Origin of the sequence: Prosthecobacter gellanilyticus, assembly GCF_007992435.1 — a bacterium.
Taxonomy (GTDB): domain Bacteria; phylum Verrucomicrobiota; class Verrucomicrobiia; order Verrucomicrobiales; family Verrucomicrobiaceae; genus Prosthecobacter; species Prosthecobacter gellanilyticus.
This window is the reverse complement of sequence record NZ_BKAG01000028.1, coordinates 1-57,671: the sequence shown is the minus strand read 5'-3', so window position 1 is coordinate 57,671 and position 57,671 is coordinate 1. Positions and strand designations below refer to the sequence as shown.

Genomic DNA, 57,671 nt, shown 5'->3' with positions numbered 1-57,671 from the left:
CACTCACCAGATCCCAGATACCTGCATCGACATGCACGATGCCATTCGGAGCGAGCAGAGTGGAGTCCTGGCCGAAGTGGATGGCCTTGCCCTGGATGTTCACCTGTGAGCGAAGGGCCAGCTCGGTGCCGATGGTGGTTTCTGTGCTCGTCAGCTCGGGCAGGATTTGCGTCACGCTGCCCGTGCCCAGTTTGACCGTGCCGGTCTTGGTGAAGAGAAAGGGCGGAATGTTGGGCAGCAGCACAGGGTCATAGCCGGTGTTGGTCACGGCGCCGTAGTTCGCTTGCAGATCGATGCGGCCGTTCAATACCACGGAGGTGGTGCTGTTGATGACACCGTTCTGCTCGACGTTCCTGCCTGCGAGGGTCACGCTGGCGCGCTGGGCTTCGATGATGCCTTCATTCTTCGCGGTGCCGGCATACTCAGGAACGGCTGAGAGCGGATCAACGACCGCGCCGACAAAGGTGTCGAGGCCACGCAGGCTGGGATCACTGCTGCTATGGGCCACAAAGCCGACCTGCAAGCCCGCGGCGAGAATGGTCTGGCCGTCCGGTGTGGAGATGGTGCCGCGATTGATGACATTCGCGCCGACCAGAGCCACACGCCCGCCGACATTTGAGGCCGTGGTCGGTGACTCGATCCTGGCTCCCGCCTCCACAATCACATCGCCACTTCTGCCGTTCACCGAGGCGGGCGGTGTGAAGCCCGGAGTCGGCCCCTTGGTGCCTGCATTCAAGGCCAGGGCAGAGAAGAGGAACTGCGCATCAGGGTTGTTCAACAAGCCGCGGTTGATGAGGTTTTCATTGATGGGCAGCGCCGAGGCCACGAAGGTGTGCGTGTTCACCTGGCTGCTGCCGCCGAAGATGATGCCGTTTTGATTGATGACATAGACCTGGCCTGGCGCGCGGATGCTGCCAAGGATCTGCGAGGGGCGGCCGCTGGGATCGTTCACCTTGTTGAACGCGATCCACTGAGACTGGTTCGCGCCGCCCGCGCTCTGGTCGAAGGTCAGCACGGTCTCCCGGCCGATGTTGAAGGTGCGCCAGTTGAGCAAAGCTTGTTGGGCCGTCTGGACGATGGTGACGTTCGTCTGGCCGCCGCCGGTGCTTTGCGTGGGCAGTTGGGCACCCGTCCAGAGATCCGGATTCGTGCCGACTCCGGGAGCCACCTCAAGGCCACCTTCGCCGAGGCCGTTTGGCACGGTGCTGGTGCCTGCCAGAGCCGCTGCTCGTGCCTGCGCCTGCAGGGTGCGTCCGGCACTGAGGGCCGCCTGCGCGCGCACCAGGATGTCACGGGCATTGTTGCGGTTGGAGATGACATTCGCGGGTGCATTGCCCAAGCCAGTGGGATTCGGCTGGCCAGCACTGGTGGATGCGGGGCCGCCGGCGCGCAGAATGTCACCCGCGAGAGCAGGTGGCAATGTGCTGAAGGTGATGAGCAGCAGCGTCAGGCCGGTGTGAAGTCCACGATGACGGCGGATGAGCAGGCGAAGCGATGAAAGCGGATTCATGGGCGCGAGTCGGGGGCGGGTTCGCGGGGCAGCGCCTGGGTGAGCGCGCTGGTGTTGAGCTCCAGAGCATGCTGGCGCAGCAGGCTGGCGAGATAAGCTTGGGAGTTGGTACGCAGCTTCTCCTGGCGGAGCTGCTTCACGATCTGGGGGCGCGCCTGCTCCAGCGTGGGCGTGTGCGGCGCGCGTGCATCGAGCAGCTTCAGGATATGCCAGCCATCCTTGAGCTTCACCGGACCGGAGACGGCGAAGAGTTTCAAATCACTGACTTGAGGCAAAAGAGCTGCCTCGATCTGCGTTTCCGTCAGCCAGCCGATCTCACCGCCGCGGGAGGCACTGGTGGGCTCTTGTGAATGATCGGCAGCAATCTTGGCAAAGTCAGCATCCTTGCCCGCAAGCAGCTCCTGAGCCTTGGCAAGCTTCTGGCTAGCTCCAGGCGCTTCAGCGATGAAGATCTGGGCGAGCCGGAATGACTGCGGAACTCGCAGTGATTCCCGGGACGCTTCGTAAGCACTCTTCACCTCCGACTCGGACGGGTAGTCCTTTGGCGGCTCGGCGATGGATTCGAGGTAGCTCTCGGTGATGACGCTTTGTCTGGCGCGTTCCACGCGCGCGGCGATGTGCGGTTGCTCCGGCCACTTCTTCTCCGTGGCCTCCTGCAGAATGAGCTTCTGCACCAGTGAGGTCCGTGCGATCTGCTCCAGCAGCGCCGGATCGGCGCGCAGCGAGGCGATCTGGCCTTCACTAAGACTCTGGATGGAGGCGCGAAGATCATCCGCCGTAAGCTCGATGGAGCCCAGCCTGCCAAGAGGCTCATCCGCCAGGCTCAGTCCCGCGAAGACCAGCATGAGCAGAGGATGGAGGTGCTTCATCATGGTTGCTTCGGCTTCTGAACTTCACCGCTCTCCTTGGCGGTGGCGTCGGTCACTTGCGGTCCTTTTTGTTTGGCGGCCTCAGCCTCTGCGAAAGGGTTGTACTTGCTGTCCTGCAGCTTGTCAGCGTAGTCCTGAACGAGGTTTTGCAGCTTCACTCGTGTGGTGCCGACGAAAGGCTCGCGAGCCGTGAGCGCCGTGCCGAGGCTGAAGCCAGCGAGCCGGTCAAGGATCTCGCGACCCGTCACATAGAGCTCGAGATTCTGGCGCTCGCGCTCGGCCAGTTTGCGCTCGGCCAGGACAGCTTTGTTGCTGGCTTTCGCACGCAGGGCCTCGCGGTCTTTGGCGATCTTCACGACATCATTGTAACCCGTCTTCCATTTCTCCAGGGCTTCCTGAAGCTGGGCGATCTGCTTGGCCTGAGCTTCTTGCTTGGCCTTGAGATCATCGATCTGCTTCTTCGCGGCTTCTTCTTCAGCAGCCGCGTCCTTGGTGATCTTGGCGATCTGTTTGTTCAAGGTCTCGACCTGGGTCGTGAGCTCCTTGATCTTGGCCTCGTTGACGAGCTGGTTGGCTTGCAAGGTCGCACGTTCAGTCTCGGCGGCACGAAGCTGGAGCATGGTGTTCTTCAGCGTGTCGCGCAGACGCTGGTTCGGATCTGCCGCAGGTTGAGCGACAAGCGCGGGGGCCAGCAGGAGGGTGAAAAGCAGGGGAGTGAGAGCTTTCATGTTCATGATCAGAACTTGGCGCTGAGGTCGAGCTGGAAGATGTTTGAGCGATACTGCGGTCCCGCGATCTGGTCGGCATTCATGTAGCGGAAGGCCAGGGACACCTTGGGTGAGAGCGCAATGGCCGCCCCGAGGGTGTATCCCTTCACGTTCGTGCCGCCGCCGCCGAAGTCCTGATCGTTGAAGCCATCCACCACGGCATCAGACTCGACGTGCCGATATCCCAGGTAGGCATACCAGTCGCCCTTCTTCACCATGGTTGGCTTGCCGACGCGCAGATTGGCGTAGTAGGCCGTGTCGCCCCCTTCGAAGTCGCCGTTGCTGCCACGGTTGTTCACCGCGATCTTGTTGATCTTCTCCGCGTCAAAGGCGTGGTTTTTCAGATACTCGGCGACCAGGGAGACCTGCAGCGGCTCATAGCCATTGTAGTCCAGACGTCCGGTGATGGACTGAACACGGAAGGGGGTGGCCAGGCCGTAGTATTGAAATTGGTTCGTCGCCCCAAAGCCGTTGGAGACATCGTCCAGGATGCGGCGGATGGGGAAGTAGGTATTGCCTTTCTGGGCAAAGCTGGGGCGCGTGTGGTCCGTGTCGCCGGGATCTTCCGCATTGCGCGGCACGAAGGGCGTGGAGAACTCGCCCTCGACGTTACGGAAGTCATACCAGGCGGTGGCGATCTTGAGGTTCCAGTCCTTGTTGATCTTCCAGTTCACGCCGACCTGCCCTGCGTTCAGCCACTTGTCACGGCTTTCGAACTTCGCCGGCTGGTTCGAGGCAAATTGCAGGTCCGTATTGAAGACCGGGAAGGAGCCGATGGTGAGGAAGGGCTCGACGCCATCCGAGACTTCGTGCTTCACCTGCAGCACCAAGCCATCGAAGCCGAGGTCGTCGGAGTAGATGGCGGTGGTGGAGAAGAAGGGATTGTCAAAGCGGCCGATCGTCAGGGCGATGCTGTCCACCGGTTCCCATTTCAGGAAGGCGCGATCCAGCCAGATGGCATACTTGGAGAAGTTGCCACCTTGCTGAGAGAAGTTGCCGCCCTGGCCAAGGTTGGTGCCCCCAAAGCTCTGGTTGCCGGAGACGGGCGAGTTGGAGTCACCTGTGCCGAGACGGATGCCCATGGTGAACTTGTCCGCGAGATCGAGCTCGGCACCGAAGCGAAGGCGGAAGCGCGCGCGCTGGCGGTCTTCGTTCGTGTTGTATTGCGGGGAGAACAACACGCCCGACGCATCAAAGGCAGGCCCGGTATTGATGACGTTGAAGTTCGGGAAGGCGCCCGTGGTGTCATTGCCTTCAGGGAAGCCAATGTATTCGTAGCGAATGCGCAGATCCGCATGCGGATGGAAGTTCGCGACCCATTCCGGGAGCTGGTACTGGGGTGCGAGCAGCTTGTTCTCCTTCGCTTCTTTCAAAAGCTCATCTTTGATCTGACTGCGCATCTCATCCTTCACCGTTTCAGGGATGTAAGTCACACGCACCTCGTCATCGGAGGCAGGTGGTGCCTCAGCAGAGACTTGAGCGGCGGTGAAGAGCTGCTCGCGTTCCTGCTGGGCGATCTCGGCATCCTGCTTGGCCATGGCGATCATCTCCGCGGCATCTGCCTGGGTCAGCACACCGCGTTCGACCAGTCGGTTCACCAGATTGATGGCGAAGGTTTCAGACAGCTGCACACGTGGCTGGGCCGTGGGAGTCAGCGTGGTTGCGGCCTGCTTGGCAGCCTCCGCAGGGGCGGGATCTTCCACGGGCAGCGGCAGCAGTTCCTCGATCGAAGGCGGCGTATCCGTGGCCTGGCCCGGCACAGGTGCGGGAGCCTTCGGCGCAAATGGGGCCGGAGGAGCTGGTGCGGGTGCATTTTCAGCGCCTCGGGCGGAGGTAGCTGCCATGGCGAGCACAAAGGCCGTGGTCAGAAAGCGGGGGGAGTTTCGCATGACGGAAAAGTAAAATCAGTTAGGCCGGCGCGCGGTGATGCGCAGGGTGATGGGGCTGGGCATGTCGGCCGGTGGCGCCTCATCCAGGCGGAGGCCGGTGAGCACGTCGGCCTCGATGGCGCGGTCCAGCGCGGCATCTCCGGTGCTGCGCATGAGACGCGCACGAGTGATGCGGCCAGTGTCGTCCGGCCAGATGCGCACTTCCAGGCGCGTGGCCGCGTGACTGGTCGCGCGGTTGTTGCGCAGAGCAGACTCGATGCGGTTTTTCACCTGCGCGGCATACCAGCCGAACTTGCTGCCACCAGTCCCACGACCGCTGCCGCCGAGGCCATTGCCACCACGGCCGCCACCGCCCGGGCCGCCGAGGCCGAAGCCGTCAGGCGGTCCATTGCCAGTGATGCCAGTGGAGAGGTCCGGCGCGGCTGGAGGCTCATCCGGCGGTGCTTCCTCGGGCTTGGGTTCATTCTCCTGGATGGGTTCCTGCTCGATCATTTTTTCCTCCACCTTTTCCTCAGGCGGCGGCTCCTGCTTGGGCGGAGGTGGTGGTGGCGGCGGCGGGGGAGGAGGTGGTGGCAGAGAAATGCGCACGATGTCCATGTTCTGCCGCTTGGGAGCCGATGAACTCTTGGAGAAGAGGCTGGGCACAAAGAAGCCCGTGCCACCGAGCACAACGGTGCCCACCAGGATGATCCAGCGGTAGCGCTGGAAGAACGTGCGCTCATCCTCATCTTCGTCATTGAAATCGAAGTCACTCATGTTCGTGTTTATTTCGCGGGTTGCGTGGCCAGGCCGACCTGCGTGATGCCGAGGCGGCCGACGAGGTTCAGGACCTCCATGATGCTCTGGTATTGCGTGGTGCTGTCACCACGGACGACGACGGGCAGTTCCGGATTGGCGGCTTTCAGAGCTTCGAGTTTCTGCTCGAGTTCCTGAAGCGTGACCGGGATGGTGTTGAGGAAGGCTTTGCCCTCATTGTTGACCGTGATGGCCTGTGTTTTCGGGGCGTTCAGCGGAGGCGTGGAGGCACTGCCCTTGGGCAGGTTCACCTTGATGCCCTGCACACCTGCGGTGGTCATGATGATGAAAATCAGCAGCAGCACCAGGTAGAGGTCCACCATGGGCGTGACGTTGATGTCATCGTAGCTTTTCTCGTCGGCATTCATGACAGATTATTCGTTAGCGGTGGGATAGGCCTCGGCGATGCGCGTGATGAACTCGTCGATGAAGATGTGCATGGAGCTCACGGCCTCCTTGATGCGGCTGCTGAGGTAGCTGTAGGCAAACAGCGCCGGGATGGCGACTGCGAGGCCGGCCACGGTGGCAAGCAGCGCGCCAGCGATACCTGGAGCGATGGAGTTGATGTCCACCTCGCCGCTCTGCGCGATCACAGCGAAGGTGATCATCACCCCGATGACAGTGCCGAGCAGGCCGAGGTAAGGACCGCCGGCAATGCCGATGGTGAGGAAGACGAGCTTGCCGTTCAGCTTCTGCACCTCACGCACCTGGCCGCCGTCCAGCGTGGCACGGATGGCCTGGATGGATCGACCGGAGAGTCCGCCAAATTGGTTAGGCGCGGCGGCATCAATGCGCTTCTGGATCTCCTGGGAGCCGATGTGGTAGAGATGAAACAGCGGCGAATGGCGCATGACCTTCACCTTCGCGCCGGTGGCCACACCGCCCAGGGTCTTGATGCTCTTCTCATCCGCATGATCGAGCGCGGTGATCTCTGTGGAAAGCTTGGCCCAGAGCTCGAGGAAGACTTTGGAAGCCTTGCTGATCTTGTTCAGATACAGCAGCTTTCCGATGGCGATGAACCAGCCGATAACGGCCAGGATGGTGCAAAGCGCGATGACGATCCAGCCGTCAAAGGTGAGCGATTTCGAAATGTTTGCGAAGAGAGACAAGTGCTCGGCGAGCTCGCTGTGCTCCGCATCACTGGACTCGTCGTTGCCTGCGACGAGCAGCTTCTGCGCTTCATTGGAGGTGCCTTGATTGACGGCATTCAGGCTGATCCAGGCAGCAGAGCGCGCGGACCTGGCGATCTGCAGCTCATCCAGCTCACCCGAGAAGCCTGCGTTGTTTCCTGCGTCCTTGCCCAGCAAGGTGGCGCCTTTCACCGCAGGCAACGCGGCGCTGAGCGTGCCGTAGGACTTGCCATCGAGATATAGAGTGATCGTGCCTGCATTGGCGACGACAGCGAGATGGCGCCAGACATTGACGGTGATCGGGGCGCCTGCTGTGCTGCGCTGAGCGCTGCCGCCATTGACGACTTCGACATAGGGCACGCCGTTGTTGTCACCGATCACGAGTGCGTTGTTTCCCTCGCGCTTGGCAAAGATCGCCGCGTCGGGTTGCAGAGCGAGAGGCTTGAACCAGGTGGAGAAGGTGAAAGAAGAACCCGCTGCCAGATCCAGCTCAGGCGAAGCTGGAATGGTCACGGGGGACTGGCCGGTGAGGCGCACGGCGCTGCCGATGAGCGCACCACCCACGGTCACACCAGCGGTTTCCGCCTTCAGACCATGTCCTGTGCTGTCGAGCGGCGGGCCGGAGCTTTCAGCGAAGTGATAGACGAGCGTGGTGTCAGCATCATAGGTGCCTTTGGCATCTTCCTTCTTCACTGCTTCCTCGACATTGCCGTAGTAGAGCCAGAAGGTCGTTTGTGCAGAGGCCTTTACCTCAGGCAGCTTCACCCACACGTAAGCCTCATTGAGCAGGCCGTCGAATTTCTCGATGTGATAGCTGAGCTCGGTTTTGTCATCAGCGGCGATGAAGCGGATATCGCTGCCATCCTCGCGTGCGGACAGGAACTGGAAATTACCATCATGCAGACGTACCAGCACGGCCGCGTTGCTGATGCTGTCCGTGATCTTTGATCCTGCATCCGTGGTGTCCACGGTGAGCTGCTTGCGGATGGGCCACTTCGGATTCCACCAGGTGGCGGCATGAGCACCTGTGGTGAGCAGAAGCAGGAAGGCGATGAAGAGACGAGTCATGGGAGAGGGAGGGAAGGGGAATCAAAAATCAGCCATGAAGCGCACGCTGATGAGCAGCTCGCCGACGTCCGTGACGCCTTGCTGAATAAGAGGCAGACCGGCATCCAGGGAGCCGCTGAGGTGATTCAAAATGCGGAAGCGCGTGCCCGCGCCCACACTGGCCAGGGTGAAGTTTGCGTCCTGCTCAGGCAGTGGTGAGTCGATATTCAGATAGCCAGCATCCGCGAAGATGTGGAAGCGCCATTCGCTCTTGCCCTCATCACCCGACTTCAGCAGCGAGGGACTGCGCAGCTCCAGCGTGGCAAAGGCGCCGTTGTCACCTAACGAAGTAGATTCCAAATAGCCGCGAACGGTGGTCAGGCCGCCGCCCGCGAGCTGTTCGTTGTTGATGAGCGGGCCGGAGCTGAGCTGGCCCTGGATCTTGGCGAAGGCTTCGAGGCCGCCGGGAAGATCGTGTGTGTGGGAGAGATCACCACGGAAGTAGCTGAAGCCGTCGTTCGCATTGAAGCGGCTGGTGTTGAACTGCTCGCTCTCAGTGCCAAAGCGCGGGATCTGCAGCACCACGCTCGCGCTCAGATCTGTGCTGTGAGTCTTCTCCAGCCAGGTGGCGCTGTAGTCGAGGCTGAGCGGATAATAGGTGACCGGGCTGGAGATGGCCTGGCCTGCGACGATGAGATCCTGCTCGAAGCTTTTGCGATCCAGGCCGAAGCTGATGCTGTGATACAGGCCGTCCTTCTCCGGCAGTGTGGCGCGCAGACGCAGGCCGATGATCTCACCACGCCCCACGACGGCGGCTCCGCCAAGTGTGGAGACGTCACTGTCCTGCTTCGTGCCTTGCAGCAGAAGGCTCCAAGGACCAGTGAGCGGTGCCAGGTAGTAGGCTGAATAGACACGCGCGTCTTCCAGACGCTCCGGCGCGATCTGAAAGCTGCCGCCGATGGTGTGACCGAGCTGCCAGAGATTGCTGTAGCTGAGGCTGCCGCTGACACGCCAGGGCGTGGTGTTGGCGTTGTAGCGGTTGTTCACCTCAAGACTGCCTTTCAGCGGCAGTTCATCCTCGACACTCAGATCGATGTCCACCGTGCCAGGGATGACTCCGGCGCGCAGTGATGGGGTGACACGCAGTCCTGCGTGCTTGTTCAGGGCGATGATGTCACGATTGACATCATTAAAGTTAGGCACAACGCCCTCCGCCATGGAAGGGGCTTTCTGTTTGAGGCGCTCGATGTCATGGTAGCGCGAGCCATGCACGCGCAGACGGCCGACGGTGATCTCTGAGACCTGCAGTAACACGACGCCCTTTTTGACCTTCTGCTGCGGAATCAGCACGCTGACGGTGGAGTAGCCTGCATCCTTGTAAGCCTTCTCCAAAGCGGCGCGGGCAGCGTCCACATCTTCCGGAGTGCGCTCTGGACCGAGGAATGGATAGACCGCTTTCTCCACGCTGCGACGGTCGAGCTTTTTGGCGCCGAGCACGCGATATTCGGTGATGTACATGCCGGGCGCATGCTCACTTGCAGCAGCCTCCTGAGATTGCGCAAAACCCGCGCTGGTCATCCAGAGTCCTGCGGCGAGAGCCGGGAGTTGCTGGAGCAGGCGCGGGAAGCGATTCGGAGATGGAAGAGGAAGTTTCACGGCAAACATCACTCCGCACGTGCGGTCATGATCTGGAGCTGATGTGACGGGAGCAGGAGGGAGGGGGGATCCCGCATGAGCGCAGTCACGGCACTCACGCGGGATGGTTGTTGGTCGCTGACGGAAAAGGATCAGGGAGCCGGAACCAAGGATGCGGGTTTCGGTGTCACGATGCCGCCATCGGTGAAGCGGCGGACGAGGAAGCTGGCATCATTGAAGAGGCCGCCGCCGGAGGGGGCGTCAAAGTCGCGGATGCGGTCACGCAGCGCGTTGGCAAAGGTGAGCTTCGTGCCGGTGAGGCCGGTCTGTGGCTTGAGGATGCGGTTGTAAAGCCAGGCGGTGTAGGTGCCGTTGCGCACGTTCGCGTCAGTCAGTTCCACGCCATTGTAGCGCAGTGACACGCCGCGGCTGGCAGCAGGAACCACGTTGCTCTGACCGAGCACGCGGTTGTTGGCATCACCGGGGGTCAGATAACCGATGTAGTAGCCGCCTTGCGCGGTCGGAAACAGCTGCTGGGGCTGGTTGTTTTCGTCGAGGTAGTTGCCCTTGTAGGCAGGCTCCGTGAGAGCGACTGTCAAAGCTGCGGCGAGGTTTGCACCTGAGTTATAACCACCACCACCGAGAGGCACGGCGAAGGTGCCCGGCTGCTGGTTCACCGGCCAGAGCTGATGCGAGGTGACGGTGCCGCCATAAGTGATGCCGCTGGCCGTGGTGGCGCCGGAAACGGTGGGGAACCAAACGGTCACGTTCGTTGTCGTGCCCAGGCCGACCTCCGTGTAGGCACCAAAGCGCTGGCCGGCATCCGTGTTACGGCCGATGGCGTAAACGCGATGCAGACGATGGTCCGTGGGATCACCAACCCCGACGGTGTAGTCTCCCGTCAGCTGAGCCAGCGAGACGGAGCCGGTGTTGTAAAGCAGGTAAGCGAGCTGTGTGGTGATGTTCGGCTTGTAGGTGCCGGATTCATAACCTGCGCCGTGCGGATTCACCGGCGAACCGGGGTATCCAGGGCTGGCATAGAAACCGAGAGGCGAGACACCGACGATCTCCTCAGTGACCGTGCTGTAAGTCACGCCCTGGAAGGTGCCGCTGAACGGCGAGGTGGACTGGAAGTTCGTGGAGAAACCGAAGTCTGCCTTGGCCACTTCATAATCCGACTGGTTTGTGCTGGTGAGCGGATTTGGAACGGTGCCGGTGCCGGTGCCGTCCGTGGAAACGAAGCGCTGATCCAGGTTTCCCGCGACAGCGGCGATGCCGGCCAGTGCGCCGGAAAAGCTCACTTTGATGATGATCTGGCCGCCTGCATAGGTGCCATTCCATGCGCCGAAGTTTGCACCCGTGGCCACGGAGAGGTTCGCGGAGGTGGCGTTGCCACTGATGCCCTGGAATTTCCAGCCTGCATCCAGGAGGTTGGAGATGGCCGTCTGAGTGGCGGTGCGGTCACCGTTTGAGGCGACGATGCGGACGACGGTCTGGGCGGAGGCCAGCGAGGCTCCGGAGAGCACCAGGGCGCTGAGCGCGAGTGTTTTGAGCGATTTCATGATCGTTGGTTAGCTTGAAGAGTGTCGGGTTTGAGAGTGCGGGGTGTGGCTTACTGGCGCGGGCTGAGGGTGACGGCGCCTGCCTCGCCGGTGCCATCGCGGACTTTCGGCGTGCTGCTCAGGAAGTGGCCGTAGCCGCCGCGTTGCGATCCTTTTTGGTAGACCACGCCGGAGAAGGCGGGCTGGGTGCCGTCGGTGTGGGTGAACTTGCCGCTGAAGAGACCGCTGGCCTGTGTGATGCTGAGGGAGAAGCTCTTGTCAGCGACGGGTGCGTTTGTGGCCTTGTCCTTCACATCCACGTTCACGGCCTTTGTCACGTCTTCAGAAAGCAGGCCGTCGGTGAACTCGAGCGCTGCATTGCCCAGATCCGCATTGGCCGGAGGCAGAGTGCCGAGGGAGCTGGTGGCGCCGACGACATACTTCGCGCCATTCAGCACGGTGGCGAGACCTTCAGGCCAGCCATACGGGTAGTGCTGCAAGTTCTGGTAGGGGCGGAACCAGAAGAGGTTGGTGCCGCTGAAGTCAGAGGCTGGCAGCAGGTCATTGAAGGTGATGGTGCCGCCGAAGGAGCCTGCCTTTGCATAGAGCTCGACGTAGAGAGGCAGACTGAGGTTTGCCCAGAGGACGCTGGAAGCAGTGAACTTCGTGCCATCTGCCAGGGTGCCTGCCAAGGTCACGCTGCCATCAGCCTTCACCGTGGCGGTGCCCACGCCATCGCCCTGCGGATAATCCTGGGCGTTGAAGGCGGAGGACTGGGGCTGCACAGGCACCACGAAGGTGTAGGCACCTTTGTTGCCCGTGTAGTTCGCCGGGACGGAGGCGGTCTTGCCAAAGCCTGCGCGCTCGGCGGTCAGGCTGGAAGTGCCGACCAGCGTGGCGCGGCGGTATTCAGTGACCGTGCCGGTGATGCGCTTCACACCGGGGGTGCTGCTCAGATCCAGCGCGAAGGAGATCTCGAAGGCTGGTTTGTTAGGCCGCTCGACGCGGAACTTGTCCACGCCAGAGGCGCCGATGCGGGCGATGCCGTTGTTGCCGATCACGCCGCTGAAGGGGAGCACAAGGCCATCAATGGTCAGCTTTCCGGAGAAGCTGCCTGCCGCTGTCACCGCGATGTCCACCAGGCCGTTATTGCTATGAGAAGGAACAGTGGTTTCGGAAGGACGAGCCAGGCCTTTGTAAGTGCCGGCGAGAGGTGCGAAGGGATCATCAAAGATGAAGTTCACGGACACCGCAGCTGAGGCATTGCCGCGGAAGTCATAGGCACGCAGGACGGCGATGTTTGTGCCGCGCTGCGCCGTGACCGGGAAGGTGAAGGATGGCACGCCCTTGGCATCGAGGGTGAAGGGTACATTCACTGCAGCCGCGCCATTGAACTGGAGCTGGATGCTGGCGAGCTCCTTGTTGTCCTTCGCGGAACCGACGAGGTTCACGGTGGCATTGCCAGTGACTTTGGAGCCGGCCTTGGGAGCGGTAAGGGTCAGCGTGGGAGCGGCGGCATCGGCATCCAGGATGCGGAGTGTGGCCGAGGTCGTCCCAACGGCTGATGCACCGCTGATCGTGACGGTAAACAGTTCGTTAGGCTCATTGGCGACGGTATTCAGGATGGTGACCGGCACGTTCACGGTGGAGACACCTTCCGCGAAGGTCACCACCTGGTTGGTGATGGCGGTGAAGTCCGTTCCGGCCGTGGCGGTGCCGGCGGTGGTGCTGACCGTCACCGAGACTGCGCCGGTGGTGCCGCCTGTGCGGACGAGTGGCAGCTGGAAGGTGCCGATCTCCTCACGCACATTGTAGCTGGCAGCGCTGATGGAGATGCTGCCGGGGGTGCCCGTGATGGTGAGGGTGGCGGTGGCCTGTGTGCCGATCGTTGCAGAGTTCGTGGGGCTGCTGAGGGCGAGGTCGATGCTCGCGCCGCTGGCGATCAAGCCCGCGCTGATGGCATTGAGCTGGATGTCAAAGCTGGCACTGCTGACGCCATCGGCAAAGGTGACGGTCGTGGGATCTGCCAGGGCGACATAGTGAGTGCCGCTGGTCAGCGTGCCGCCAGTGCTCGCCACATTGACGGAGGCTGAACCCACCGTGCCGTTGGTGCGGGTGAGGGTGACAGTGGCGACATTGGGCACGTTTGCCGCGGTCACGGCGTTCGCGGTGAAGGTGGCGGAGGAGAAGGCGATCTCGCCGCTGTTAGGCAGCACGGTCACTGTGCTGGAGGCGATGGTGCCGAGGCTGGTGCCCGTGGGGCTGCCGAGCGTCACCACAATGGTGCCGGGCAGTACGTTGGCGGGGATGGAGCTCAGCGGGATCTCGATCGTCTCACTGTTGTCGCCAGCGATGAACTCGATCTGCGTGGGGCTGGTGAAGGTGAAGTGGGTGCCATTGCTGAGCGTGCTGCTGACGCCGATGCTGGCATTGACCGTGGCAGCCTCTGTGAGATTGCCGAGGCGGTTCACGGTGAGTTCGACTGTGTTTTCCTGGTTCAGCACATTCAGCGCACGCAGGGAAGCGGTGGCGGAGGTGAACTGCACCTCGCTGTCGGTATCATTGATCGTCACCGTGGCGGAGGAAGGGGAGACGAGCTGGGCTCCGGAGGAGGCATTGGCCAGCGTGACGTTGAAGCTCCGCGAGGCAGAGATGCCTGCGCGATCCTGCACCGGCACCTGCACGGTCTTTTCAAACTCGTTGATGGCAAAGCTGACGGTGACATTCGACTGAGCGGTGTAGTCTGTCCCGGCGAGGGCGCTGTCATTCACCGTGCTGAACGTGGCGGAGACGGCAGCGCTGACATCGTCCGTGCGGCGGAAGGTCAGGGTCACATGCCCATCGTCCTCATCCGCATGGAAAGCGGCGGCTGCAAACTTGATCCCTGCAACGCCTGCGGGCAGGGCGCGGGTAAAGCTCACGGCACCGGTGCTGCTGATCTCAAAGGAGCCGAGACGCGACGTGGCTGGAAGGCTGGGGGTGCCGCCATAGAGGAAGAAGTCCAGCACCGTGCCGCTGACACCGGCGCTGAAGTCGCCCTCGATGGTGGTCCACTGGCTCAGGCTGCCGAAGTCCGTGGTGCCGGCAGCGCCGACCTGGAAGCTGTAGCTGCCGCTGTTCAGCGAATTGGTTTGGAGGGCGATGTTCGCACTGCTGCTGAACTGATCCAGAAGTGCATAAGCCTCGGTCACACTGACGACCTGGTTTTTCGTGGAGGTGCGCTGCGTCAAATCTTGTTCGGCATAGGCAGTGGCAGGAAAACCCACGGGAGACTGCGGGCGCGAGCCATACACCACAGGGTTGGTCAGATTCCGCGCACCAAAGACGCCCCAGGAAACATCACTGCGCGTGGCCCAGTTCGCGCCGAAGGCGGTGGTCAGCGCGGCTTCGAAGTTGCCCAGCGACTGGGTGCTTCCGGCCGCGGCATTTTTCAGGGCCGTGTCATCCGCGAGATTGATGAGCAGGGACACACCGGAGCCCTGTCCGCCGGAAGCGCGCACACCGAGGAAGACATCGCCATTGTCCGGCGTGGTCACCGTGGTCGCAGAGGCGATGGACAGGCCCGCCAGCGTGAAGACGCTGAGAAGACGGGAGAAAGTTCGTGAAAGGATCATGGTCTGATGTGGTGGAGAAGCTGGGCCACGCACTCCGGCCATGGACTGGCGGCAGCGCGGTGACTCTGAGGCGGCTTCAACTCCCTTTTGTGAGGGTCATCAGGCCTTATGAGCGGTGCTCTTTCCTCGAGAGGGAGGTGGAGAGCTGAAAGTGAGGTCGCCTTTCCCGGCAGGGAATCAGCGTCAGTTAGGTCGCTGGCGGGGTCACCTCACGATATCATACTGAGGTAATATGATTTGCGACTAAATCACACTTGTCTAGTCGGAATATAAAGTTTTGTATCGAATCAATTAAAGCGGCAGACTATTGCGACTCAACGCGATCTGGCCGCCGTGAGCGCGTGGTGATTTGAATCGTGCCTAACAAGAAGTCCGCCGTGCCTGCTTGCGCAAACACGGCGGAAAGGTTTTAAAATGAACCAGTCAGGTGTCTCCGGACTTAGCGCGGAATGGTGACTGCACCGCTGCCTGAGCCGGTGGGTGTGCCATTGGTATTGGTGCCAGGGGGCAGGGGAGGTGTAGGGGCTGGGGCACTGACGCCGGTAGTGGTGGCGGTGGTGCTGGAGGTTGTGGGGCGTGTGGTGGAGTTTGGCGCGCCGCTGCTGGAGGTGGTGGTTAGGGTGGTGGTGGTCGTGCCAGCTGGCAGCGTGGTGCCCGGAGGCATGCTGGGGCGCACCACGGTGGTCGTGGCGGCGGGAGTGACGATGGTGGCCGCGGGGGCGACTGTGGTCGTGGTGGTGGCGGGTGTCACCGTGGTGGTGGTGCTGGCGGCGCCTCTGATGACGGCGGTCTGACCGTCCAGGTCATTCTGCAGCGAATGGCGGGCGAATTCCTCCTCGCTCAAAATGCCGTCCCGGTTGGCATCCAGTTGACGGAAGAGCTGGGCCTGGCTGGCGGCCTGGGCGGCGGAGGGGCCGCTCTTGTTGACCTGGGGATTGGGGGATTCGTTACCAGTACCGACACGGGCCGTGCCTGCGCCGCCGCCTCCGGCATTTTGGGCCGCCGCTGTGAGGGCAAAGCCGAGCAGTGCCGCCATGATGGTGATTTGAGTCTTCATGATCGAATAAGGGGTTTAGTTTTTTAAGAGGGGACAGTCATCCCGGTGTTTCGCAGGGTGTTCGAAATCCGTCCGCGTTTTGGTCGCAGGCAGCCCGTAGACCCTGCCTGCCCGATTCACCAACCAGGGACTTTCCTGAGGGGGATGCCCCGCAGCGGGGCAGGGCTGCATTTGTCACATGATCCCCTGCGCTGGTACTTGTCAGAAGCGTAAGGAAGTTCCAAGCATCCGGGATGTCATTTTCCGACCAACATTTCCTCAACCGTGAGCTGAGCTGGCTGGCTTTCAACGAACGTGTGCTTGAGGAGGCCTCGCGCGAGGATCTGCCTGTGCTGGAGCGCGTGAAGTTCCTCGCCATCACGGCCTCGAACATGGATGAGTTCTTCATGGTGCGGGTCGGAGCGCTGCAGTTCCTGCGTGAGCAAGGCCGCCGCGCCAAGGATGCCAGCGGTCTGACACCGAGCCAGCAGTGGGATCAGATTCATGAGCGCGTCAGTGCCTTCATCGCCCGGCAGCATGAGCTGCTCGGCCAGAAACTGGTGCCTCTGCTGCGTGACAAGGGCATCCATCGGCTGCAGCCGGGAGACCTGACTCCCGTACAGCGCACGCATCTGGAAGACTACTTTATGGAGCACATCTTTCCGGTGCTCTCACCGATCGCGATCGAGGAAGGTGTGCTGTCTTCCATTCCTGCGCTGCAATTGAACGTGCTCTGCTCGGTGGCTTCGCAGGCCGAGGAGAATGCCACGCAGCGGCTCGTGCTGGTGAGCATTCCGAGCAGCCTTTCCCGTCAGGTCACGGTGCCGGATGCGGAAGGTGTGCAGTATGCGTATGTGAATCTGGAAGATGTGCTGGGCACCTTCCTGCATCAGTACTTCCCTTCGGAAAATGTCACGGCCACCGCGCGCTTTCGCATCAGCCGGAACTCCGATATCGCTGCGGATGACGAGAACGTGAGTGATCTGGTGAGCGAGATGGAAGGCATCCTCGACAAGCGTCTGCAGAGCCCGACGATCCGCGTCGAGATCGAAGACGGCGCCAAGCGCGAGCTGGTGGCTGCCATCAAAGGCATGTGCGAGGCCGCCAAGGCCCAGGTGTATACCATCCCATGTGAGCTGGATCTCACCGCCTACTTCGGCATCGCGGGCCTGCCGGGCTTTGATGACCTGAAAGTGGATGCCTGGCAGAGCCAGACCCCGCCGCAGATCGAGCCGGGTGAAAGCATGTTTGAGGTGATGAAGCGTGGTGATCTGCTGCTGCAGCATCCCTATGAAAGCTTTGAGCCTGTGGTGAAGCTGATCGAAGAGGCTGCGGGTGACCCGAATGTGATCGCCATCAAGCAGATCCTCTATCGCACGGCGAAGAACAGCCGCATCGTGGCGGCGCTGATCAAGGCTGCGGAAGCTGGCAAGCAGGTGACGGTGCTGGTGGAGCTCAAGGCGCGCTTTGATGAAGCCCGCAACCTGGACCGGGCTAACGAACTTTTGAACGCGGGGGCGCAGATCATCTACGGCGTGCGCGGTCTGAAGACTCACGCGAAGGTCTGCCTCATCATGCGCCGCGAGGCCGGGCATCTGATGCGCTACATGCACTTTGGCACGGGCAACTACAACGAGGCCACCTCGAAACTATACACGGACATCAGCTACCTGACCTGCCGTCCAGACTACGGCAGTGATGCCAGCGCTTTCTTCAACACGGTCACGGGCCGCTCACGCTTCGTGCATTTCCAGAAGCTCAGCATGGCCCCCTTTGGTCTGCGCGAGCGCCTGCTCACGATGATCCGGAGCGAGACCGAGCGCGCGAACCAGGGCGAGACCGCGGAGATGATGCTGAAGATGAACTCGCTGGAAGATCGCGAGATGATCGAGGCGCTTTATGAAGCCTCGCAGGCTGGCGTGAAGATCCGCCTGAACATCCGCGGCATCTGCTGCCTGCGACCTGGTGTGAAGGGGCTGAGTGAGAACATCAGCGTCATCAGCATCATCGACCGTTATCTCGAGCATGCGCGCATCTACACCTTCCGTCAGGGAGGCCGGCCGGTGGTCTTCATCTCCAGCGCGGACTTCATGAACCGAAACCTCTCGAAGCGAGTGGAACTGCTGGTGCCGGTGGAGGACAAGGATGCCCGCAAGCGCCTCATTCACATCCTCGAGACCCACTTTGCGGACACCGCCCGCGGTCGTGTGCTGCGCAGTGATGGCACGTGGCATCTGCCAGCCGTCGCCGCGAAGAAGGCCAAGCGCTCCCAGGAAGTCTTTGCCAGGGAGGCTGCACGCCGCAGCAAGCAGCGCAATCAATCACCGGACGTTCTGGTGCCTCATGTGCCGAAGGAGTGAGCCATGGCCATGGGGCGCGGACTTTAGTCCGCCGCATCACGAACGAAAAAGGGCGGGCATGGTTAGGTCTAACCATGCCCTTCGAACCCGCGTCTTCGTCTTGAAGAGGTGGATTGGAAAAGGGTGCCTCGAAGGCTGCCATCGACCTGCGGCGGACTGAAGTCCGCCCTCCTTTCGCTGTGAGCCTTCAGCACAAAAAAGCGTGCATTGGCTTCCCAATGCACGCTGGAGTAGAAGTGAATCAAATCAGAGGGCTGGCTTCATGTAGCCGAGGTAAGCCAGAACACCGCCGACGATGATGGCGAGGAGCAGCACGGCCTGCGGGGCGAGCACGCGCTTGCGCGCCAGCACGGGCAGGAAGCCGAGCACGAGCCAGAGGCCCATCTTGATGAAGATCCAGGTGGGCAGGGCCGACATCTTGAAGCCAAGCTTCGAGATCATGGCGAAGCCGGAGATGAAGCTGATCAGCAGGCCGATGCCATGCCACTTCATGGCACTGCGTGCAGAATCGGAGGAAAGAAGGGCACCGAAACCGGCAAAGATGAAGATCAGGCCGACGATGTGGAGGATGTGGTAAAACGCGATGGACATGGGTGGATGGCCGGGAAGTAAGGCAGGGAACGCCTGCCCGACAAGCTCCGATTCGGAAACCTCGCCTTTGCGACAGGCTCGCATTTGCCCTCAGGGCAGAGCGGGGTATCGCTCTCTGCATCATGTTTGTCCGTCGACTCTCGTTCTTGTCCCTGCTGTCTTTCACGTCCATTTCCCAGGCGCTGGAAGTCCGTGTCTCTCCTGAACTGACACTGTCTCAGGCCGTGCAAAAGGTGCGTGAGGCCCGGCAGGGCGGTGACAACTCCGTCGCCACCATTCTTCTTCCTGAAGGCATTGCCGAGCTCACGCAGCCCATCGTTCTGGAGGCGAAGGATTCGAACCTGAGCATCGTCGGCACAAAGAGCACGCTCGTCGGTGCGCCGAAGGTCACTGGGTGGCAACTGCATGAAGGCAAGATCATGAAGGCGGATGTCTCCAAGCTGCTCCCGAAAGGGTTTACACCGCGCCAGCTGATCTGCGATGGTGAGCGGCAGATCCTGGCGCGTTATCCGAACTTTGATGCCAAGGATCCGCTCTATGGCGGCTGGGCTTTTGTGGATGATTTCCCGGCCACCGGCGCGCCTGAAGGGCATCTGTGGAAACGCACGATGTATGTGAAGGCGCAGGATCTGCGGAAGTGGGCGCACCCGGAAGATGTGGAGATCGATATCTTCGCGCAATACGGCTGGTGGAACTTCCTGGAGCCTGTGGCTTCATTGGATGCGCAAACACGACTGCTGACCTTGAAAAAGGACTGCGGGTATGACCTGCATCCGCACAATCGCTACCACTTTCAGAATGCCCTCGAGGAGCTGGATGCGCCGGGTGAGTGGTTTTATGACAAGCGCGCAGGTTTGCTCTATTTCTGGCCAGAGAAGCCGGTGGATGCCTGTGAGGTCCGCATTCCCACACTGGAAAGCTTCTTCAAGGTGAAGGCGGGCACGAAGAAGGTCACGATCCGCGGTTTCGCGCTCACGGGCTGTCACGGCACGGCGATCACCTTTGATGGTGCTGAAGACTGTCTGGTCGAGCGCTGTGTCCTCACTCGCGTGGGTGATTTTCATGGCAGCGGCATCAGTGTGAGCACGGGGAAGAATGTGCGCATCTCGCATAACGAGGTGAGCTACACCGGAAGTAATGGCATCGGTCTGAGCGGTGGAGATCGCAAGACACTCACGGGCACGGATCATGTGGCCGAGGACAATCATGTGCATCACATGGGCGTGTTTAACAAGAACGCCTGCGGCATCAGCCTCTATGGCGTGGGAAACATCGCACGGCACAACCACATCCACGATGGTCCGCGCATGGGCGTGCAGATGAGCGGGAACAACCTGATCGTGGAATACAACCACCTGCATCATCTCTGCCTGGAAACCCAGGACGGCGGGGCCATCTACACCGGCGGTCGTGACTGGATCAGCAGCCGCGGAAGCAAGTGGCAGTACAATCTCATCCATGACGTGGTGGGCTGCGGGCAGGAGTCCGACGGCTTAAAACATCCCTGGTTCACCTTCGGCCTGTATCCGGACGACAACAGCGGCGGTCTGGACATCATCGGGAACATTGTCTACCGCGTGGCGCACACGCCGATCCACCTGCACAACTCTCGTGACTGCGTGGTGGAGAACAACATCTTCGCGCTCGGCGGCAAGTTCCAGTTCGACCTGCATGGATGGACCAAGGAGCAGCGCTTTTACACGAGCCACATTGATCAGATGATCAAAGGCTATGAATCGGTCGCCGGACAGCCTGCGTGGAAGGGCATGCGCGGCATGGAGCTGCATCCGAAGGATGCCATCCGCGAAGACGGCACCTTCATGACCGGTGATGTGGTTCGGCGTAACATCATGTTTAGCAGCGAGCCAGGTGTGAAGTATGGCGACCTGCGCAATGTCTCCCCGAAGTGGAACACGATCGATGAAAACCTCGCCTGGGCGAACGGTCATCCCATCACCACCGGCATCAACAAAGTGGGTCCGGACAAGGCAGGCGCGCCGCTGCTGAGCGAAACCTTTGATGCTGCCGAGCCTGGCAAGACACCGAAGGGCTGGGGCTTCAATCATCGGCCCGGCAAGGTGAACCTCGTGACCACGGACGGATTCCTGCGCTGTGACTGCCTCGTGCTCAAGGATCCGAAGAACCCGAAGAGTGTCTTCCATGGTCCTGATCTGCCTGTGACGCCAGGGGCTGCCTACCGCGTCAAGCTGCGCATCCGCTCCACGGAGGCCAGCGCGCCGGTCAATGTGGCCATTGCCGCGTATGCGGCGGGGCAGGGCTATTGGCAGTCAAACAGCACCAGCCTCACGGTGACAAACGAGTGGCAGGAATACGAGGCAACCGGCCGCATTCCTCTCACCACGGAAGCTGCCTGGAAGCCATGGTTGAAGCACTTTTGGTTGCGCATCGACTGCCATCAGCCGAGCGGCCATCTCGACATTGACGATGTGCGCATCACCGAGGCTGAACCTCTCAACGAATGGACCTCCTGGCAGGCCGAAGGCTGGGACAAAAACAGCCTTGTCGCCGATCCCATGTTTGTGGACTGGCAGAAGGACGACTTCCGCCTCAAGCCTGAATCCCCGGCCTTTAAGCTCGGCTTCAAAGCGATTCCGGTGGAGAAAATCGGCGTGAGGGAGTGATGGCTTCGTCAGCTCTCAATCCTTCTTCTTTCCTTTGCCTTTACCTTTGCCCTGGGCCTTGCCCTTCGCTTTCGACACAGGCTGGTCTGCCTGCGTCTGTCTTGCCAGCATGGTGAAAGCCCCGGTCTTCTCCTGCCAGGCCGCGGCGAGCTCTTCGACCTTGTCCGGCATCTTCTTCGCCAGATCATGCTGCTCGGCGCGATCTGTCTTCAGATCGTAGAGCGACCAGGCATCATCCTTTGCCGCTACGAGCTTCCAGTCGCCGATGCGGATCGCGCGATTGCCCTCATGCAGCCACCACAGGCTGTCTCGGGTGATCGTCTCATCCTTGATAAAAGCTGGCACCAGGCTCTTTCCTGGTGCTTCCGGGATGGCCTCGCCCTCCCACGCTTTCGGCTTCTCGATCTTCGCCAGATCCAGCACGGTCGGGACGAAGTCGATTACATGCGCAGGCGTATGCCGAAGCTCGCCCTTTGCTGAGATGCCCGCAGGCCAATGAACGATGAAGGGTGTGCTGATGCCCCCCTCATGCACCCAGGTCTTGTGACGACGGTGTGGCGTGTTGCAGGCACTGGAGAAACCTGGGCCCAGGCACAGATATGTCGCCGCGCTGCCCGGCTCCGCTTTTGGATCATGCCCGCCATTGCGCACCATGATCTCTGCACTGGCCCCGTTGTCAGAGGCAAAGCAGATGAGGGTGTTCTCATAGGCGTCCATGCTCTTGAGCTGCGCCAGCACGCGGCCGATCTCCTGGTCCATGCGATCCACCATCGCTGCATGAATGGCCATCTTCGTGGCCTGGAAGCGCCTCTGCTCATCGGTGAGGCTCGCCCAGGGCAGGGGACGGTTCACCTCACCCGGGCCCAGTTTCTCGATGGCCTCAGGGAAGTCATAGGGCGGTCCCACCTTCTCCTCCAGCTTCGAAAGCTCTGTGTTGGTCAGGCCCATCTCCTTTTGCCGGGCATAACGCGCCTCGCGCATGGCCTCCCAGCCCGCCAGATACTTGTCACGATACTTCGCGATGTCCTCAGGCAGCGCATGCAGCGGGAAGTGTGGTGCGATGAAGGCGATGTAGTGGAAGAAGGGCTTGCCGCTGTGATTCTTCGCGTGGTCCTGCAGGCACTCGATGGCATGGTCTGCTGTCGCGATGGTTGCATAGTAGCCTTTTTCATCCGCAGGCACCTTCACGGGCACGTCATCAATGCTATTGCCTGCGGAGGTGAAAAAGTTCCCCTGGTTCTTCATGTCCAGCGACCGGTCGAAGCCACCCGCCAGCACTGGCCCGTCGATGTGCCATTTGCCGCTGTGATAGCTGCGATATCCCGCTGGCTTCAGAAAGTCTGGCAGCAGGCGCGCCCACTTCTGGCGCACGCCCTGGCCACCGCCACCGAGTTCGGGCAGTGCATCCCGATGGATCTGCTGCGCATAAAAGCCGCTCATCAGCGCGCTCCGGCTCGGCCAGCAGCGGGCGGTGTTATAAAACTGGGTGAAGCGCAGCCCCTCCTTCGCCAGCCCGTCCAGATTCGGGGTCGCGATCTCCCCTCCATAGCAGCCCAGGTCCGAATACCCCAGATCATCCGCCATGATGAAAACCACATTTGGCGGAGTGGCGGCGTGAGTGGACAGAGCGAACGAACAGCCGAGAAAAAGCAGAGCAAGGAAACGCATGATCCCAAGGAACGAGATGGAGACCCTCGTCTATCACAAGCCGGCGGGCGCCTCATTCCCGTCGAGGGATCTCACTTCCTCTCCCAACGAAACTTCCGGTCAGTCTCATTGATCCGCTGGTCATTGATGCTGGCATAGCGCTTGGCCATGTAACCGTGCTCATCGAACTCCCAGTTCTCATTCCCGTGACTGCGCCACCACTGGCCGGCATCGTCATGCCACTCGTATTCAAAACGCACGGCGATGCGATTTCCCGTGAAGGCCCAGAGCGTCTTCTTTAAACGGTAGTCATTCTCCTTCTTCCACTTGGCGCTGAGGAACTCCACCACCTCCGCGCGACCATTGAGAAACACATCGCGATTACGCCATTCGGTGTCTGGTGTGTAGGCCAGCGAGACGCGCTCTGGATCGCGGCTGTTCCAGGCATCTTCCGCCATCTGCACTTTTTGTCTGGCCGTCTCTTCGGTAAAAGGCGGGAGGGGTGGGCGAGGGTTCATGAGGGTTGGATCTTAAGTTGAGATTCGAGTTCGGCAATGCGCGCTTTGAGCGGTGCCACAGCCGCATGGATCTCTGCGGCTGTGAAGCGGGGTGTGATGTATTTGGGACAGTTCCAGTCAAAGGCCACCACGCGGATTCTGAACAGCCGCTCCGTGATCTTCGCCAGATCCGGCGTGGTGACTTGCTGAACGAGTTCAGGGTGTTCACGCGCATCCAGCACCTCGGCGTGGCCCAGCAGTTTCAGCCGCGTGCGGTTCGGATAGTCCATCATGAAGAGGCAGACGCGATCATTGGAGGCCACATTACCCGTGCTGAGCATCTGCCGGTTGCCTTTGTAATCAGCAAACACCAGTTCATTTGGACCTGTCACTTTGCAAAAGCCTTCAGGCCCTCCGCGATGCTGCATGTAGGGCCATCCATTCTGGTTCACGCTGCTCATGTAAAAGCTGTCACGTGACTCGATGAAGGCCATCTCCTCGGGACCGAGTGGATCATCCTGCTGAGCCGGAGGCAGTGCCTGTGCACGGCCGTAGTAGTGCTGCTGTGCGCCCAACACCTGGGGCGTGAAAGAGAGGTCGAGGAATTTGTGAGCCATGGTGTGGAGTGGGTTGGACGATTCATCGCTGCCCAGAGCGCGCCTGGGTAATGCCAGTTCGGCCTTGCGGGTATGCCGTTTGAACATAACGTGCATGGCATGATCGACCGCATCCGCGCTCTGCTTACCGTCATCGAAGAAGGCAGTGTCAACCGTGCCTCGGTGCGGCTGCGCATCACCCAGCCTGCGCTGAGCCGGCAGATGAAGGCGCTGGAGGATGAACTGGGCGGACGTCTGCTGGAGCGCGAGACCAGCGGCGTGAAGCCCACGGGCCTGGGCCATGCCGTGGCGAAGGCCATGAGCCCGGTCATCGCCAGCTACGACAGCGCCCTGGCAGACCTGCGGTGCCAGGCGCGTGGTGATCGAGCCGAGCTGCGTGTGGGCTACCTCGGCTCCGCTGCCCAGAGCTTCCTCACTCCGGCGCTCGCGCAACTGCGCAAGTCCCAGCCCAAGGCGCGCCTGAAACTGCACGATATGTCACCACGTGAGCAGATTGATGCACTCCGGGCCGGTGAACTAGACGTGGCATTGATCGGGCAGGAGGGAACTCTCGCCGCCAAGGAGTTTCACAGTCTCAAACTCTGCTCGCTCGGTGTCTGCGTGGCCTTGGCGGACAGCGACCCGCTGGCATTGAAGAAGAGCATCACTCTCAAAGACCTCAAAGGCCGTGACTTCATCGGTGTCGATGAGGAGCAAGTCCCGGGACGCAATCGCTGGGTGACTGCGCTGTGCAAGACGGCAGCGTTCAAGCCTAGGTTCATTGTGATCGTCGACGGTCTGGCCAACGTGCTCTCGCAAGTCGTTTCGGAGTCTGCCGTGACATTGCTGCCCGCCTATTTCGCCAAGTCATCCCATCCCGGAGTTACCTTCGTTCCTATCAGTGATGCCAAAGCGCGATGGGACTTCTTCGTCCTCTGGCAGCGTGGTCATGCTTCCGCTGTCACCTTGGCTCTTGTGAATGCTTTGAAGAAGGTCGCGGCTGAGTTGTGACAGACGGGCTCATTTCTTCGCCACCACCTTCAGACGAATCGGCGTCGAATACACGATGAACGTCGCGTCCTTCGCCGGATTCTTGGTCACCAGTTCCTTCGCGGCTTTGTCCGCATCTGCCTTGGCCTTGTCGGTCTTCGTCAGTGCCGCTGTCAGTTCCTTGATCTTCGCTTCTTGCGCTGTCTTGCCAGCCTCATCTTCTGGCTTCAAAACTTTGGCCTCGTCCAATGCCTTCTTTGCCGCGGCTTGTGCTTCAGCGGCTCTTTTTGCGGTGCTCTGAGCTGCCGCGATGTCTTCTGCTTTCCGCTGAAACACCACCTTCACGGGTCCCTGCAAAAGCACTCCATACTCACCCGGCAGTAGTTTCAGCGTCTTTAGATCCAGACTGAGCTTCCCCTCATTTGCTTTCGCCGCAATCGTCACCTCCGGGGCCTTCGCGGGATCCGTCAAACCCAGGGCCTTCAGCTTGATGGCGTCCGTGCAGTTGCTTTGACGAGTGACCTTCAGCGGCACGTCCACCTTGCCGTCCACTGCGACTTCCACAGGATTTGGCAACGCTGCTTCAAGCGTCGCAGGCGCAGTATCCGGCACCACACCGATCACCGGCGCACCCGCCATGCGCACGTGCATCGTCTCACGTCCGGTGTCCTTCACGGGCCAAACCAACGATGCTGTACTGGAGATGCCTGAAAGCGCCGCCGCACCTGCTGGGGCATCCGCACTAGCGCGAAGCGCGATGTGGCCCAGGCTCTGGCCCTTAGCCACAAAGCCGCCGAGGCTTGTCACGCCTACCGGGAGATTGCCGATCGGCACTTCCGTGGCCACGTTCATGCCTGTGCGGTTCGGCAGATAGACTTCCAGGGCCAGAATCCCGCCGCGCCACAGATTCGCACTCGGGATCTCATGAGGTCCGATGGCTGCTGCAGGTGGCAGCTTTGCATTCACGGCTACCGCTCCATCAAGAGCCGGTTCTCCAGTCTTGCGAATGCAGAGCTGGAAAGGATATCGACGCCCATTCGCCGCGTTCGAAGGATCGCTCACGGAGATGCGAAACACGCCGTCCGCTTTCGAGTCATAGGCATATGTCGGATCTAGAGACAAGATGCGCGTGCTCGGCGCAGGCACGAGCCCCGCCAGATCATTGACCTCTCCTTGCGCGGTCACGGTCTCGCCCTTCACGTTTTCCACCAGCAAGTTAGGATCGGTGGTAAAGCCAAGTTGCTGTGAGGTCACTTCAAGATTGATCCGGTCACCTGCTTTGAAGTTAAGCTCAAATACCTTGGCGGCTCCATTCGCGGGAAACCATCCACTGATCGTCTGTCCGACCGCGATCGGTGTCACACCTTCCTTGCTGGCCGCTTCCATGTTCTCAGGCAACGTGAAAACCTTCAGCGGACTCGCCGTGACCAGCTTTGTCATCGTCGCTGCATCCACTTTCAGATGCTCCAGCGGCTGGCCGCGGTTCACGCGCAGTCCACTCACCACCTGACCGCCAGGGAGGTTCCATCCATAAACCTCATCCTTGCCCTTGGCCCATACGACGGGTCCCGTGGTTAGTGTGAGCCGGTATCCATAGTCATCACCCGTCGCGAACATGAGATCGTGAACCTTGATCTTGTAGGTGCCATCGGCAGGGAACTTCACATCCACCAGCCCGTCACGCATGCGCGCAAGCTCACGTCCGCTCGCATCATAGATGCCACCCACTAAAGAAGTGCGAACATCAAAGCCGCTGCCCGTGAAGCTGCCGATCAGCCGCTGGTCCTTCCTGCCATCAAAACTGAACCAGTGTGGTACCGCTGCTTTGAATGTGCCTTGGATCACGGAAGCGGCCGTTACCGCCACCGCCTTGTCAGACTTCGTGTTAGTCCCTGGCGACTCCACCACATCTGCGGCACTGATCTGAAACACGCGTGGATTCGAAACTCCAAAGCGTGCCACCAGCCGGATGTCATAGAGGCCGGGAGCGGCATCGGCTGGGAGTTGCGCCGCCAGCACTCCCTTCTTGGCCGGCACCTGCTTTACTGGAATGGTCATCGACTTACCGCCGGAGAGACTGCTCAGCAGAACCGACTTTGCCTCGTCAAGTTCCGCACCCTTGAAGGTAAACTCCACCATCGCCCCTGGCTTTCCACCCAGCGGTGAAACTGCCGAGATTGTCGGTGAGGGCACAGGTGCCACGACCTGACCTATCACCGAATAACAAGACATCATGAGCAAACCTAGCACCAGGAAGGCGCGGCAGCGTCCTGCAGAGCTCCAGTCCTCTGGAGCTCTGAGAAGTCCCAATGAGTTCCGACTCCACCCCAATGCCAGTGTGTTTGATGACCGCATGATCACTCAATGATTAAACAAGAACTCCTTTGTGTTCAGCAGCGCCCAGAGGATGTCCTCAAAGGCTTCCTTCTTCGTCTGCAGCGCGGCGTCGCCTGTCTTGCCAGACATCTTCTTGGCCACATGCCCTTGCGCCAGCTTCATCTCTTCAACGTTCGGATCACGGCTCAGGGCGATGTGATACATGTCGGTGACCTTGTCCTCATCCGGGCTGGAATCTTTTGCCATGCGCTCGGCGCGACCATCCTTGCGTGTGAGCTGTGTTTGGATGTCCGAGGCATTCAGCAGATGGAGGCTCTGCGCGAGGCTGGCCTCCTGAGTGCGCTCGCACTCGCAGGCTGATGATGAGTCCGGCCGTCCGAAGACGGTGAGGAAGTAGTTGCTCTGGTTGTAGCTGTTGTCCGGCAGGGCCACGGCGCGTGTGCCTGGAGCCTGACCGGCAAAGGTGCTCTCCACATCCAGCAGGCGGTTCACGGCATCATAGAGCACCTCGGCGTGCAGGCGCTTTGGATAGTAGCGGCTGAAGTTTTGGCGATCCTTCGCATTGTGCGCGTTCGGCACGGCGCTGAGTTGATACGTGGTGCTGTTCACAATGCTGCGCACCAGCGCCTTCAGATCATAACCGCTCTTCACGAACTCCGCGGCCATGGCATTCAGCAGCTCAGGGTTCACCGGCGGATTCGTTTCGCGCATGTCGTCCTCAGGCTCGACCAAGCCGCGATTGAAGAAGTGCTTCCAGTAACGATTCACCAAGGTGTGCGCGAAGAAGGGATTGTCTTTTTTGCTCATCCACTCGGCCAGTACCAGACGCGGGTCCTGCTCGGGGCGCAGCTTCACGGGTTCGCTGCCCAGGCTCGTCGGCATCACGGGCTGCTTGGTGCGGATGTTCGTCATCTGCGCGGTGCCGCGCTTGTTGAAGATGATCTCCTCATCCTTCGCGGTGGCGTTCTTGCGGCTGACGTTGGCAAAGAAGGCGGCGAAGCCATAGTAGTCCTGCTGGCTCCATTTTTCGAAGGGATGATGGTGGCACTGAGCGCACTGCATGCGCGTGCCGAGGAAGAGTTGCGCCACATCCTCCATCTGTGTCTTCGCCTCCTTCACCTGGCGATACCACGCCACTGGTGGATGCTGGTCCAGGCTGCCGGAGGCGGCCACGACCTCGCGGGCAAATTGATCAAAAGGTTTGTTGTCCGCGATGCTGTCGCGAATCCATGACGAGAAGAGATAGCTGCCCCTGGCATAAGTCGGCTGCGTGCGCTGATTGCGCAGAAGCGCGTTCCATTTATTGGCGAAGAATTCCGCATATTCCGGACTGTCGAGCAGGCGGTCGATCAACTGCGCGCGCTTCTCTGCCTCCTGCGAGGCCAGGAATTCCTTCATCTCCTCGGCTGTCGGCAGACGGCCGGTGATGTCCAAGGTCACACGACGGAGGAAGGTGCCGTCATCACTGATCTCAGAAGGCGGAACTCCGATGGTCTTCAGCTTCGCAAACACGAGCTCATCAATGTAGTTCTTCGCGGCAGGCAGCTTCTCCACGGGCGCACCCAGCGGCACGGTGGCGCGGAAGGTGGTGACCTTGCCCTGATAGCGAATCATCACGGCCACATCACCCGGCAGATCAAAGAGCTTCACTCCACCAGTTTCGGAGGTCTCGGCCATGGCCTTCTCATTCGGCTCGTAAAGAGCGCGCTTGGTGACGTCGCGGATCGATCCATCGTTGTAATGAGCAGTGACCTTTAGCTGGGCGTTGCCTTTCAGCGGCATGGTCAAAATGGCCGGCTCCACTGTGATGCGCTCCATCTTGGGATCGGTGTCCTTGCCATAGGGCATGCCTTCGCGAATCCAGCGAACGAGGTCTGCGTAGTCCTCGGACTTCACGTCCAGCTTCTTGCCACCGCCATGGGGGAGTTGTGCCGCGCCTTTCGTCAGCAGCAGGCTCATTTCGGGAGCTGCTGGAAACACACGACGACCGCGGGCTTCTTTCACGATGTGCTCATAGTCCTCCTGCGGTTCAAAGCCGAGCAGCGAGAGCTTGAAGCCATTCTGTCCGCTCGCCTTCCCATGACAGCCACCGCCATTGCATCCGCCCTTGGTGAGGATCGGCATGATGTCATTGGCGAAGTTCAGTGAGCGCGGAGCTTCCACGGCCAAGGCGGGCAGGCCAAGGCAAAGCAACGCGGCTGAGACCACAGTGTAAAGATTCGTCACAGGTTGAACCTACGGGCCGAAGCGGGAAATCTTGTCGTCAGAGCGCAGGAAGCCTCATGTCTCTTGCTGGGACCAACCTTTGGGGAAGCACTGATTGGTTAACCGCAGATAACGCTGAGGGCACAGATGTCCCAGGCAGAAGACCTGGCCCATCGAGGGCTTTCGGATTCGTTCCGTGTTTCCTTAGCGCTTGGTTCGAGTCTTCTCCAGCCAGCGGAAGAGATCGAGACTGACCTCCGCGCGCTGCACGTCATGAAGAAGCAGATGGTAGCTCCGGTTATACCAGAGGAGCCGTTTTGTGGGTGACTTGATCTGGCTGAAGAGTCTCTGGATCTGATCTGGGGAACTCAGGATGTCATTCGGCGAGGCCAGGAAGAGCACGGGCATGCGCAGACGCTTGGCTGCGTCAGGGTTCTCATCCAGCAATCCGCCGATTTCCGACAGCAGGCGCACGCTGAAGGAGCTGATGTGATGCTCGGTCTTCTGCATCTGGCCACCGTGCGTGGTGGTGCTGGTCACCTGGATCTTGGATTCATCCACCCCGGCAAGATCACCCAGGGAGAAGCGGGTACGCGGAAGCAGCGCAGCTGTCGTGTCCAGCAGCCAGCGGCGGAAATGCGACACGGTCATCTTGAGGCCTGCCACCGGTGAGGCCAGGATGATGCCATCTGGATCACGGCGGTCATTCAGACGGTTCGCTGCCGTGTGCAGGCAGATCAGGCTGCCGAGGCTCTCGCCATACCAAAACACGGGTGTCTTGGGGTGCTGTCTCCGCACCAGCAGATGGAAGGTCTCCAGATCGCGGAGCCACTGCACGGATGAGCCGATGTCCCCGCGCTGGTTCAAGACGGGGTCATGCCCCTGGCCGCGAAGGTCATAGGCATACACGGCATAACCATCTTTAGGCAAAGTGGCGCCGAGGAACCAGAAGTCTGAGGCGGCCCCGCTCAGCCCATGCACCGCGATGACCACGCCGCGAGGTTTGGTGGTGCCGGGCAGCCACTTTTGATAAGGCATGACCTTGCCATCATAGCTGACCCAGTCCTGCTCGTGCAGGGCAGGGCGCGTCGGCAGCTTTGGCATGCTGCTGCAAGCGCTCATTCCCGCCAGCAAAAGCATGGCGAGACAGCATCGATGGAAAAAGGTCATGGTTGGTGGTTGGAGGTCCGCGCCGCCAGCCGGATTGCCGCATCGACAAAATCCGCCTGGGTCCGGACCCGGTCATCCAAGCTGAACTCGGATGGAGTTTCAAATGTGAGTGTGAAGGGGCAGCCAAGCTGCCAGAGCACGATGGCTTCCGGCATTCCCGGCAGAGTGGTTGGGATGGCTCGTGGCCGGATCACACCGTCCCTGGAGCGGCGGCCATCGATCATGCGACGTGGGTCCGCCGACATGTGTTTGGCGCACTTTTTCAGGATGTCATAGCTGGCAGTCTTGGGGAGATCGTTCAGCTCGTAGACATAGAAGCCCTGGGCATCGTAGTCCTCATGCAGGCAAAGGCCCAGCCTGGGGACGCTTTGCTTCACGATATCAAGCCAGGGGCCGCAAAGCGGGTCGGTGTCGATATGGAAGCGGCGGTTGATATCGAAACCACGACGATCCAGTCGCGTGTTTGCCCGCAGCCCATGGGGGTTCATGCACGGAAAGATGAGGTGATTGCCATGGCGCAGTTGCTCAATCTCGCGCTGAGCCCAGGCGAGCAAACCCCAGGCGGAGCCTGGCTCGTCACCATGCACGCCGGTGGAGAGATAAACGGGCGGCGAGGCCAGGCGGTCACGCTTCTGCAGGTAAAAGACCTTCTCGCCGTCCATCTCCACCAGCACCTTCATCTGCATGCCTGCCGCTTTCGCCACCTCACGCCAGCGCGCGATCAAGGCGCGAGGATCATGAGCTTGATGAAGCGGCAGCAGGGGCACGCGGACACGATGCGTGGGGACACGCAGAACGTCAAGAGACCTCAAAAAATCAGGCGATGAGCTCCTTGATCACTTTTCGATGCTCCACGCCGGTGAGCTTCTGGTCGAGGCCCTGGAACTTGTAGGTGAAGCGTTCGTGATTGTAGCCCAGGAGCTGCAGCACGGTGGCGTGGAAGTCGCTGATGTGCAGCGGGTCCTTCACGATGTTGTAGCTGAAGTCATCGGTCTCACCGTAGATCGCGCCGCCCTTGGCGCCGCCACCGGCCATCCACATGGTGAAGCAGCGCGGGTGATGGTCACGACCGTAGTTCTCCTTGGTGAGACCGCCCTGGCTGTAGATTGTGCGGCCAAACTCACCGCCCCAGATGATGAGCGTGTCTTCAAACATGCCGCGCTGTTTCAAGTCCTCGATCAGCGCATGACACGGCTGGTCGATGTCCTTGCACTGGCTGGGCATGCGGCCACCCACGTTGCTGTGGTGGTCCCAGTTGTTCAGATAGATCTGCGTGAATCGCACCCCACGCTCGGCGAGACGACGTGCCATCAGCACGCTGTTGGCAAAGGTTCCGGGCTTCTTCGCCTCATCGCCATACATCTTGAAGATGTGCTCCGGCTCCTTGGTGATGTCCGTCAGTTCCGGCACGCTGGCCTGCATGCGGAAGGCCATCTCATACTGCTGGATGCGTGTGTGCGTTTCAGGATCGCCCACCTGCTGGTAGTTCAGCTCATTTAGCGCGTTCAGGCCTTCGATCGTGCGCTTGCGCACGCTGCTCGAAACACCGGGAGGGTTGTTGATGAAAAGGATTGGATCACCCTTGCTGCGGAAGCTCACGCCCGCGTGCTCGCCCGGCAGATAACCGCTGGACCACAGGCGTGAGGAGATGGCCTGCTCCTGCTCGCGATTCGTCGGCGTTGCAATGAGCACCACAAAGGTCGGCAGGTTCGAGTTCATCGCCCCCAATCCATACGAAGCCCACGAACCCAGGCAGGGACGTCCGGTGATTTGATTCCCCGTCTGCATGGCGCAGATGGCAGGCTCATGATTGATGGCCTCGGTATGCAGCGAGCGCATCCAGCAGATGTCATCTGCATTCTTCCCAAGGTTTGGCAGCAGGTCCGAGTTCATCCACATGCCGCATTGACCGCGCTGTGCGAAGTTGAACTTCGAGGGAGCGATGGGGAACCTCGCCTGACCGCTGGTCATGGTGGTCAGACGCTGGCCATTGCGGATACTGGGCGGCAGGTCTTTGTCATAAAAGTCCTTCATGCCTGGCTTGTAGTCGAACAAGTCCATCTGCGAAGGACCGCCGACCATGTGCAAATAGATCACGCGCTTCGCCTTTGGTGCAAAATGCGTGCCGACAGCGCCGGTCGAGGCGTTGGCAAAGGAGTCACCCAGCAGTGATGCCAGCGCGGCGCCGCCTAGCACGTTCTTGCCCTTGGCGAAAAGCTGGCGGCGGGTTTGGAAGGTGTCCCATTCGTGAAGAATGCTCATAGAAGGAGTTTAAAGTTTAAGGTTTAAAGTTTCAAGTTGGGGACATGCGCGCTCGACCTCTCAGGACTGGCGCGGACGGCGGGTGGATGTCTGGCTGGTCGATTGAGACTGAAACTTGCGGCCTTTGATCTCAGTCTGTTGAAGGTATTTGATGAAGCCATCTAGTAGCCGGCTCACCTCCAGGCAGCGGGTATGGAGTTCCTGCCATTGAGTTTCAGAGACGTATTCTTCGTCGAGGGCGACATAGAGCTGTGAGCGAACTTCACCGCAGGAACCTTTAGCGTGGCCGAGGAACTGAATGAACTCTTTGTTACCTCCACGTTCGAAACCCTCCGCGATGTTTGAGGTCACCGAGATGCAAGCACGCCTGATTTGATCCTTGAGCGAGTAGTCTTTCGAAAACTCACCTTTGCGCGATGCCTTGTAGATCAACTGAGTCAACTCACGGCCTTTCTGCCAGGCCAGGATGTCTTCAAATTTTTCGATGTTGGCCATAGGTTGGTTCGGTGAACTTGAAACTTTAAACCTTAAACTTGAAACTGAGTCCGCTTACTTGTTGAGAACTTCGTCCAAGTTCATGACCTGATTGCAAACCATGGTCCACGCTGCGAACTCGGGCTTGGCGAGTTTCTCGTCGGCTTTGGATTCGCCCACTTTCAGCAGGGCTTCCGCATCAGCGGCGTTGGTGGTGTAGTGGGTGCGGAGGTCAATGAGGCTGGCTTGGAGAATGAGCATCTCCTGGGCCTTCAGCGGACGGCAGAGCAGACGCTCGGCGATGGCATTCAGCTTCGCGGTGTCATCACCTTTCACAGTATTCAAGGTGCGCTGGGCGAAGTTGCGTGCGGCTTCGATGAACTGCGGGTCGTTCATGGCCACGAGCGCTTGCAGCGGTGTGTTGGTGCGGTCGCGGCGGACGCAACTCATCTCGCGGCTCGGAGCATTGAAGATGTCCAGGCTGGCAGGCGGGGCCATGCGCTTCCAGAAGTTGTAGATGGTGCGGCGGTAGAGACCTTCGCCTTTGTCCTGCGTGTATTTTTCCGTGCCCATGCCGACCACTTCCCAGACGTTCTCCGGCTGATAAGGCATGGTGCCCGGACCGCCCATGCTAGGGGACAGCGTGCTGCTGACTGCCAGTGCATAGTCACGGATCATCTCGGCATCCATGCGGAAGCGCGGGCCGCGGCTGATGAGCGAGTTGTCACGATCCTTCTCAATCTTCTCCGGTGTGATGAGTGCTGCCTGACGATAAGCAGCGGAGGTGATGAGCATCTTGTAAAAGCGTTTCACATCCCAGCCCGTGTCACGGAACTCCACGGCGAGCCAGTCGAGCAGTTCAGGATTCGAAGGCGCGGTGCCCATGATGCCAAAGTCCTCGCTCGTGACCACCAGGCCACGACCGAAAAGCTCCTGCCACATGCGGTTCACGGTCACGCGGGCGGTGAGTGTGTTGTTCTCACTGACCAGCCATTTGGCGAGGCCGAGGCGGTTCTTGGGCGCATCCGCAGGCAGCTTGCCCAGTGCGGCAGGCACGGCGGCATCCACCTGCTCGCCCACCTTGTCATACTGGCCACGCATGAGGATGTTTGCCATCGGCATGGTGTCCTTCTTCTCCTCCTGCACGTGGGTGAGGGGGCTGCGGGCTTTGATCACATTTTGTTCGGCCTCGAGCTTCGTGTTCAGATCGTTTGAGGTCTTGTAGCCTTCATGGCGAGTGACCAGGTAGTGCTCAAAGAGGGCATCCTTCTGCTTGGGGCCGCGCTTGCTGCTGGCCAGCATTTCACGCAGCGGGCCGACCTTGGAGATGGTCATCACCTCGGCAGCCGTCAGCTTGCGTTCATAGATGCGCACATCCTGCACGCTGCCTTCATGGAAGACCTGCACATGACTGCGCTGGCCGATGCGTGTGGGTGTGGCGGTCTTGATGCTGCCTTTAAGCGCGTTGTTCTCGATCTTCAGTTCCGTGTCCACGCCGTCGATGTACATCTTCACGCCCTGCGCCTTGCCGCTGCCGTCATAGGTCACGAACACATGCTGCCAGACATTGGGGCGGATGCTGGGCTTCTTGGTGCTGACCTTCAGCGCATCATCTGGCCAGGTGTTGACGATGTGCACGGCATAGTTGCGGTCTCCCTGGAAAAGATCCCATCCACGGAAGCCGCCCTTCTCATCCATGCGCGCCAGGATGCCGCCGGACATGCCGACCTTGCCAGCACGCACCCAAGCGCCATAGCTGAACGCCTGGTTCTTCTCGAAGTCACCGGCATTGCCGATGTCAAACGTGCCGTTAGGCTTCATCACAGGTGCCGGACCGATCTTGCCATCAGGCTTCCAGGACACTTCACCCGTGGCTTTGAAAGTCTTCGTGGCTCCGCAGACACCGGTGACCTCGCTGCCGCTTCCCTCATTGAGGGGCACATGCGCCACGATGCCCTGCGTGGGCACATCCTTGTCCAGATCCGCAGGCTTCGCAGAGGTCAACCACTGGTCAAACTCGGGCCGTGCGACAGTGCGGTTTTCCTGCATCTTGGTTTTGGCCGTGGCGATCTCTGCTGGAAGGGCCTTCCACCGCGGGCGATCCTTGTCTGCTGGCAGCACCAGGATGGGGCCCAGGCCGTCCTTCACATTGCCGTCCTTCGGCTTCTGTGTCGTGTTGCGGAAGAAAGCCGCCAGCGAGTAGTAATCCTTGGCCGTGATCGGGTCGAACTTATGGTCATGACACTGTGCGCAATTCGTGGTTAGGCCAAAATACACCCAGCCCATGGTCTGCACGCGGTCGGAGGCATAGTTGGCGAGGTTCTCCTCATCGATGGTGCCGCCTTCGTTGGTGGTGATGTTGCAGCGCTGCAGACCGGTGGCGATGAGCTGGTCCTCGGTCGGATTTGGCAGCAGGTCACCGGCGATCTGCTCCACGGTGAACTGGTCAAAGGGCTGGTTGCTGTTGAAGGACTTCACCACCCAGTCGCGGTAGGGCCACATCTCGCGGGGCTTGTCAAAGTGCATGCCATGGCTGTCGGCATAGCGTGCTGCGTCCAGCCAGTAGCGGGCGCGGTGCTCGCCATAAGCAGGTGATTTGAGTAGCTCATCCACCAGCGTGGAAAGCTGCGCATCCGTGAGCTTCGCGCCACCCTTCGGCAGATGCCGCTGCATCAGTTCCGGAGAAGGGGGCAGCCCCGTGATGTCCAGGGACACGCGACGAATCAGGGCACCCGCATCGGCCTCTGCCGCGGGCTTCAGGCCTGCAGCTTCCAGCTTGGAGAGCACAAAACGGTCGACAGGTGTCTTCACCCAGGATTGATCCTTCACCTCAGGTTGCGCGGCCTTCTTCGGCGCGATCAGGGACCAATGGGGCTGCCAGGGCGCGCCTTGCTCGATCCAGGCTTTCACCTTGGCGATCTGCTCCGGCTTCAGCGTCTTGTGGGAATCGGGCGGCGGCATCACATCATCCTCATCCGTGGCGATCAGGCGCTGGAAGAGGCTGCTGGCATCCGGCTTGCCTTTGATGATCGTGGGTTCCTCGCCTTCCTTGGCGGTGAAAAAGCCTGCTTCCGTGTCCAGACGCAGACCGGCCTTGCGCGTGCCCGGGTCAGGCCCGTGGCAGTGAAAGCACGCATCCGCGAGGATGGGGCGGATATCGCTGTTGAAGCCAATGGTCGGCGCAGAGACGGCCGCGCTGGCAGTCAGCGAGAGCAGGGCAAGTGCGAGGGTGGTGTGCTGCATGTGGGGTGATCTAAAAATTCACCAGAGTGGTGCTTTTGTGTCTTACGGGCCTTCGAGGGGCTGTCTTGCTGTTAATGGGAACAGGCTTCGATACTTCGTTAGGGGTGTGCTAATCACATCATGACGCTATGCAGGGCCAGGCGCTCGGCCTTGGGCAGGCTGCAGGTGGAGATGGCCTTCCAGGCGGTATTGATGTCCATCCGGCTCCAGAGGGCGGCCAGGCAGTTCCCCAGGCTCATGCGCTCCCGGGGCGCGCGCACGTGGGTGAGCAGTGCCAGGGCGAGGTCGGGGCGGTGATGCTTCACCACCAGGATCAGGTCACGCAGACCAGTGTCATCCAGGGTGCTCATGGCCTTCGAATCCTGGATGAGGACCTCCAGCAGGGCCAGATCCTGAGCGCGGCCGCGGTGCAGGCTTCCGGCGAGCCTGCGCAGGCGCTCGCTGGCAGGGATGAGGTTCAGGGCAGTCTTTTTCATGCGCTATTAAACGTGATCCGCCCACCTCCCGTCTTGCATGCCCATGGCATCCTTGTGTAAATTACGCGCATCATGGCGGCGATTTCACCTCAATCCTTTCTGCGTCAAACCCGTGCTGGCGAGCTTGTGCGGCTCTTTGAGTTGCTGCCGGACGTGAACTTCTTCATCAAAGACCGCGAGGGGCGCTTCGTGGCGCTGAACCGCCGCGGCTGGCAATACTGTGGGGTGAAGCAGGAGAAGGACGCCATTGGCAAAAGTGACCACGACTTCTTTCCCAAGCAGCGCGCCAATGAGTATCGTGCCGACGACGCAGAGGTGATGCGCAGTGGCAAGGCCATCATCAACCGTGTGGAAAGCGCCCCCGAGGCTGAAGGTTCGCCACGTCTGGTGATGACCAGCAAACTGCCGCTGCGAAATGCGAAGGGCGAGATCATCGGCATCGCCGGTGTCTCGCGAGAGCTCGAGCAAGTGCGCAGCCGAGCCAGTGATGAGGCTCGTTTTGCCAAGGTGATCGAGCTCATGCACCGCCAGCCGGATACTGATCTCGGCAGTGCCGAGATGGCGAAGATGTGCGGCCTTTCGCAAAGCCAGTTCGACCGCGGCTTCCGTCGAGTCTTTGGCACTTCGGCTCGGCAGTATCTTTTGCGAGTTCGAGTCGAGGCTTCTTGTCGTAGGCTTGCCGAAACAGAAGACACGGTCGCGACCATCGCTGTCGAGCTCGGCTTCTTCGACCATGCGCACTTCACCCGCTGCTTCCAGCGCACGATGGGCGTGTCACCGGCTCAATATCGTCAGCAGCAGCGCACTCCTCAAATGCCCGGGCGCAGGTGACTGGGTGTCTGTGCCGATGCTGAATCCTGCATGGAAATTCTGTGACATATCCGACGCACGCGAGGAAATTCCTGCTAGGATTGCCGTCTTTGACTCCCGTAAAGAGCTCCGCCTACATCCGCAGATCTGCCCATCCTATTGCAAAGAATGGCAAGACCTGCGGTGTTCCCGTTAATCTTGATCAGGCGTCCAGTCCTCTTCGGCGATCCCATGCCGCCATCGGCTGACTTGTCCGTCACCCGCAAACAAACACACACGCCATGCCCACACCTAACTATCAGTTCGAAAAACGGAAACGCGATCTCGCCAAGAAAGCCGCGAAGGACGAAAAAAAGGCACGTAAAAAAGAAAAAGGCTCCAGTGGACCCCAGATCATTGAGCACACCCAGGTCATTGATGACGAGGAGACAGCGGAGCCATCCTCAGCGAGCACCACGCCAGCGGCTGCTTCCTAAAGGCTGCCTGCAGCCGCTCAAGAAAACGAACTTTTCGAAACGCGCTTCCGTTGGAATGCGCCCGCCTATCATATTCAGTGTGATGGGATGAGTGGCAGACTTCACTGATCATTGCGTTCGCGAAGCTCAGAACTGAAAGGGCAATGCTGTAGATTCGCGGTGTCCAAAGGGTCTGCTTGGGTCACTTTCGGGGAGACGGATGTCGGGGGAGGGTGCGGGCTATGTATGAGCTTTTTTCACAGGAGATTTGGAGAGAGGGAGTGGGAGGACACGGGAGCCGTTTACAGTTGTTTACAGTTGTTTACTGTGGTTGACGGTTGTTTACGGTGGTTTTCCGGAGGGGGCGATCCGAGGAAATCCGACTGGATCCGACCTCGTGAGGTGGGACGTGGAAGATGCAGCTGGCATCGCCATGGGCTCATCACACGGAGTGTGATGGCTACTTTACTGGCGCGTTGCGCGGGGGGCTGGGGCGAATCCGAGTCAATCCGACCAGATCCAAGTCATTTTCACAGGAGATTTGGAGATTGGGAGGGACTGGGGCTTGGGCTCAACTTTCGAAGAAGGGCGGCCACTTTGAGGCGATCCAGGCTAATCCAGGTAGATCGCGGTTGTTTGAGATGGTGTTCGAGCAACTCCACCTGCCACGCCTGGTTCATTTCCAATCGAGCCTCTCCTTGAGGAACTGATAGGTCCCAACGCCATGGATGGTGTGCGGGCCGTCGAAGTGCTCGATGGTGGTGCGGTCGCCGATGAGGAGTTTGTTATAAAGGCGACGGACTTTGGCGAACTCGTAGTTCACCCATTCGTCGATGCCGACGCCGTCATTGTGACCACGCTCGACCATGAAGGGACGCGGGGCGATGAGCGCGGCCATTTCTGCGTAGTTGAATGTGCGGCCCATGTTCCACTCCCAGATCTCATATTCGTGGGTGTGGGTGTAGTTCATGGGCATGTCTGTGCAGACGCACTTGCGCACCCATTCATTGAAGTCGCCGCTGCAGATGCTGAGGCAGTAGTCCTTTAACACAGCAGGTGTGCGCATGGCTGATTTGCCACCATAGCTCAGGCCGTAGAAGGCAATCTTGTCCGCCGGCGTGAAGGGCTGCGCTTTCAGCCATTCGAGGATGCGCTGATGCTGGCCATTGATGACGCTGTAGAGCGTGAGGCCGAGTGGATTTAGCTTCCGCTGCAGAGTGCGGAAGTTGTCCAGACCACGATACGGATTGTGCGGGGCGAAGGTGATGAAGCCCATCTCGGCGAGGCGATAGGTGAAGGCCTTGTAAGGCCCATATCCCTTCTGCTTTTCATCCGTGGTGATGGTGTCCTCCGGCAGGCCTTCCAGGCCGTGCTGGCAGACAATGACGGGACGCTTTTCGTTAGGCTTCAGATCCTTTGGCAGGCAGAGCCAGCCCCAGGCAAAGACATCCTGCCACACATCCAGCGTCACTTCATAGATGGCCACCTTGTCTGTCTCGCGGACGAAGCGGCTCTTCGCATTCATGGGCAGGTTCGGATCTGGCAGGCGGCCGATGACGTCATTCCAAAAGCGCTCGCGCTCCTTGGCGGTATGCGCCTCATACTCAGGCATGGACTTGATCGGCAGCTTGTTCCAGAACTGCTCTTTGCGCTCGAGCTCCGTGGTCACCAGCAAGCGCTGAGTGAAGGCTTCCAGCTCGCGCACGAGACGTTCCTGGTGGGTGTCATCTGCCTTGATGGTGATCGTGGCTCCCGTGACCTTCAGAGTTTTCAGCGCGGCATCCGCCTTGGCGGCAGGGAAGAGATGACGGATGATCTGCTCATTGTTTGTCTCCATCGTGCAAACTTGGATGTGGCTGTCCGGCTCGAGCGTCTTGGCCTTCTCGACCTCCGCCTGGAACGCTTTGAAGTCAGGCGCGCCCAGCCTGCCTGGCGCTGCGATGGCGCGCACCCCTTGCGACGCCTCCTTGGAAACTACAAGCTTTGGATAAAACAGGAACTGCAGCGACACCGGACGCGGTGCGATGAGCGAGGCGATCTCCGCATCGCCGAAATCACGCAGCAGGCCGAAGACATTGCGGTAGATCGGCTCCGCCCAGACGCCCTCACGCGGCGCGAAGTAGCCCGCCGAGTAAACGCAATCAATGCGCTCATCAATCGCGGCCGCATACAGGGCCAGCATGCCTCCTTCACCCACCCCGGCGACGAGCACGGGCGCGGGCACCTGGTCGGACTGCGCGTTGAACCAGTCCACCAGCGAGAGCACCTTCTGCACTTCATAACCAATGATGTGTCTGCCAAGCTCATAGGACTGGCGGTAGATCCACTCGCGATGCGCGAGGTTTGTCTTCACGTTGAACTTGTCGTTCGTGCTATACGTGGACTCGCGGCTGACCAAGGCGGGGATGACGATCTCGCACCCGGTGGTGAGCAGAAACTCGTCCACCAGTTTCTCCGGCGTGCCGCTGGCATCCGGCATGTAGATCACGCGTGCGTGGGGTTTCGACTTCGGCTGGATATACAGGCCTTCACCATGCACGTTATCGAGCACCGGCCAGCGCACGCGAAACACGCGGCAGAGGTCGGTTTCCATCAGCAGGGCAGGGGATTCAGTGTCGCCGATGAACTCCAGCGCCTTGATGGGCACGCGCTCGTCCACCAGGCCAATCGCCGCTTTGAGCTTCTCCCGGGTCGGCTTGCGGGTCGACTTCGAGTCCTCAATGAGCCGCAGCGCCATTTTGTCGATCCCGGCCACCATGGTGGCGGAGAAGTCTGGATTTGCCTCCAGCGGCTGGGTGCCGGGCAGAGTCTGGGCGCTGGCCCAGACGGTGGAGAATGCCAAAGCCAGAACCGTCAGGGGAAGGGCACGGGGAGTCATGGTGGGGTAATACGTCGGGCATCGCCCTGTTTTCCCGATCGCTGTGACCAGGGCTGGTGCTTTTTTGCTGTTTCGGCGCAATTCAAGAAGATGACCGAATCCGGGCACTGATGCGCTCCGAACGCCATTTTACGGGCTTCCACTGAAAAGACTTCACTCCAGCACTCGTTTGAACTTTCCCTCCAGGTAGAGTATCCGTAGAGGGTAAAAGACACCGACCCCCATGCTGGAGAAAAAGATCAGGCTAGAACACTCGCACCGAATTCTGTTCACACGCGAGGTATTCGCTCCTGCGAACCCGACCATCCGGGACCTGCTCATGCTGGACCGGCCCACGAAGGTCCCTCGTGTGCTGATCTTTGCTGATGACCATGTGGTCTCCGCCAACCCTCGTCTGGAGGAAAACATCCGCGCCTATGCCCGGGCGAATGCCGAGGTGCTGGATCTGGCGGGAGACGTGGTGGTGCTGCCCGGCGGCGAGCCGTGCAAAAACGATTTCGGTCTGGTCCAGCAGTGCTGGCAGGCCATCAATGACGCCTGCCTGGACCGTCACAGCTATGTCTTCGTGATCGGCGGCGGAGCGGTGCTGGACCTTGTCTGCTTCGCGGCTTCCACGGCTCATCGTGGCATCCGCCACGTGCGCTTCCCCACCACCACCCTGAGCCAGGGTGATGGCGGCGTGGGCGTGAAGAACGGTGTGAACTACTTTGGCAAGAAGAACTGGGTGGGCAGCTTCGCCGTGCCCTATGCTGTGGTGAATGACTTCTCCTTCCTGGAAAGCCTGCCTGAGCGCGGCCGCCGGAACGGCATCATCGAGGCCATCAAAGTCTCCCTCATCCGCGATCGCGCCTTCTTTGAGGAGATCGAGCGCATGGCGGATGGTCTCGCTCATCTCGAGCAATCCGCGCTGGAGCGTGTGGTTCAGCGCAGTGCCGAGCTGCATGTGGAGCACATCGCCACGGGTGGAGATCCCTTTGAACTCGGCAGCGCCCGGCCTCTGGACTTCGGCCACTGGGCCGCGCACAAGCTCGAGCAGATCACCCATTTCGAAGTCACTCATGGTGAGGCCGTCGCCATCGGCATGGCTGTGGACATTGTTTACTCCGTGAAGCGCGGCATCCTGGATGCTTCGACTGCCCAGCGCGTGTTGAAGCTCATTGAGCGCATCGGTTTCGAGACCTTCCATCCCGGTCTCCTCGCCGAAGGCAAATCCGGCGAGCCGGTCATCCTCGAAGGCTTGGAAGAATTCCGCGAGCACCTCGGCGGCGAACTCACTGTCACCCTTGTGCCGAAGATCGGCCAGAAGCTTGAAGTCCACGAAATGGACCGCTCCCTCATCCTCGCTGCCATGGACGAGCTCCGCGCGCGGGAACTGGTGGAGGCGTGAGATCAAAGAGCGGGACTTGCCAGGACCAGCAGAGGTTCATGCTTTATTTAGCGATGAGAAGCTACGGCGTGGTCTCTCGCTCGATGCCGATGACGAAATCCATGAGGCGGGTTGGGAACCAAGTGTGGCCGACGGGCAGTTTTTCCGCGTTGCCTTGACGGATGATTTCCTCGTGCAGCCTGGATTCGGGATGGCCGCAGCGGATCAGCAGGGGCTTGGTGGTGGCCCAGTTGTCGGCGTAGAATTGGAACCCGCGATCCTGGTCGCCAACGATCATCTTGACCGCAACGCGGGCACGTTCGGGCGAGTGAAGGAGCGGGATGTGATCCGCGTCCACGCCGCGGCCTTGATAACCGCCGGAGTTGATGAAGACGCTCTTGAGCAACTCTGGATGATTGAAGAGAAACAGATAGGCCACGTGCGTGGAAGCAGAGAAGCCAACGATGTGAACGCGATCCTCGCCACCGTAGAGGCGCTGCACATCCTGGATGATGGCGCGGATGCCTGCGGAGTCGAATTCGGCACGCGCTGAATTGTCCCGCACGCCCTCGCCCAGCTTTGCGTCGGCAGAACTGATGCGGTCGGCCACCTCGCCGCGATACGCTTTCATTTTCGCCACCGGATCGGAATTGATGATGACAGGTGAGACAATGATGAAGTCAGCTTTCCGTTTTTCACACAGGGGCGCCAGCATCTGGAGGGTCTCTTGGTGGTGTCCGTAGTGCGCCGCTGGCGCGATGATCACGGGCCACTTACGGTCCGATGACCAGTGGCTGGGCAGTGAGACGGCGTAGCGCATCGGATGGGTGGACGCGGTAAACATCTGGTCCACGGTGGGAAGATCCGCCGCGAAGAGGCTGCGTAAGGATGCCAGGGTGAAAAGCAGGACGAGGACTGAGCAGCGCATCATGATGGGGATTCCATGCGCAAACGTTGGGGCGGATGCGCTTCTTCGGGAAACTGCGAGAGTGTGCGGCAAGCGCGCGATGCGCAGAGGTCATTGTCTGGCGAGGACGCGCAAACACCCTCGAAAATCAGCCTTGCGACATGTCATGAACACAAAAAACCCGGCTTTCGCCGGGTTCTTTTTGCAGTGTTTTCAACTTACTTTCAGTGGCAGCCATCTCTTTCGAGATGGTGCCCAGGGAGGGATTCGAACCCACGACCAATTGGTTAAGAGCCAACTGCTCTACCACTGAGCTACCTGGGCATGTAAAACTAACGAGACTAACCTAACAAACTAAACTTTAACAACCATCAGCGTGGTACGCAGGGAGGGGATCGAACCCTCGACCAATTGGTTAAAAGCCAACTGCTCTACCGCTGAGCTACCTGCGCGGATGGGGGCCGGTAACTACTCATCTTCAGGGCGGCTGCAAGTTTATATTGCTCCAGAAAGGACTTTTTCAGCGAGAATTTGAAGGTTCGCCTGCGGTCTCTGCACATGCCAGGCTTTCCAACCCGCTTTTTGCGCGCCGAGGAGATCGTTTCTCTCATCATCACCGGTGTGCAGGATGTTTGCGGCGGAGGCATTCATTCTTCGCTCCACCTCCGCAAACATGCGCGGATGCGGCTTCGAGGCGCCGACTTCGCTGGAGATGATGATGGCTCCAAAATACGGCGTCAGCCCGTGACCTTCGAGAATGCTGTACAGGCGCCGGTCGAAGTTCGAAAGCACGCAGAGATCGAACTGATCACGGAGCAGATCCAGGGCAGGGAAGACATCTTCATAGACGGTCCACGCCTCAGGCTTCGTGTAGTGCCGATAAAGCTCATCGAAGAGTGCTGACAGCACCTCTTCATCCAGCGGCTTGCCGAGAACTGCTGCGAAGACACGCCTGACGAGCTCCTTCCACCAGGAGCGATCATCATCTGCTGGCGGTGCACCTTCGGGATGCAGCGGTGCCGGCAGCTGGCTCCATGCGCTGCGAAACGCAAGCTTCAAAGCCTCTGTGGTGACGGACACTCCATGAGTGCTGGCCACCTCAGCATACGTCGCGGCCACTGGACGTGCGACCTGGATCAGTGTTCCGGCGGCATCGAAGGAAATCAGCCCGCGTGCCGCCATGGGAATAAATGAGATCTGCTGAGGGAACTGCGCTGCTTCAACAACCTGGGATCAAGCCTTGACCCCTGGTGTCTCTTCACCCGGCTTCTTCTTCACCGGAGCGTAGTAGTAGCTGGCGTAGTTGTAGTAAGTGTACTCTTTCAGGTTCGTGGTCGAGCGGTTCAGGATGATGCCGCCGACGTTGACCTGACGCTCATAGAGCAGATTGAGAGCCTTGCCGGAGAGGCGCGCCATGGTGGAGGAGAGACGGACCACGAAGAGCACGGTGTCCAGCTTCGGCGCGAAGCTGGCGGTATCGTCAGCCACAAGCACCGGAGCGCTGTCGAAGATGACGTAGTCGTATTCGTCGCTCATCTCACGGAGCATTTCCTGGGCGGTCTTGCCCAGCAGCACTTCGGAGGTCTGGTCAAAGACTTCCCCACGGGCCAGAAGGTCCAGGCCGCGCACGCCGGTTTCCTGCACGGCATCACGCCAGTGCATTTTGTCACGGAGCACTTCGCTGAGGCCAGGAGTGGTCGGCAGCTTGAAGAGTTCGCTCACACCACCGCGACGAAGGTCGCAGTCGGCGAGCAGCACACGGGCACCGGCCAGGGCCATGGTGATGGCGAGGTTTGAGGTGACGGTGGTCTTGCCCTCGTTCGGCACGGCGCTGGTGACGAGGATGGTCTTCGGCATCTTGCCCTGCCAGTTCTTGAAGAGGATGGAGGAGCGGACGTTGCGGAAGGCTTCCGCGTAGAGATGGCGGTCGTCGTTCGGGCGCAGGAGAGTCACATCCCCACGCTGGCGCTGCTCAGGGATCTGCCCCAGCACGGCCTCGGCAGGGAAGAGGCCCTGGAACTCGGAGAAGGAGTTCATGCGGTCGTCCAGGCGGTCAAAGAGCACCAGCACGAGCACGCCAAAGATGAGGCCGCCGACCAGGCCAAAGATCATCGGCTTGACCCAGTTCTGCACGTCTTTGTAGGCATTGGAGGCACGCTCCTGGATGGCCACATAGTCCGTCTGGATCTGCTGCACGGCCTGGAAGTCCTCCACCTTGTCATACATCTGGTCATGGGCCAGTTTCGCGGCCTTGAACTCCTCCTCAAGACGCTCATGCTCAGCCAGCTTGGCCGCAAGTTCGAGAGCCTCTTTCTGCTTCTCGCCGATCTGCTGGTCCAGCACCTTGATCTGGCGGAGGAGAGTGGCCTCCCGGCTGCGCATCTCCTTCACGATCTCGTCGGAATAGTTGGTCAGCAGCTGCTTCTCGGAATCGATCTTCTCATCGATGATCACGATGTCAGGGTGGCCGGGCTTGAAGTTTCGCAGGAGCTTGGATCGCTCGTTCTGGAGCTTCATGATCTCCTTCTTGACCTCAAGGTAGTCACGCTCGTTGGAGGTCATGTGCAGGCTGGCGGCGGTGTTGTTGTCCACGGTGCCGGCCATCTGAGCGGCATTGGCCTCTGTATTTGAAGCCTGGGGGGCGGCGGGAGCTGGCGCTTGGGCCGTAGGAGCACCTGCCACCGTGGCACGCTCGCGGTCCACCATGGCTGCGTCCACATCCTGAAGCGCCACCTGCAGGTCACGAAGCTCACCATTGAGGAGCTCGCGCTTGGTCTTCAGATTGATGAGGAAGGTGGCGGCTTCATTGTGATTACCGCTGAGCTGGATGGTGTCGTTGGATTTGCGGAAGGCCTCCAGTTTCTCGGTGCGTTCCGAGAGTTCCTTGCTCTTCTTCACCACGGTTTCCGTGAAGGAATTCAGGGCACGTTCCAGCCCTTGCTCACGCATCTGCTGGCGGGCAGCGATGAACTCGTCCAGCAGCGCATCCAGGAAGATCTTGGTGAACTTCGGTTCTGAGCCTATGGCAAAGACATTGAAAATGGCTGAGCCCTTGGTCTGCGCCACGCGAATGTCCACATTGGAGTCCTTGAGGTCCGGATGCAGCGCATGCACACGGGACATGGCACGCTTCTTCATCTCAGCACTTTCCAGCGTTTCAATGATGGTGCCGTAAAAGTCTGTCAGCTGCTCCTGCCAGTTCACCGCGCCTTCATTGGTGACGATGCGGCCGCCGGCGACGAGCTTGGCCAGGCTGGTATGAGTGTCTGGCTGGCCGGTGATGCGCAGGGCCTGCACGCAGACGCCGATGCTCGCAGTCAGCAGCAGGAACCACCAGCGCCTGCGCAGGAGGATCTTATAGCGCTGAAATTTGGCTGAGGTCTCGTGAATGCGGCTCAGCGTGGCCGACTGGCCTGGCACCGGCGGCGGTAGAAGCAGGGTGTTTTCCATGACGATATCTTAAAGGCGGCGTGTCAGGCTTGAACAAAGGACTCGACTGACAGCCACATCGAACCGGGAGGGCCGATACTATGACTCACCGCAGGGATTTCTGCACGAACTTTTGTTCAGCTTGGACGATAGTCGGGTTTGGGCTGGAGCTCGTGAGGCAGGCGCCGGAGGGCAGACGGGATCAGAAGTTCACCTTCTTCTCGTCCACAATGATCACGTCATTGTCCCGGATGTAGATGTCATACTCCAGGTTACCCCGGCGCATGATCTGGTCCAGGTCGACCACAATGGTCTTATTTCCCTGGGGAGTTTTGCGGACGAGCTTCACCCTCTGCGGGTTCGCAAACTGGGCAAAGCCGCCCGCGCGAAGGATGGCCTGGCTGATGGAGATGTCCTCGTCCACGGGCAGCTCGTATTTGCCCTGGCGGAGCACCTGGCCGTAAACGGTGAAGAAATTGATGTCATACCCGGTGGTGCGCATGCGCTCATTCGGGTTGTCCTGGCGCTTCAGGTCGATGGCCACGATGACGGTGGCGCTGTTGTAATAGTTCAGCTCCAGGCGGCGCTTCACGTCAAAGGCGAGCTGTTTGCAGGTCCGGCCCGAGGCTTTCACCAGACCGATGTGAGGGGCGTTCACCTCTCCGGTGGCACCCACGCGAAGCTGCAGTGGCTCGCGGCGGTCTTCCACGATGCGCATGGAGATCACGTCGCCGGCTTCGATGGGCTGGTTGTCATCCAGGACTTCCATGGAGTTCAGCACGGCGGCAGACTTCACCACCTCGCCAGTCTGCACAGAGGGGGCAGGCGAGGCTGCGCGGCGCTCGTCATACTCACGGACACCTGGGTCCTGCGCCAGCAGGCTGCTGGAGGCAGTGGCAGTGACGAGGAAAAGCAGGGAACGCAGAGAGTACATGGCTTGCACGAAGGGGGAAAGAGGGGGCTTGGGCTGGCTGGCTTGGCTTAGCTCACGGGACACATCAGGTTGTCTCCCGGCAAATCTCGGAGGATTTCGGTTCTCCTCAGGGCGTGGAGCTTATCAGAAGTTGTAGTTAAAGCCCAGCACAATGCGATTCTGGTCGAAATCTGCGCCGCCAACCATCACCTCAGTGGTGTAGTAGCGGTAACCCAAGCTCAGAGTGGCCTTGCGAGACAGGGCATACGCAAGATCGAAGTTAAAGGCATGCTGGCGGAATTCGCTGTCGGTGGCCACCACCGCGCCACTTTGCGGACTGGCGTCCGTGTAGCCGTAATGATAACCAACACCGAGCTGGAGATTGTTAGTCAGGCGATGGGAAAGGTGGAGGTCACCTCCATACTGGAAGAAGTCCTGGGCAAAGGCACCGCCCGAAGCTTCCGCATCTTCCACATAGCCGCTCATGCTGATACGGCTGCCCTTCCAGGCCACAAAGGTGATGCCGTAGTTGGCGTAGTCAGCCGTGATGAAGTTGGAGGTCAGATTGAGCGCGGATTCGTGACCCAGGCTCAAGGCGTGACTAACCCGGGAGTTGAGGCGGTTGCTCAGGGTCAGGGAGTAGTAGAAGTCGTTCAGATCGCTGTTGTCTCCCGTGTTGGTGCGGAGTTCGTTGGCTGTGGGCACACCGCCAGCAGCAATGCCACCGACGACAACCCCGGCAGGTGGCTGGTCATCAAACTCGAAGATCTGCATGCCACCTGCAACTCGCAGGTAGGTCGTCTTGCCGATCGGGATCACTGCAAACGTGCCGAGATTGTTCAGCACGCCATCAGAGTTGAACTCGCTCTCGTAATCCACCATGGTGGAGCCGCCTTCAAAGCCTGCCGTCCAGGTGCCGTTGGGGCTGTAGGTGAGGGAGCCGTGCAGGGAATCATTCACACGGTTGAACTCGTCGAACTCACCGCGCGAGCCGCTGCCGCGGCGGCCATCAGAAAGCGCCTCGGTGAACGAGTGCATGTAGTTCATGGCCAGCGTCCAGTCAGAATTGATGCGCCAGTTGGCGGCCAGGCCGGAGTCGTTCTGGAACACGCCGAACAATTGATTCTGCGCGATGGCGAAGTCGCTGCGCGTGGCCGGACGGACGGAGAAGCGGTTGTAGAGCGTGAAGTACACCGGCCCTGCCTTCACATCGAAGGCGATGGTGCTGCCCGGCAGCACGTTGAGCACGAAGCCATTGCTGCCATACGGAGCCAGATCTGGATTCTCCAGATAGCGGTCGAAGCCAATCCCTGTGGTGAGGGAAAGCCGGTTGTTCTGGGTGATCCGGTAGTTCGCATCGATGCTGAGCATCGTGGTCGAAATGAAATCACTCTCGGCATTCGTGGCCGAACGATTGATGTTATCGTTATACTCCAGGCCCTGGAAGAAGCCAAAGCCCACGTTCACCGGGCCGAGCTTCACATTCCGGCGCCCGTCCATGAAAGGGTCAGACGTGTAGGTGGGTGCAAAGAAACCTGTGGGGCTGGTGTACTGGCCGGAGTAGTTCGTGTAGTCACCCACGCTGCGCGCGGCGAAGGAATTGCTGCCACTGCGGACGGACGGACGGCTCAGTTCACGGGCTGTCTCCAGATCAGGAGAGCGCTGTCCCATCGGCGCTTCATCGTTGTCACGATAGACGCCGCTTGAGTAATCATAGGTCACATCGCCATCGCGAGTGCCGGAGCCGGAGGAGCGATTCTGCTGCTGGCGCTGGCGGAAATCGTCAAAAAACAATCCCGTTTGGGAAGGGGATGCCCCGTATTGGCCATAACTCTCGGAAACAATGAGGGTTTGGGCGAGCACTGCTGCGCTAAGCGAAAGGATGGCTGGCCGCAGGACCTTCGTAATGAGCATAAGATGTTGTGAGAGAATAACGAAACAGGTAAAAGACCGCAGATAAAAGCAATTTGAGGGCCGATTGTCCATCCCAAAAACTTCGCTTTGGTATTTTTTGAACGCTCCAATTCTCTCTTATAAAAGCTATGAAATCGACAAATCAATCATGCCAGATTCGACACGCCTCCGGCGATTTTCCCTATCGCTCAAGTTTTGAAAGAGCAGATCGAGCTCCAATTGCACCTCGCTTTGCCTGGAATCGGCCAGATCCCGTCGCTTCACATCACCTGGATCCACACTGATCAGACCGCGAAGTTGATGGAGTAGGCGGGACATGGGGGCTGGGCGTCGGTTCATGCGCCCAGTCATAGTTCCAATGAACACTCTTATCAAGTGTTCATTGGAGTAGTCTATGAGATTTCTGCTAATTAGCGCTGTTCGATCGGCACCACTTTCTGCCCGTATGGCTTGCCCACGTATTCGCTTAGAGGGCGGAAGAGACGGTTTTCGCTCCACTGCTCCAGCACGTGGGCGGTCCAGCCGCTCATGCGGGCGATGGCGAAGATCGGGGTGAAGAGATCGGTTGGGATGTCCAGGCTGTAGTAAACCGTGGCCGAGTAGAAATCGACGTTCGCGTTCAGGCCTTTCTGCTCGCGCATGATCTGGGCGATGCGCTCAGACATCTGGATCCACTTGGCCTCGCCGAGCTGCTCGGTGAGCTTAATCGCCATCTCACGAAGGTGAGGGGCACGTGGGTCGAGCACTTTGTAAACTCGGTGGCCGATACCCATGATTTTCTTTTTCTGGGCCAGGGCGTCTGCCACCCAGGCATCCACAGCTTCCAGGCTGCCGATCTCCTGCAGCATGTGGATCACGCCTTCGTTCGCACCCCCATGAAGCGGGCCCTTCAGGGCACCGATGGCAGCAGAGATGGCGGAGTACATGTCGCTCAGGGTGGAGGCTACCACGCGAGCGGTGAAGGTGGAGGCATTGAAGCCGTGCTCAGCATGCAGAATGTAGGCGATGTCCAGGGTGCGCTCAGCTTCCTTGGAGGGCACTTCGCCATTCATGAGGTAAAGGAAATGGGCGGCCTCGCTCAGGTCCTTGCGCACAGCAGGGAGTTCCAGACCTTGGCGGGAACGGTGGAAGTAAGCGGCGATGACGCCGATTTGGGAGGTCAGGCGGATGGCGGTGGCCAGGTTTTCGCTGACATCAATGTCGTGACGCTTGAGATCGTAGCTGCCCAGCATGGAGACGGCTGTGCGCATCACGTCGATCGGCTTGGCATCCTTCGGAGCAGCCTTGAGGTAATCAATCACGCCCTGGGGCAGTTCACGCTCGGCGCGCAGCGCAGTGGTCAGCTTGTCCAGTTCGGTCTGGTTCGGCAGCTTGTTGTAGTAAAGCAGGTAGACCACCTCTTCATAGGTCAGCTTGACCAGTTCATTGATATCGTAGCCACAGTAAAACAGCACACCTTCAGCCCCCTTAACCTCCCCGAGGCGTGTTTCTGCGGCAACGATTCCTTCAAGACCTTTGGAGACGACGGACATGGCGTGTGTGTTGGGTGGGGGGTGAGTTGAGATGGTTGGAAGAAAGCTGCTAGCGAGAGGTGTGCCGTGCAATGCTACTTTTGCCGTTTAGCGCGCATTCTTGACAGGACAAGTACAGCCGCAGAGTAAAAATGACACCTCGGACAGGGGATCGCTGCGGAGGGCATGGAAATGTGGCGGCGAGCAGGACCAAAGTAGTGCAGGGCTTTAGCCCGCACCCGTGTGGAGCAGTCAAACCACCCCGAATTTCGAGAAGATCATCGCCTCGTAACGTCGCAGATCTTCACGCGCTAAAGCGCATGAGTACTTTACGCCAATATCTCATTCACCACGTGACCGTGCACATCCGTCAGTCGGAAGGGCCGCCCCGCGTGGTTGAAGATGAGCTTCTCATGATCGAGCCCCAGCAGATGCAGCAGCGTGGCGTGGAGGTCATGCATGTGCACCTTGCCATCCACTGCCATGTGCCCCAGCTCGTCCGTGCTTCCGTGGGCATAACCAGCTTTCACGCCACCGCCTGCCAGCCAGACGGTAAAGCCGCCGGGGTTGTGATCGCGCCCCGTGCCATTGCGCTCGGCATAGGGCGTGCGACCAAACTCGCCGCCCCACCAGACGATGGTGTCTTCCAGCAGGCCGCGCTGCTTCAGATCACTCAAAAGACCGGCGATCGGCTTGTCCACGGCGGCCGCGTGATCTCCGTGCTTCGGCAGATTGCTGTGCTGGTCCCAGGCAGGGTTGTTTGAGTTGTCACCGTAATTGACCTGAATGTACCGCACTCCTTGTTCGGCCAGACGACGCGCCATCAGGCACTGGCGGCCAAAGTTGTCCGTCACCTTGTCACCGATTCCATACAGGTTCAGCGTGTCCGCCGTTTCACCACTCAGGTCCAGGGTGCCTGGCGCATTGTTTTGCATGCGTGCCGCCAGTTCGTAGCTCTCCAGCACGGCCTCGATCTCCTGGTCTCCGGGCGCCATGTTATGACCGCCGAGGGAACGCAGCAATTCCATCTGCTTGCGCTGCTGCTCTGGAGTCCAGATCGTGTTCGTGATGTTCTTGATATTGCCTTCCTTGGCGGGCAGTCCGCTGCGGCCCACGGGCGTGCCTTGAAACACGGCAGGCAGGAAAGCATTGCCGTAGTTGCGCGGTCCGCCATTGCCCAGGCTTGGGCTCAGGGTCATGAAGCCCGGGAGGTTTTCATTTTCGGCACCCAGGCCATACAGCACCCAGGATCCCATGCTGGGACGGATGAAACTCGTCGTGCCGGTATGAAGAAACAGCGTCGCCGGCCCATGCGCCACACCTTCGGTATGCATGCCATGCAGGAAGCACAGGTCATCCACATGGCGGTTGATGTTCGGAAACAGATTGGATGCCCAGCGGCCGGTTTCACCATGCTGGGCAAATTCCCAAAGCGGCTTCTTCAGCCGTTGGGGCGAGCCCTTGCCCGTTTTCGCGACCGTGCGCGCATCGGCGATGTCGATGACCTTCTGGTCATCCCGCAACAGCCTTGGCTTGTAATCATACGAGTCTACCTGGCTCACTCCGCCCTGCATGAAGAGGAAGATGATCCTCTTGGCGCGCGCGGTGTGATGCGGTTGCTTGTCTAGCAGCGCTCCGCCTGCCGCCATGGCCTGTTTCTGCGCCAGCGCCGAGGCCGCCAGCCAGCCAAAGCCACAGCCGGAGGTTTGAAGAAAGGAACGCCGCGAGGAAAACATGGGCGCTAATACGAAACCAGCACCCAAGTTGTTTCTCAATTCCAAAAGCAGTAGGGGCAGGGGACCTGAGAGGGGCGCACGAAGGAAGCACGGACACTCCTGTTTCACTCCCTGCTCTCTCTTGATCAACGTTCGCCAAACTCCCCTCTACCGAGAACCCTGAACAGCGAACCGAGAACCAAAACTTAAGCCACCGCTGGCACCGAAGGAATGCCAATGCCGACATCCACATCCGCACCGTAGTCCACGCCGCTCAGGCCAAAGCCGAACAAGCGCAGGAAGCTGCTCTGATAACCTTCGAAGTCACCCAGCTCGCCAAAATTTTCCGTGTTCACGATCTTCCAGCGGTCATCCACCAGCTTCTGCACGGCCGGGGCCATTTCCCAGTCGTCCACACGGATGCGGCCCACTTCGTCAGGCTGTGGATTGGCACCGTTGTAGAGGCGCTCACGGAACATGCGGTCCATCTGCTCGATGGTGTCTTCATGCGTGCCCTCGGCCTTCATGACCTTGTAGAGCAGGGAGATGTAAAGCGGCACCACAGGGATGGCGGAGCTGGCTTGAGTAACCAGCGCCTTGTTCACGGAAACCCAGGCCTTGCCGCCCAGCGGGGCCAGCTTGGCATCCAGGGCGCGCTGGGCGCGCTCCACGTCCTCCTTGGCACGGCCGATGGTGCCGTTCTTGTAGATCGGCCAGGTCAGTTCAGGCCCAATGTAAGAATAGGCCACCGTCTGGGTGCCTTCAGCGACCACGCCTGCTTCCAGCAGAGCATCGATCCACATTTCCCAGTCCTCACCACCCATCACCGCCACGGTCTGGGCGATCTCGTCTTCGTTGGCGGACTCGAGCGTGACCTCGGTCACGGCGCCGGTGCCAGTGTTGAGATTCTTATTGGTGTAGCTCTGGCCGATTGGCTTGAGCACGGACTTGAGCACTTCGCCGGTCTTTGGGTGTGTGCGACGTGGGGAGGCCAGGCTGTAGATCACGCAGTCCACCTGTCCGAGGTCAGCTTTGATCGCGGCGATCACTTCCGCCTTCATAGCATCGGAGAAAGCGTCGCCATTGAAGGAGCGGGCATAGAGTCCGGCGGCCTTGGCTTCATTTTCAAAAGCGGCGGTGTTATACCAGCCTGCCGTGCCGCAGCGATCTGCTTCACCCGGCTTCTCAAAGAACACGCCGATGGTCGCCGCATTGCCGCCAAAGGCTGCCGCGATGCGGGAGGACAGGCCGTAGCCCGTGGAGGAACCGATCACCAGCACCTTCTTCGGCGCTCCGGCGATGGGGCCGCGGCCTTTCACGACAGCGATCTGTTCGGCGACATGCTTGGCGCAGCCGGTCGGGTGCGCGGTGGTGCAGATGAATCCACGGATTTTAGGGGCGACGATCATGATGGGGAAAGTTGGGTTGGGTGGAAGGTTGACCTGGATTTAGCTAGCAGCCCAGGCTTCCCCGGCAACACATTTCAGACTTCCAGCACCGCGCACCCCGAAAGCGCACGGCTCCCGCTCCCTGGCACAAAACCGGCTTTCAGCCCGGGTCTCATGACCTGCTCCCCAAATAAATTCAACACCCCCGCACCCCCTCAGGTCCATGGATGACCCCAGCATCCTCCTGAATCCGGCGACTTCCCGGGTCACCCCCAAAATTCAGGTATTGCAATCCTCAGTCAATTGCCCAACAATAGGCCGTCTTTGAGCCATTGTTAATAATCAGACAATCTTAAACAATGCCCCGCGCCACCTTCCTTTTCCTCGCCTGCCTTGCTGCCCTCTCCCTGGCTTCATGCGCCAGTTCGTCCGGTGGTCAAAAGGTGGTTAGTCGTAAAGGAACACGCATCACGGGAGTCCGCACCACGGCCTACACTCATAGCGAGTCGGACCACATCATTTATGGCGCTCGTAGCGCTGTCGGCAACCAGCTCAAATACGGCACGGTGCGCAGCGCCGCCGCAGATTGGTCGGTCTTCCCGGTCGGCACCATTTTCCAGATCGAAGGCAGCCCCTATATCTACCAAGTCGACGACTACGGTTCAGCGCTCGTCGGCACGAACACGATCGATATCTACCAGCCCACCAAGGCTCACATGAATGCCTGGGGCGTGCGCAACGTGAACATCCGCGTGCTCAAGTGGGGCTCCCGCTCGAAGAGCCTCGCCATCTTGCGTGACCGTCAGGCCTATGGCCATGTGCGCGCCATGGTCAGCCGCATCTCCCGCAGCTAAGCGAAGTAGGCCGTGACCAAGGCTGAACGATCAGACTACGTCCTGCGCCGGTTGGGGGAGCTTTACCCTGATCCACCTGTGCCACTGGATCACAGTGATGCTTTCACACTGCTGATTGCTGTTCTGCTTTCCGCGCAGTGCACGGATGTGCGGGTGAACCAAATCACCCCCAAACTCTTTGGCGAACTCGGCCGCACTCCTCAGGAACTCGCGAAGCGGGCCGTCTCTGAAATCGAGGCCATAGTGAAGCCCTGCGGCCTCGGTCCGCAGAAGGCGAAAGCCATTCAGAAGCTCTCCCAGATCCTCCTCGATGAGCATGCGGGCAAAGTGCCTGCCGAGCTCGAAGCTCTCGAGCGCCTTCCCGGCGTCGGCCACAAAACCGCGCAGGTCGTCATGGCCCAGGCCTTCGGTGTTCCCAGCTTCCCGGTCGATACCCACATCCACCGCCTGGCTCAGCGCTGGAAACTCACTGATGGCAAAAACGTCGTGCAGACGGAGCGCGACCTGAAGCGGCTCTTTCCGGAGTCTTCCTGGAACAAACTCCATCTGCAGATCATCTTCTACGGTCGCGAATACTGCTCCGCCCGCGGCTGTGATGGCACCAGTTGCGAAATCTGCCAGACCCTCTTCCCGGAACGGAAGAAGGCTCTGAAGACGAAGAAAGCGTGAGGCACAACTGCACGCGTCCTGGCTTGACGCTTTTCATGGTTTCGAGTTCTCATGGCAATCCCAACCGAATTCCATTTATGAACGAAGCTTTCCCCGACATTCAGAAGATCCAATACGAGGGTCCGAAATCCAAGAACCCTCTCTCCTTCAAACACTACAACGCTGACGAGGTCGTCGCGGGCAAAAAGATGCGTGACCACATGCGCTTCGGCGTCGCTTACTGGCACGCCATGCGCAACAGCCTCGCGGATCCGTTCGGCGTCGGCACGGCCCAGCGTCCTTGGGATGATGGCACGGACTCCATCGCCAACGCGCAGCGCCGCGTGTGGGCCTGCTTTGAGTTCATGGACAAGCTCGGCGTGGACTACTACTGCTTCCATGACCGCGATGTGGCTCCCGAAGGCAAGAGCCTCGCAGACAGCAACAAGAACCTCGATGCTGTCGCAGACGAGCTGGAGAAGGCTCAGAATGCCACCGGCAAAAAGCTCCTCTGGGGCACTGCCTGCCTCTTCGTGCATCCGCGCTACAATCAGGGTGCCTCCACCAGCCCGAACGCGAACGTCTTCGCCTACGCCGCCGCTCAGGTGAAGAAGGCCATGGACGTTACGCATCGCCTCGGCGGTGAAGGCTACACCTTCTGGGGCGGCCGTGAAGGTTACGCCTCTCTTTGGAATACGAACATCAAGCGTGAGATCGACCACCTCGCCGCCTTCCTGCACATGGCGGTGGACTATAAGAAGAAGATCGGTTTCAAAGGTCCCTTCTACATCGAGCCAAAGCCACGCGAGCCTTCCACTCATCAGTATGACAGTGATGCCGCTGCCTGCTTGAACTTTCTCCGCGAGCACGGCCTCATGGAGCACTTCAAGCTGAACCTCGAGACCAACCATGCCACCCTCGCCGGTCACAGCATGTGGCATGAGATGGAAGTCGCCGTCGCGGCGAATGCCCTCGGCTCCGTGGATGCCAACACCGGTGACGAGCTCATCGGCTGGGACACCGACCAGTTCCCGACCGATATCTATCTCACCACGCAGATGATGCTCGTCATCCTGAAGATGGGCGGCTTCACCACCGGTGGTCTGAACTTCGACGCCAAGGTGCGCCGCGAATCCTTCGAACCCGTCGATCTCTTCCATGCCCACATCGGCGGCATGGATGCCTTCGCCCGTGGTCTCAAGATCGCCGCTGCCATCATTGAAGACGGTCGTCTCGATGCCTTCAGGAAAGCCCGCTACAGCACCTTCGACACCGGCATCGGCGCCAAGGTCGAAGCCGGCGCCACCAGCTTTGAAGAGCTCGAAGCCTACACCCTGGAAAATGGCGAGCCCCTCATCGGCTCCGGCCGCCAGGAGATGCTCGAGAACCTCATCAACGAGTTCATCTGATCCTTCATCAGAGCGCTCAAACACCTCTGAAACCCCAAGCCCCGCGCTCCAAAAGTGCGGGGCTTCTTCATGTAGAAGCACTCGTCAGAGTGCGGAGCAGGGGAGTCTTCTGAGATGTGGTCCCCCCAAAGACATTGAACCGCAGATATAG

General features: G+C 60.0%; 42 protein-coding genes and 2 tRNA genes (1 of these 44 running past the window's edge). 9 read left to right on the top strand and 35 right to left on the bottom strand.

Going from position 1 to position 57,671, the window contains the following annotated elements; genetic code table 11:
• The 11 genes from BGE01nite_RS17980 to BGE01nite_RS17930 form a co-directional block, all read right to left on the bottom strand.
• Positions 1–1,510 carry the 5' end (the start) of a filamentous haemagglutinin family protein gene (locus BGE01nite_RS17980; RefSeq protein WP_146852171.1) on the bottom strand. It extends 9,782 nt beyond the left edge of the window, so 1,510 of the gene's 11,292 nt are visible here — the first part of the coding sequence; it begins with the start codon at positions 1,508–1,510; its stop codon lies beyond the left edge, outside the window.
• The gene (locus BGE01nite_RS17975) at positions 1,507–2,382 is read right to left on the bottom strand and encodes a peptidylprolyl isomerase (protein WP_146852169.1); all 876 of its coding nucleotides are present in this window, start codon (positions 2,380–2,382) and stop codon (positions 1,507–1,509) included. Before BGE01nite_RS17975 ends, BGE01nite_RS17980 begins: the two co-directional genes overlap by 4 nt.
• Positions 2,379–3,107: a phage major capsid protein gene (locus BGE01nite_RS17970; protein ID WP_146852167.1), complete on the bottom strand. Its 729-nt coding sequence runs from the start codon at positions 3,105–3,107 to the stop codon at positions 2,379–2,381. The genes BGE01nite_RS17975 and BGE01nite_RS17970 overlap by 4 nt, the downstream gene beginning before the upstream one ends.
• Positions 3,108–3,115: 8 nt before the next feature.
• Complete coding sequence (locus BGE01nite_RS17965) at positions 3,116–5,035, bottom strand: putative porin (protein ID WP_146852165.1); 1,920 nt, start codon at positions 5,033–5,035, stop codon at positions 3,116–3,118.
• Between the two features lie 15 nt (positions 5,036–5,050).
• Positions 5,051–5,791 (bottom strand): TonB C-terminal domain-containing protein, encoded by a 741-nt coding sequence (locus tag BGE01nite_RS17960; protein ID WP_146852163.1) that lies wholly within the window; start codon positions 5,789–5,791, stop codon positions 5,051–5,053.
• Positions 5,792–5,799: 8 nt separating this feature from the next.
• A complete protein-coding gene (locus BGE01nite_RS17955; protein ID WP_146852160.1) occupies positions 5,800–6,198 on the bottom strand; it encodes an ExbD/TolR family protein in 399 nt (132 codons plus the stop codon).
• Between the two features lie 6 nt (positions 6,199–6,204).
• Positions 6,205–8,028, bottom strand: a complete 1,824-nt coding sequence (locus tag BGE01nite_RS17950; protein WP_146852158.1) for a DUF2341 domain-containing protein — start codon at positions 8,026–8,028, stop codon at positions 6,205–6,207.
• 21 nt (positions 8,029–8,049) lie between these two features.
• On the bottom strand, positions 8,050–9,663 hold the full coding sequence (locus BGE01nite_RS17945; protein WP_218033029.1) for a ShlB/FhaC/HecB family hemolysin secretion/activation protein: 1,614 nt from the start codon (positions 9,661–9,663) through the stop codon (positions 8,050–8,052).
• 131 nt (positions 9,664–9,794) lie between these two features.
• On the bottom strand, positions 9,795–11,204 hold the full coding sequence (locus BGE01nite_RS17940) for a hypothetical protein (RefSeq protein WP_146852156.1): 1,410 nt from the start codon (positions 11,202–11,204) through the stop codon (positions 9,795–9,797).
• A gap of 50 nt (positions 11,205–11,254) precedes the next feature.
• A complete protein-coding gene (locus tag BGE01nite_RS17935) occupies positions 11,255–14,797 on the bottom strand; it encodes a Calx-beta domain-containing protein (protein WP_170266866.1) in 3,543 nt (1,180 codons plus the stop codon).
• A 439-nt stretch (positions 14,798–15,236) separates the two neighbouring features.
• A complete protein-coding gene (locus BGE01nite_RS17930) occupies positions 15,237–15,854 on the bottom strand; it encodes an EF-hand domain-containing protein (RefSeq protein ID WP_146852152.1) in 618 nt (205 codons plus the stop codon).
• 233 nt (positions 15,855–16,087) lie between these two features.
• Between BGE01nite_RS17930 and ppk1 the strand changes: the two genes are divergently transcribed.
• On the top strand, positions 16,088–18,193 hold the full coding sequence (gene ppk1, locus BGE01nite_RS17925) for a polyphosphate kinase 1 (RefSeq protein WP_146852150.1): 2,106 nt from the start codon (positions 16,088–16,090) through the stop codon (positions 18,191–18,193).
• 246 nt (positions 18,194–18,439) lie between these two features.
• Here ppk1 and BGE01nite_RS17920 read toward each other — a convergent pair whose 3' ends face one another.
• Positions 18,440–18,784 (bottom strand): hypothetical protein, encoded by a 345-nt coding sequence (locus BGE01nite_RS17920; RefSeq protein ID WP_146852148.1) that lies wholly within the window; start codon positions 18,782–18,784, stop codon positions 18,440–18,442.
• Positions 18,785–18,930: 146 nt separating this feature from the next.
• Between BGE01nite_RS17920 and BGE01nite_RS17915 the strand changes: the two genes are divergently transcribed.
• Positions 18,931–21,426, top strand: a complete 2,496-nt coding sequence (locus tag BGE01nite_RS17915) for a right-handed parallel beta-helix repeat-containing protein (RefSeq protein WP_170266865.1) — start codon at positions 18,931–18,933, stop codon at positions 21,424–21,426.
• 15 nt (positions 21,427–21,441) lie between these two features.
• Here the strand turns inward: BGE01nite_RS17915 and BGE01nite_RS17910 are convergent, their stop codons facing one another.
• The 3 genes from BGE01nite_RS17910 to BGE01nite_RS17900 form a co-directional block, all read right to left on the bottom strand.
• Positions 21,442–23,094, bottom strand: a complete 1,653-nt coding sequence (locus BGE01nite_RS17910; protein WP_146852144.1) for an arylsulfatase — start codon at positions 23,092–23,094, stop codon at positions 21,442–21,444.
• Positions 23,095–23,165: 71 nt separating this feature from the next.
• On the bottom strand, positions 23,166–23,591 hold the full coding sequence (locus tag BGE01nite_RS17905; protein WP_146852142.1) for a nuclear transport factor 2 family protein: 426 nt from the start codon (positions 23,589–23,591) through the stop codon (positions 23,166–23,168).
• Positions 23,588–24,187, bottom strand: coding sequence for a pyridoxamine 5'-phosphate oxidase family protein (locus tag BGE01nite_RS17900; protein WP_146852140.1), 600 nt, complete (start codon positions 24,185–24,187; stop codon positions 23,588–23,590). The genes BGE01nite_RS17905 and BGE01nite_RS17900 overlap by 4 nt, the downstream gene beginning before the upstream one ends.
• A gap of 72 nt (positions 24,188–24,259) precedes the next feature.
• Here BGE01nite_RS17900 and BGE01nite_RS17895 point away from each other — a divergent pair, with 72 nt between their 5' ends.
• The gene (locus BGE01nite_RS17895) at positions 24,260–25,177 is read left to right on the top strand and encodes a LysR family transcriptional regulator (protein ID WP_246145752.1); all 918 of its coding nucleotides are present in this window, start codon (positions 24,260–24,262) and stop codon (positions 25,175–25,177) included.
• A gap of 9 nt (positions 25,178–25,186) precedes the next feature.
• Here BGE01nite_RS17895 and BGE01nite_RS17890 read toward each other — a convergent pair whose 3' ends face one another.
• The 8 genes from BGE01nite_RS17890 to BGE01nite_RS17855 all read right to left on the bottom strand — a co-directional run bounded on the left by BGE01nite_RS17890 (position 25,187) and on the right by BGE01nite_RS17855 (position 37,323).
• On the bottom strand, positions 25,187–27,349 hold the full coding sequence (locus BGE01nite_RS17890; protein ID WP_218033028.1) for a hypothetical protein: 2,163 nt from the start codon (positions 27,347–27,349) through the stop codon (positions 25,187–25,189).
• A 168-nt stretch (positions 27,350–27,517) separates the two neighbouring features.
• Positions 27,518–29,719, bottom strand: a complete 2,202-nt coding sequence (locus tag BGE01nite_RS17885; RefSeq protein WP_246145751.1) for a DUF1549 and DUF1553 domain-containing protein — start codon at positions 29,717–29,719, stop codon at positions 27,518–27,520.
• A gap of 183 nt (positions 29,720–29,902) precedes the next feature.
• Positions 29,903–30,802: an alpha/beta fold hydrolase gene (locus BGE01nite_RS17880; protein WP_218033027.1), complete on the bottom strand. Its 900-nt coding sequence runs from the start codon at positions 30,800–30,802 to the stop codon at positions 29,903–29,905.
• 62 nt (positions 30,803–30,864) lie between these two features.
• Positions 30,865–31,680: a M14 family metallopeptidase gene (locus BGE01nite_RS17875; protein ID WP_146852134.1), complete on the bottom strand. Its 816-nt coding sequence runs from the start codon at positions 31,678–31,680 to the stop codon at positions 30,865–30,867.
• 4 nt (positions 31,681–31,684) lie between these two features.
• On the bottom strand, positions 31,685–33,130 hold the full coding sequence (locus BGE01nite_RS17870) for a DUF1501 domain-containing protein (RefSeq protein WP_146852132.1): 1,446 nt from the start codon (positions 33,128–33,130) through the stop codon (positions 31,685–31,687).
• 60 nt (positions 33,131–33,190) lie between these two features.
• Positions 33,191–33,625 (bottom strand): four helix bundle protein, encoded by a 435-nt coding sequence (locus BGE01nite_RS17865; protein ID WP_146852130.1) that lies wholly within the window; start codon positions 33,623–33,625, stop codon positions 33,191–33,193.
• A 54-nt stretch (positions 33,626–33,679) separates the two neighbouring features.
• Positions 33,680–36,847: a DUF1553 domain-containing protein gene (locus BGE01nite_RS17860; protein WP_146852128.1), complete on the bottom strand. Its 3,168-nt coding sequence runs from the start codon at positions 36,845–36,847 to the stop codon at positions 33,680–33,682.
• A 113-nt stretch (positions 36,848–36,960) separates the two neighbouring features.
• Complete coding sequence (locus tag BGE01nite_RS17855; protein WP_146852126.1) at positions 36,961–37,323, bottom strand: hypothetical protein; 363 nt, start codon at positions 37,321–37,323, stop codon at positions 36,961–36,963.
• A 72-nt stretch (positions 37,324–37,395) separates the two neighbouring features.
• Here BGE01nite_RS17855 and BGE01nite_RS17850 point away from each other — a divergent pair, with 72 nt between their 5' ends.
• Together BGE01nite_RS17850 and BGE01nite_RS17845 are read left to right on the top strand one after the other, a co-directional pair.
• Positions 37,396–38,154 carry an AraC family transcriptional regulator gene (locus tag BGE01nite_RS17850; RefSeq protein ID WP_146852124.1) on the top strand — a complete coding sequence of 253 codons (759 nt, stop codon included), beginning with the start codon at positions 37,396–37,398 and terminating at the stop codon, positions 38,152–38,154.
• Between the two features lie 260 nt (positions 38,155–38,414).
• Positions 38,415–38,609, top strand: a complete 195-nt coding sequence (locus BGE01nite_RS17845; RefSeq protein ID WP_146852122.1) for a hypothetical protein — start codon at positions 38,415–38,417, stop codon at positions 38,607–38,609.
• Between the two features lie 655 nt (positions 38,610–39,264).
• Here BGE01nite_RS17845 and BGE01nite_RS17840 read toward each other — a convergent pair.
• The gene (locus BGE01nite_RS17840; RefSeq protein ID WP_146852121.1) at positions 39,265–41,466 is read right to left on the bottom strand and encodes an alpha/beta hydrolase family protein; all 2,202 of its coding nucleotides are present in this window, start codon (positions 41,464–41,466) and stop codon (positions 39,265–39,267) included.
• Between the two features lie 223 nt (positions 41,467–41,689).
• Here BGE01nite_RS17840 and BGE01nite_RS17835 point away from each other — a divergent pair, with 223 nt between their 5' ends.
• The gene (locus tag BGE01nite_RS17835) at positions 41,690–42,853 is read left to right on the top strand and encodes a 3-dehydroquinate synthase (RefSeq protein ID WP_146852120.1); all 1,164 of its coding nucleotides are present in this window, start codon (positions 41,690–41,692) and stop codon (positions 42,851–42,853) included.
• A gap of 61 nt (positions 42,854–42,914) precedes the next feature.
• Here BGE01nite_RS17835 and BGE01nite_RS17830 read toward each other — a convergent pair whose 3' ends face one another.
• From BGE01nite_RS17830 to fabV, 11 genes are all read right to left on the bottom strand, one after another.
• Entirely contained in the window at positions 42,915–43,763 is an 849-nt protein-coding gene (locus tag BGE01nite_RS17830) for an alpha/beta hydrolase family protein (protein ID WP_218033026.1), read from the bottom strand.
• Between the two features lie 225 nt (positions 43,764–43,988).
• A tRNA-Lys gene (locus tag BGE01nite_RS17825) sits at positions 43,989–44,063 on the bottom strand.
• A 53-nt stretch (positions 44,064–44,116) separates the two neighbouring features.
• Positions 44,117–44,191 (bottom strand) — tRNA-Lys (locus BGE01nite_RS17820).
• Positions 44,192–44,234: 43 nt separating this feature from the next.
• Positions 44,235–44,921 carry an HAD-IA family hydrolase gene (locus BGE01nite_RS17815; RefSeq protein ID WP_146852116.1) on the bottom strand — a complete coding sequence of 229 codons (687 nt, stop codon included), beginning with the start codon at positions 44,919–44,921 and terminating at the stop codon, positions 44,235–44,237.
• 51 nt (positions 44,922–44,972) lie between these two features.
• Positions 44,973–47,189 carry a polysaccharide biosynthesis tyrosine autokinase gene (locus BGE01nite_RS17810; RefSeq protein WP_146852114.1) on the bottom strand — a complete coding sequence of 739 codons (2,217 nt, stop codon included), beginning with the start codon at positions 47,187–47,189 and terminating at the stop codon, positions 44,973–44,975.
• 181 nt (positions 47,190–47,370) lie between these two features.
• Complete coding sequence (locus BGE01nite_RS17805) at positions 47,371–48,102, bottom strand: polysaccharide biosynthesis/export family protein (protein ID WP_146852112.1); 732 nt, start codon at positions 48,100–48,102, stop codon at positions 47,371–47,373.
• A 123-nt stretch (positions 48,103–48,225) separates the two neighbouring features.
• The gene (locus BGE01nite_RS17800; RefSeq protein WP_146852110.1) at positions 48,226–49,995 is read right to left on the bottom strand and encodes a porin family protein; all 1,770 of its coding nucleotides are present in this window, start codon (positions 49,993–49,995) and stop codon (positions 48,226–48,228) included.
• A 126-nt stretch (positions 49,996–50,121) separates the two neighbouring features.
• Entirely contained in the window at positions 50,122–50,313 is a 192-nt protein-coding gene (locus BGE01nite_RS17795) for a hypothetical protein (protein WP_146852108.1), read from the bottom strand.
• Positions 50,314–50,405: 92 nt separating this feature from the next.
• Positions 50,406–51,527 carry a citrate synthase gene (locus BGE01nite_RS17790; protein WP_146852106.1) on the bottom strand — a complete coding sequence of 374 codons (1,122 nt, stop codon included), beginning with the start codon at positions 51,525–51,527 and terminating at the stop codon, positions 50,406–50,408.
• Positions 51,528–51,835: 308 nt separating this feature from the next.
• The gene (locus BGE01nite_RS17785) at positions 51,836–53,242 is read right to left on the bottom strand and encodes a DUF1501 domain-containing protein (protein ID WP_146852104.1); all 1,407 of its coding nucleotides are present in this window, start codon (positions 53,240–53,242) and stop codon (positions 51,836–51,838) included.
• Between the two features lie 185 nt (positions 53,243–53,427).
• Entirely contained in the window at positions 53,428–54,630 is a 1,203-nt protein-coding gene (gene fabV, locus BGE01nite_RS17780) for an enoyl-ACP reductase FabV (protein WP_146852102.1), read from the bottom strand.
• 338 nt (positions 54,631–54,968) lie between these two features.
• Between fabV and BGE01nite_RS17775 the strand changes: the two genes are divergently transcribed.
• The 3 genes from BGE01nite_RS17775 (at position 54,969) to xylA (ending at position 57,520) form a co-directional block, all read left to right on the top strand.
• The gene (locus BGE01nite_RS17775) at positions 54,969–55,463 is read left to right on the top strand and encodes a 3D domain-containing protein (protein WP_146852101.1); all 495 of its coding nucleotides are present in this window, start codon (positions 54,969–54,971) and stop codon (positions 55,461–55,463) included.
• Between the two features lie 12 nt (positions 55,464–55,475).
• Complete coding sequence (gene nth, locus BGE01nite_RS17770) at positions 55,476–56,132, top strand: endonuclease III (RefSeq protein ID WP_146852099.1); 657 nt, start codon at positions 55,476–55,478, stop codon at positions 56,130–56,132.
• A gap of 77 nt (positions 56,133–56,209) precedes the next feature.
• Positions 56,210–57,520 carry a xylose isomerase gene (gene xylA / locus BGE01nite_RS17765; protein ID WP_146852097.1) on the top strand — a complete coding sequence of 437 codons (1,311 nt, stop codon included), beginning with the start codon at positions 56,210–56,212 and terminating at the stop codon, positions 57,518–57,520.
• The last annotated feature ends 151 nt before the right edge of the window (positions 57,521–57,671 follow it).

Excerpts from the sequence above, each read along its gene's own strand:
- BGE01nite_RS17975 (WP_146852169.1), bottom strand. The coding sequence starts at position 2,382 with ATGATGAAGCACCTCCATCCTCTGCTCATGCTGGTCTTCGCGGGACTG.
- BGE01nite_RS17970 (WP_146852167.1), bottom strand. The coding sequence starts at position 3,107 with ATGAAAGCTCTCACTCCCCTGCTTTTCACCCTCCTGCTGGCCCCCGCG.
- BGE01nite_RS17965 (WP_146852165.1), bottom strand. The coding sequence starts at position 5,035 with ATGCGAAACTCCCCCCGCTTTCTGACCACGGCCTTTGTGCTCGCCATG.
- BGE01nite_RS17960 (WP_146852163.1), bottom strand. The coding sequence starts at position 5,791 with ATGAGTGACTTCGATTTCAATGACGAAGATGAGGATGAGCGCACGTTC.
- BGE01nite_RS17955 (WP_146852160.1), bottom strand. The coding sequence starts at position 6,198 with ATGAATGCCGACGAGAAAAGCTACGATGACATCAACGTCACGCCCATG.
- BGE01nite_RS17950 (WP_146852158.1), bottom strand. The coding sequence starts at position 8,028 with ATGACTCGTCTCTTCATCGCCTTCCTGCTTCTGCTCACCACAGGTGCT.
- BGE01nite_RS17940 (WP_146852156.1), bottom strand. The coding sequence starts at position 11,204 with ATGAAATCGCTCAAAACACTCGCGCTCAGCGCCCTGGTGCTCTCCGGA.
- BGE01nite_RS17935 (WP_170266866.1), bottom strand. The coding sequence starts at position 14,797 with ATGATCCTTTCACGAACTTTCTCCCGTCTTCTCAGCGTCTTCACGCTG.
- BGE01nite_RS17930 (WP_146852152.1), bottom strand. The coding sequence starts at position 15,854 with ATGAAGACTCAAATCACCATCATGGCGGCACTGCTCGGCTTTGCCCTC.
- ppk1 (WP_146852150.1), top strand. The coding sequence starts at position 16,088 with ATGTCATTTTCCGACCAACATTTCCTCAACCGTGAGCTGAGCTGGCTG.
- BGE01nite_RS17920 (WP_146852148.1), bottom strand. The coding sequence starts at position 18,784 with ATGTCCATCGCGTTTTACCACATCCTCCACATCGTCGGCCTGATCTTC.
- BGE01nite_RS17910 (WP_146852144.1), bottom strand. The coding sequence starts at position 23,094 with ATGCGTTTCCTTGCTCTGCTTTTTCTCGGCTGTTCGTTCGCTCTGTCC.
- BGE01nite_RS17905 (WP_146852142.1), bottom strand. The coding sequence starts at position 23,591 with ATGAACCCTCGCCCACCCCTCCCGCCTTTTACCGAAGAGACGGCCAGA.
- BGE01nite_RS17900 (WP_146852140.1), bottom strand. The coding sequence starts at position 24,187 with ATGGCTCACAAATTCCTCGACCTCTCTTTCACGCCCCAGGTGTTGGGC.
- BGE01nite_RS17895 (WP_246145752.1), top strand. The coding sequence starts at position 24,260 with ATGCCGTTTGAACATAACGTGCATGGCATGATCGACCGCATCCGCGCT.
- BGE01nite_RS17880 (WP_218033027.1), bottom strand. The coding sequence starts at position 30,802 with ATGCCAAAGCTGCCGACGCGCCCTGCCCTGCACGAGCAGGACTGGGTC.
- BGE01nite_RS17870 (WP_146852132.1), bottom strand. The coding sequence starts at position 33,130 with ATGAGCATTCTTCACGAATGGGACACCTTCCAAACCCGCCGCCAGCTT.
- BGE01nite_RS17865 (WP_146852130.1), bottom strand. The coding sequence starts at position 33,625 with ATGGCCAACATCGAAAAATTTGAAGACATCCTGGCCTGGCAGAAAGGC.
- BGE01nite_RS17860 (WP_146852128.1), bottom strand. The coding sequence starts at position 36,847 with ATGCAGCACACCACCCTCGCACTTGCCCTGCTCTCGCTGACTGCCAGC.
- BGE01nite_RS17855 (WP_146852126.1), bottom strand. The coding sequence starts at position 37,323 with ATGAAAAAGACTGCCCTGAACCTCATCCCTGCCAGCGAGCGCCTGCGC.
- BGE01nite_RS17850 (WP_146852124.1), top strand. The coding sequence starts at position 37,396 with ATGGCGGCGATTTCACCTCAATCCTTTCTGCGTCAAACCCGTGCTGGC.
- BGE01nite_RS17845 (WP_146852122.1), top strand. The coding sequence starts at position 38,415 with ATGCCCACACCTAACTATCAGTTCGAAAAACGGAAACGCGATCTCGCC.
- BGE01nite_RS17840 (WP_146852121.1), bottom strand. The coding sequence starts at position 41,466 with ATGACTCCCCGTGCCCTTCCCCTGACGGTTCTGGCTTTGGCATTCTCC.
- BGE01nite_RS17835 (WP_146852120.1), top strand. The coding sequence starts at position 41,690 with ATGCTGGAGAAAAAGATCAGGCTAGAACACTCGCACCGAATTCTGTTC.
- BGE01nite_RS17830 (WP_218033026.1), bottom strand. The coding sequence starts at position 43,763 with ATGATGCGCTGCTCAGTCCTCGTCCTGCTTTTCACCCTGGCATCCTTA.
- BGE01nite_RS17815 (WP_146852116.1), bottom strand. The coding sequence starts at position 44,921 with ATGGCGGCACGCGGGCTGATTTCCTTCGATGCCGCCGGAACACTGATC.
- BGE01nite_RS17810 (WP_146852114.1), bottom strand. The coding sequence starts at position 47,189 with ATGGAAAACACCCTGCTTCTACCGCCGCCGGTGCCAGGCCAGTCGGCC.
- BGE01nite_RS17805 (WP_146852112.1), bottom strand. The coding sequence starts at position 48,102 with ATGTACTCTCTGCGTTCCCTGCTTTTCCTCGTCACTGCCACTGCCTCC.
- BGE01nite_RS17800 (WP_146852110.1), bottom strand. The coding sequence starts at position 49,995 with ATGCTCATTACGAAGGTCCTGCGGCCAGCCATCCTTTCGCTTAGCGCA.
- BGE01nite_RS17795 (WP_146852108.1), bottom strand. The coding sequence starts at position 50,313 with ATGTCCCGCCTACTCCATCAACTTCGCGGTCTGATCAGTGTGGATCCA.
- BGE01nite_RS17790 (WP_146852106.1), bottom strand. The coding sequence starts at position 51,527 with ATGTCCGTCGTCTCCAAAGGTCTTGAAGGAATCGTTGCCGCAGAAACA.
- BGE01nite_RS17785 (WP_146852104.1), bottom strand. The coding sequence starts at position 53,242 with ATGTTTTCCTCGCGGCGTTCCTTTCTTCAAACCTCCGGCTGTGGCTTT.
- fabV (WP_146852102.1), bottom strand. The coding sequence starts at position 54,630 with ATGATCGTCGCCCCTAAAATCCGTGGATTCATCTGCACCACCGCGCAC.
- BGE01nite_RS17775 (WP_146852101.1), top strand. The coding sequence starts at position 54,969 with ATGCCCCGCGCCACCTTCCTTTTCCTCGCCTGCCTTGCTGCCCTCTCC.
- xylA (WP_146852097.1), top strand. The coding sequence starts at position 56,210 with ATGAACGAAGCTTTCCCCGACATTCAGAAGATCCAATACGAGGGTCCG.